A 55,093-nucleotide genomic window follows, 5' to 3' on the forward strand; every position below is an offset into this window, starting at 1 on the left:
GAATCCGCGGGGATCTATCAGCTCATCAGCCTGTTCTCCGGCGGGGCGCTGCTGGAGCTCTCGGTGTTCGCGATCGGCGTGATGCCGTACATCACCGCGAGCATCATCACTCAGGTTCTGTCCGTGGTGATTCCGCGGTTCGAGGAGCTGCGCAAGGAGGGTGCCGCCGGGCAGGCGAAGATCACGCAGTACACCCGCTATCTGTCCGTTGCGTTGGCGGTGTTGCAGGCTTCGGCCTTGGTGGCCCTGGCCGCGAGTGGTCAGCTGTTGCGCGGGTGTGAGCGGGATGTGCTTGCCGATGCCTCGCTGTTCGGCATGGTCGTCGTCGTGCTGGTGATGACCGCGGGGGCGGCGCTGGTCATGTGGTTCGGCGAGCTGATCAGCGAGCGCGGGGTGGGCAACGGGATGTCGCTGCTGATCCTCGCGGGGATCGCGGCCCAAATTCCCAGGCAGGGCACGGCGATTCTGGAGGCCAAGGGCGGGTTGGCCTTCGCCGTCGTGTGCGTCGCGCTGTTGCTGATGATCGTGGGGGTGATCTTCGTCGAACAGGGGCAGCGGCGGATTCCGGTGCAGTACGCCAAGCGGGTGGTGGGCCGCAAGATGTACGGAGGTGCGGCGACGTATTTACCGCTCAAGGTCAATCAGGCGGGCGTGGTTCCGGTCATCTTCGCCTCCTCCATGCTGTACGTGCCGACCCTGATCGCCAAGCTGACCGAAGGGGCGAGCGGGTGGCAGGAGTTGCTGCAGAAGTATTTGACCGATCCGTCCGATCCGGCCTACCTCGTGATCTACTTCTGCTCGATCCTGTTCTTCACCTACTTCTACGTCGCGCTCACCTTCGATCCGGTCGAGCGCGCGGAGGAGATGAAGAAGTTCGGGGGCTTCATTCCGGGCTATCGTCCCGGCAGGCCGACCGCGGGTCACCTGAGTTACGTCCTGAGCCGGATCACCTTGCCGGGGGCGATCTATCTGGGCGGGGTGGCGGTACTGCCGAATCTGCTGTCCTTCGGCGCGATGAGCTCGGCGCAGGGCCTCGCCTTCGGCGGGACGTCCGTGCTGATCGTGGTGAGCGTCGGGCTGGACACGATCAAACAGCTCGAGAGTCAACTGCTGAATCGGAACTACACAGGTTTCCTGCGCTGAACCAGAATCGGAGAGATGACCACGACTACCTCGGCACGGCCCCTACTGCGGGTGGTGTCGTCGCTGGTGCTCGCGATCGCCGCCCTGGCGCTGTCGATGGGCAGCGCCGTCGCCGAGACGCCCGCGCGGCAGGAAGCGGGCCTCGGCACGGCGGTGCGGCCCGCGCCGATCTCCGTGCTGCTCGCCAACGATCACATCGTGTTTCGCTCGGGCTTGCGCTCGGTGCTCGCTACGCAGCCCGATATCCGTTGTGTCGGGGAGGTCGGCGACGGGCCCGCCGCCATTCGGGAGATGGGGCGGCTGCGCCCCGATGTCGCCATCCTCGATCTCGATATGCCCGGCCTGGACGATCCGGCGCTGGTGCGAACCGTTGCGGCGCTGGGTGAGAGCACCCGCATCCTCGCTCTCACCGCGCACGACACGGAGGAGAACCTCTATCGCGCAATGCGTCTGGGCGCGAGCGGGTTTCTGGTGAAATCGCTGCCGTCGCAGGATCTGATCGCGGCGGTGCGCACCGCGGCGCGCGGGGATGCCCTGATCGATCCGCGGCGCACCCGCCTACTGATCGAGCGGCTGACCCGGGGGAGCGAACCATTCCCCAGCGCGCCGGAGGTCGATACGCTCACCGCCCGCGAATACGAGGTGCTGCTGCTGATCGCCAAGGCCCATACGAATCCCGAGATCGCACGGGTGCTGGGTGTGGGTGAGCAGACGGTGAAGACGCACGTGTCGAATGTGCTCGCCAAACTCGGTGTGCGCGACCGTGTGCATGCCGCCGTCTACGCCCACACCCGCCGCATCGTGCCGCTGGAGGCGACGGACTATCCGCTGCCGCCGCGGTAGATGGTCGGCATGGAGCCGAGGTCGGCGAAGTTGAGCTTGTTCTCGCCGTCGGTGCCGAACCAGGCGACGTAGGTGATGCCATTGATCGTCGCGACCGCGGGCGGCCAGGGGCTGGCGTCGGCGAACTTCCACCGCTGCGCCTGGCCCTCGTTCAGGTTGTCGATGTCGAACAGCATGTAGATATTGGTGTTGAGACCGGAATATCCGGCCACGTAGCGGCCGCCGATGCTGAACAGATTCGGGCCGCCGACCAGCCGATCGCTGAAGGTGGCCTTGGTGGGCGGCACGCTGACGCCGAGGTAGCGGGCATTGAGGTGGTTGTACGCGGCGTCGGTACCCGTCCACGACAGCAGCGTGCCCCGGGACGGATGAATCATGACAGCCGGTGTGTCGACGCTGTATTCGACGGGCTCGGGGCTGACGTAGTAGAAGCTGTACGGCGGGTTGTGCGATCGGACCGTCTGCAACAGCTGCGCGTTCTGCGCCGTGTAGCCCACCCAGAGGGTGACATTGTCCGAGACCATCGCGGGCCCCCCGATCGCCGGTTCCAGCCACCTGCGGCGGTCCTGATAGTCGACGCCGTTGTCCGACCAGGCCAGCGTCGTCTGATTGTCGGTACCCATATAGCCCAGATAGAGCAGCCCCGTCTGCGCATGGGAGCTCAGCGACGGCCGCTGCAGGCTGCTGTCGAACGGCAGCGCCCGCGCCCGGACGACGCCGTCGACCTCCATCCCCGAGGCGACATACATGGTCCCGCCTTGCGTGGACCACACCAGCACCAACGTGTTGCGATACACCGCCAAGGCGGGGGCCGCGACCGGCCGATTCGACGCCCATAACGTACGTCCGATGAACATGATTTCCCCCCATATGGAATCAGTGGTGACAGATTCCGAGCGTAGGGGCGGGTGCAAGTCATGTCATGGGTTCGGTCCGGCCAGCGGACCGTCGAGATCGAGCGCGGCCATCGGCGCGCCATCGGGCGCCCAAGCCTGCCGGAACCCCTCCTGGACAGCCATATCCACCAATTCGACCCGGCTCCCGATGCTGTCGATGCGGTGATAGGCGAACGGCCGACCATAAGGGCAGGCATCGAATTCGATCGCCGCGCCGCGCTCCTCCAGCCGCTGCTTATCGATCGTGATGTCGCTGGACCAGTAGCCGATGTGGTCGAAGCGCGAGCCGCCGCTCGCATCCCACGGACTACCGGGATCGCCCTGAATCACCTCGAAGAACGGCGGCCCCTGCACCGAGAAGACGATGCGGTACTCCCACTCGCCGAGCCGCCCGGTGCGCACCGGCCCCCATTGCACACCCAGCGCCCGCGTCAGATCGTCGGTCGCGCGCCGGATGTCCTGGACCGCGAAGCACAGGTGATAGAAGTTGTTCACTCCCTCGGTTCTACCCGAGCTCAACGGGATTCCAATGCGCGTAGCTCGGCGAGCGGGGGCATACCGTCCCACTCGAGGAGGTTCTTCTCCATCGTGGATGCGTTGGCGTCGAGCCAGGGTTGCATGTGTTTCAGGGCGTCGGGACCGCGGAAGCATTTTCCGTAGACCACGACGACGCCGCGGCCTTCGAACAGATCGAGGCGGCTGAAGGCCAGTTCGAAGGTGTGCGGCCCGGCCAAGGCCGCGGCGACGAAGTGAATGGCGTCGTTCTCGGGGAGTACGGCCATGAGATGGCCATGGGTCTCGTAATTGCGGATCAGTGCGTCGGCGAGGCGATCGAGGCCGTCGCTGTCTCGGACCTGGTCGTGCACATTGATGGTGAGCATGTCCGACCACGCGGCCAGATTCGCATCGTCCTGCGGCGTGAATTCGTGCGTACCCTGCTGTGACCATCGGTGCACGAAAGTGGTGCCGCCGAAGTCCAGCCAGTACGTATCCCTCTTTCGCCGATCGCGAAATATCCACGCCATCGCAGGCTCCCCTCCCGGATAGTGCTCGCCGCACGGGCCGAGCTCGAGAAGTCTTGCATGCGACGGCCTTTCGTGTCGAGTACGGAACATTCGTCCAAGACATCCCACTCGACCGCACGCGATGCTCGCGGTCGTGCCCGCACACGCGCGCTAGGAGGTATGGCATATGAACGCGGCACTGCCGCTCGTGTTACATGTGCACGGGGGCGGGTTCGTCGGTACGGCACCGCAATGCGATTGGGGCAATAGTCATCTCGCCGCGCGGCTACCCGCGGTCGTCGTCTCGGTGGAACATCGGCTGCTCGCGCCGCCGACCACGGCCGCCGCTACGCGGCATTGCTGCGCGCGAGTCCGGCACGCCCACAGAACTTTCCGAACACCCCGGTGCCCCACACGCGTTCATCACCCTGCCCGGAGTGGTGCCGCAAGCCAAGGCCGCACGCGCGGAGATCCTCGAATTCCTCCATGTTCACCTCTCCGGTGCACCCTCCGGGGTTGCCGTGACGCAGAGCAGGTCTCCGGAGGAGTAGGTGCGGACCATATAACCGGCCTCGGCCAAATATCCGGAAAGCTTGCCCGGCAAGGGCTTCGGGCTTTCGCCGACGGAGTCGGTCGGGTCGCCGTACCCATACACCAACGACAATGTGCCGCCCGGACCCAGCAGCTCTCGGATCAGGGCCAGTTCGGCGGTGGGGCGTCGGGTCCAGAAGAGGTTCACATTGACGGCAAGCACCTTGTCGAAGCGACGTCCGTCACCGCCGAGAACATCGCCCGGCCGCAACTCCTCCACCGCCACCTGCACCAACCGCACCTTGCCCGAATCCACAAGGTGCGCATGCTTTCTCCGCGACCGGGCCACCGCAGTCGCCGACCGATCGACCGCGACGACCTGCCCCCCGCCAACCGCCTCCGCCAGGTACGCGACCGACGGGCTGGAACCGGCCCCGATCTCGAGTACGCGATCACCGGCCCGCACCCCAATGGTTTCGATGATCCAACCAAAGCGCGCATCCGTCCCCATCGCCGCAACATACGCCCGGCCGGGCCGCTGCGCAGCCCGCTCGGCTGTAGCTGCCGACCCTGAGCTCACCACAGTGCGGTGTGGTTTCGCAGCGCGTCGGCAAGCAGGGCGAGGCCGAAGGCCGCCAGCAGGATTCGTAGCGACGGTGGGCCGAAGCGCGTGAGGGTGCGGACCAGGCCGCGGTAGAAGCGGCGGGCGGGACGGGTGCGCCAGGTCGAGGCGAGCAGGACGAGGGCGGGTGGGAGCAGGGCGATCAGGCAGTAGGCGAGGATGATCAACGGCCACAGGGGCGGTCGGGGGTCGCGAGTCGAGACCATGGCCAGGGCCGCGAGGTAGGGGATCGCCGTGGGGGCTTGGCCGAGGCCGATGGCGATGCCGGCCAGTCCGAGCAGTAGCGGGCGGTGCCGGGCTCGCATCGCCCAGGATGGGATCGCCGGGCCGGTGCCGCCCGAGAGTCGCACGCTGGCAAGGGCGAGCAGCACGACGCCGACGGCGAGTTCGGTCCAGTACCGGATGGCCGGAGTGATCTCGAAATCGATCAGATCGGTCAGGAATCCCAGGCCGAGGACCGTGCAGATGCCGAAGGTTGTGGTGACCGCGAAGACGCCGGTGAGGAAGCTCAGCGCACCCGGCACCGGGGAGCGGCGGCTCAGCCTGCTGTCGAGGACGACCGCGGTCGTGACGCCGACGAGCAGGACGTCGAGCGAGTCCAGGAAGGCGAAGCCCGCGAGTGCCAACAGGAAGATCAGCATGGTCTCATCGACCATACGGTCCCGCCGAAAAACATTCGGCGGGGCCGTCTTTCACTCGAAGGTCACATGGTCGCCGCGTCGATGACGAAGCGGTAGCGCACATCGCTGGCGTTCGCGCGCTCGTACGCCTCATCTATCCGATCGGCCGAGATGAGCTCGATCTCCGCGCCGATATTGTGTTGGGCGCAGAAGTTGAGCATCTCCTGGGTTTGCGGGATGCCGCCGATCATCGAGCCCGCCAGCGAGCGGCGGTAGTTGGCCAGCGTGAACGGGGCGACCGAGAGCTTGTTGTCGGGCAGGCCCAGGATCACCAGCGTGCCATCGAGATTGAGCAGCTTCATGTAGTCGTCGATGGGCAGTTCGGCCGAGACCGTGTTGAGGATCAGGTCGAAGCGGCCGCGCAGATCCTTGAAGGTCTGCCGGTCCTTGGTGGCGTAGTAGTGCCGCGCGCCGAAGCGCAGGCCGTCCTCCTGCTTGCTCAGCGAGCTGCTCAGCACCGTCACCTCGGCACCCATGGCCGCGGCGATCTTGACGCCGACGTGGCCCAGACCGCCCATGCCGATGATGGCGACCTGCTTACCCGGCCCGGCATTCCAGTGCCGCAGTGGCGAATACAGCGTGATGCCCGCGCATAGCAGCGGCGCGGCCTGCTCGAGCGGAATTCCCTCCGGAATCGACAGCACGAAGTTCTCGGTCACCACGACCTGGGTGGAGTAGCCGCCGTAAGTGACGCCGCCGGGCTGGAACTCCTCGGGCACCCGCGTGTTGTAGGTCATCGTCGCGCCGCGGTTGCAGTACTGCTGCTCACCGGCCAGACACGGCTCACATTCGCCGCACGAGTCGACCATGCAGCCGACGCCGACGCGGTCACCGACCCGGTGCTTGGTCACCGCGGAGCCTACGGCGGCGACGATGCCCGCGATCTCGTGGCCGGGCACGCACGGATAGGTGGTGCCGTGCCATTCGTCGCGGGCGGTGTGGATGTCGGAGTGGCAGATGCCGGCGTACTTGATGTCGATGAGTACGTCGTGCGCACCGAGTTCACGGCGTTCGATCGTGGTCTTGGCGAATCGACCGTCTGGTGCGGAGATGGCATACGCGGCGGCAGTGGTCATGGTTTCATGCCTACTCCCGCATAGTTGGCAATGCAAACCATCGCGAGATTGGCAACATGTCAGCCAACTCGCCGATCGGGTGCGCATGGGTTGCGGAAACGATGTCCGATGCTGGTCGGATGGCGATCTTGCTGGCCCTGGTGTCCATGTGCTCGACGTTGGTGGGCGGCTACGTGGCCGCCCGCATCGGTGAGCGCAAACGGCTGGTGCTCGGTCTGGCCGCGGGCGTCATGCTCGGCGTGGTTGCCTTCGATCTGCTGCCGGACGCGCTGGCGGAATCGCAGTACGAGGTGGCCGGGGTGCCCGGCGCGCTGATCGCGGCCGTGGTCGGCTTCTTCACCGTGCACATCATCGAGCAGGAGATGGCCGTGCATGTCGGGCACGAGCACGAATTCGGTGCGCACACCCACGATTTCGCCTCCGTGGGCCTGCTCGCGGCCGGTGGGTTGATCTTTCACAGCATGCTCGACGGGTTGAGCATCGGCGTGGGCTTCCAGGCCGGGTCCGCGCTGGGATTCTCGCTGGCCATCGCGGTGATCTGCCACGACTTCGCCGACGGGTTCAACGCGTTCACCATTCCGACGCTGTACGGGCACGCGCGGCGGCGGGCGGTGCTGCTGCTGTGGCTGGACGCGCTCGCGCCCGTGGTGGGCGCGCTGATCGGGACGCTGATCCACGTGCCCGCGAATCTGGCCGGGCTCTATCTCGGGTACTTCGCCGGGTTCCTGCTCTACCTGGCCACCGCCGACATCCTGCCCGAGGCGCATGCGGGTAGACCGTCGCGATCCGTACTGCTGTGCACGATCGGGGGTGCGGTGTTCATGTTCGGTGTGTCGATGCTCAACCACTGAATACGGGACACGGCCCGCTCGATTTGGTACACATAAAAGCACAATCGCCGCAAGCCCTGCGAGTGCGCACGAGGCGGGAGTGTCCATGTACGACCGCACGGATACCACCCATTCGAATGGCGCCGCGCCGACTCGGGTCGGTAAGGCGGGGCGGACGGCCGCGCTGGTACTGGCCGCGCTGCTGGCCGCGGCGCTGTTCGTGGGCTATCGAGAGCACTTGCCGCGCTGGGCCTTCGGAATGGGGGATTCCGCGGCCACCTTGCTCGGCCCGCCGCTGCCGCCGATGGACGCGGCCGTGGTCGCCGCCACCGTGGAGCCGCAGCTGGTCAATATCGAGGTCGCCCTCCGGCCGAGCGGGACGAGCGCCGCCGGGACCGGCATCGTGCTCACCGCCGACGGACAGGTGCTGACCAGCCATCACGTGGTCAAGGGCGCCGACGCCATCACGGTGGGCGATCTGGGCAACGGCCGCGACTATCCGGCCACCGTGCTGGGCTACGACGCGACCGCAGATATCGCCCTGCTCTCGCTGTCCGGAGCGAGCGGACTGCCGGTGGCGCGGGTGGGTAGTTCGGCGGCGCTGCGGCTGGGCGATGAGATTCTGGCGATCGGCAATGCGGGCGGCACCGGATCGCCGACCGTCACGCCCGGCTGGGTAACCTCGCTGAACAGTTCGATCCAGGCCCGCGACGCGGCCGACCTGTCCCGCAAATCGCTGACCGGAATGATCGAGGTGGCCGCGCCGGTGGCCTCCGGCCAGTCCGGCGGCGCGCTCGTGGACCGCTACGGCGCGGTCGTGGGCGTGGTCACGGCGTCCTCCGGCGAGGCCGCCAAGGCGGCAGGCCGGGCCAGCGGTTACGCGGTCCCGATCGATCGGGCCCTCACCGTCATCCGCCAAATCCGTTCCGGCACACCGACCGACACCGTCCACGTCGGCCCCACCGCGACCCTCGGCGTCCTCACCTCCGACGCCCGCCAACCCCCCGGCGCCCGCATCGACATCGCCCTCTACGGCCAGCCCGCCTACCGGGCGGGTCTGCTCACCGGCGAGGTGATCACCGCGGTCGACGGCCGCCCGATCACCTCGGTCCAGGGCCTCAAGGCAGCCCTCAACGTCCGCAAGCCCGAGGAGGCGGTGCGCCTGGATCTGGTCGGGCCCGACGGGTCACACCGCACGCTGAGCGTGGTGCTCGCCGTCGGGCCGCCGAACTAGCACCTAGACCAGCGACGTCCAGTAATCCTGGAAGCGCAGGAACACCAGCAGCACCACCACCGCGTAGAACACCGCCACGACCGTCCAGCGCCATTCGGCCACTATCCGCAGTGGCCCGCGGGAGCCGCCCCACAGTTGATCGGTGACCACGGCCAGGAGGACCGGCGTGGCCGCCCAGACCACCATGCAGTACGGGCACAGGGCGTTGATGCGGTAGAGGCTCTGGAAGATCAGCCAGCAGATGAAGCCGATGCCCAGAGCCAGGCCGAGCCACAAGCCGCCCCAAAACCATTGGGGCAGGCCCACTCCCGTGATGGCGAGGACCGCGATGGTGACCACCACCGAGAAACCGACCACGCCGATCAACGGATTCGGGAAGCCGAACACCGCCGCCTGATCGGTCGTCATCACCGAACCGCAGGCCAGGATCGGATTGATGCTGCAGGACGGGCGATAGTCCGGATTCGTGAACAGCTTGAACCGCTCGACGGTCAGGGTGACCGAGGCGATCCAGCCCGCTAGGCCGAAGATCAGTAGCAGCCACGCCGAGCGGGCCGGTGCCGCAATCATTTCGCCGCGGCCTCTATCTTCTGGCGGAAGTTGTCGGGGGCGAGGTCGTTACCGCTGACCTGGTTGCCGTTGATGAAGATCGTCGGCGTCTGGACGATGCCCGAGTCCAGCACCTTGTCGGTGATCCGCATGCTGTACTTCTGGTACTTGCGGTCGGTGATGCACTGGGCGACAGCGGGATCGGTGTACCCGGCGTCCTTGGCGATCTGGACCAGCTTGTCGTCGGGCAGCCCGCCCGCGCCCTCGCGCGGCTGCTGCTGGAACATACTGGTCAGCCAGCCCTGGAACTTGCTCGGATCGCTGCCCGCGACGCAGTACGCGGCGCTGGCGGCGCGGGAGGAGTATCGCGTGTTGCCGCCGGACTGCTGGTCGAGCATCGCGATGATGTTGTACTCGACGGCCGCCTTGCCGGAAGCGACCGCCTCCTCGATCACCTTGCCGTCGGTGACCTCGAATGCCTGGCAGGCCGGGCACTGCAGGTCGGCGACCACCCGCACGGTCGCCTTCGCGCCGGGCTTGCCGAGCCGGATCGAACCGTTGTCGGTGAGGGACGCGGTGAGGCCGTCGGGGGCGGGTGGGGCGGCGATGGTCGGCGTCGGGCCCGGATCGTTCTTCTCCGCGTTCCGGACCGCGATGCTGATTCCGATGGCCGCGATGAGACCGATCAGCACGACCGCCACACCCACCTGAATCAGGATGGTGCGGGTGCGGTCGGTCCGCTGGACCGAGGCCAGCGCGTTCTTACCCCGCGGTTTCTTGCTCACCTTCGAGTTCACCACGCCTTCCTGTTGTTCGTGAGGACACCCGTTGTGTGCCGCCCCGATCGTACGGGCGCGGCCGGACGGACGCCGCTCCCGGACACATGATTGCCGGCGAACCTGAGATTCCGGTCAGAAGTACCGACGTCCCCCTACGCCTGCGCCAGGCGGCGCTTCTGCTCCTCGATATCGAATTTGGCCTTCGGCCAGCTCAATTCGAGGCCCTGCAGCGCGCCGATGAGCAATTCGGTGACCGCCAGGCGCGAATACCATTTGCGATCGGCGGGCAGGACGTGCCAGGGGGCGTATTCGGTGGAGGTCCGGTCGAGCATCGCCTGGTAGGCCTCCTGATAGGCGGGCCAGTAGGCGCGCTCGTCGATATCGCCGGGATTGAACTTCCAATACTTGTCGGGCCGCTCGAGCCGCTGGGCCAGGCGCTTGCGCTGTTCGTCGAGGGAGACGAACATGGCGACCTTCACCAGCGTCATCCCGGAGTCGACGAGTTTGCGTTCCCACTTGTTGATCTCGCCGTAGCGCTTGCCCCACACGTCCGGAGGGACCAGGTCGTGCACCCGCACCACCAGCACATCCTCGTAGTGGGAGCGGTCGAAGACGCCGATCTGACCGCCGCGAGGCAGCCTGCGCTTGATGCGCCACAAATAGTGGTGTCGCCGTTCCTCGGCGGTCGGCACGCCGAAGGCGGCGTGGTCGACGCCCTGCGGGTCCACCGAACCGATCACATGCCGGACGATGCCGCCTTTGCCCGCGGTGTCCATACCCTGCAGGATCAGCAGCACGCTGCGCGGATCGCCCGAGCGGCCGTTGGCGTAGAGCATCTCCTGCAGATCCGACAGCACCGTGGCGCGTTCGGCGAGCAGCTTCTCTCCGGCCGCGCGGTTGCCCTTGAATCCGGGCGTGGCCGAGGTGTCGAGATCGGCGACCTGCACGCCGTCGGCGCGCAGCGCCTTGCCGATCGAGGAGGAGCGGGGCGATTTGGGCATGTAAGCGAGTAAATCACTGAATGCAGGCCAAGCGGGTGAGGTGATTGGCCAGGTCGGCGTCGTCGCACGGGGTGAGGCTCAGATCGGCCGCGGTGGTGAGCAGATAGCGGCCGTCGCCGGTGAAGTCGAGCCAGGTGCGGTGCCGGGTCGGGGGTGAGATCGGATTGTCGGGGGCAACGGTGACCGTGATGAAGCCGCGGGAGTTCACCGGATCTCGAAGTTTTCGGCGGAACCGGGCGGCGTTGCGGTGCCCGTGCGTGCGATAGGGCGGTTTGTCCTCCGAATCCAACACCGCCTCCTGAGGTTCGCGCATGGCGCCGTGCCGACCGGGCGGGGCGGAGCCGATCACCTCGACCAGTTCGTCGCCCAGCGCGCGGGCGTGGCATACGCGCACGACCACCGCGTCGGGGCGACCGATCAGGATTCCGGCGTGGTGGTGCACGACGGCGGCGAAGGCCAGGATGCGCTCGGGTTCGGCGCCGTCGCTGCGCTCCCCGGAAATGGTGATCGTGGTCGCGTCGGTCCGGGCGCACAGCAGCAGCGCGGCGGTCAGATCCGGATCGGTGTTGCGCGCGTAGCGGTGGCGCAGACCCAGCGCGGCGTATTCGGATTCGGTGCGGGCGGTGGCCGCGGGAATCATGTTTACGGGGTAAGGCCGACGGTCCAGTCCGGTCTCGGTGGCCCAGACGTGCGTGAACTCGTCCGGGGTGAGAACCCACTTCACTGCGCGAGACCCCCGCTCTGCGCCGGGGCGAATCGGGGGACACGATCCCCGGACGCGGGCAGGGTCGGGTTGTAGACGTAGGTCAGCACATCGCGCGCGTCGGCGAGTGCGGAGGCGGCGGCCAGGTCGTAGGCCATCCGCCGCTGCCCGCCGTGCACGGCCTCGGCCGCCTGATCGTCGAGTGGGCGGTAGGGCGGTGGCGGGGGCGGCAGCGCGTTGCGAATCGCCTGGGCGGCTTCGGCATTGGCCTCCATCAGGCGCTGCAACGTATCGCACACCTCGGGCAGGGCCAGGCCGCGGCCGACGAAATCGCGGGTGGACTTCCAGGCCACCTCGTAGGCGTGGCCGCTCCAGCGCGCGAACTCGTCGTTGACCGAATCGGAGAAGACGCGGAACGCCTCGCCGAGGAGTTCGGCGTGGCGACGCCAGGAATCGGCGACCCGGCCCAGTGCGCTCGGATCGAGCGCCTCGTGCACCCGGTCCCAGATCTCCTGATGGGTGAAGGCTCCGAAAACCTCCCGATCGGGGACGTAGGGCGGATCGAGTTCGGGCGGGGGACTCACCTGGTCTCCTCCAGCCGCGCGGCCACCAGTTCCACCGCCGCGCGGTTGGCGGCCTCGGCCTCGTCGAAGCGCTTACCTGCGGCCAGATAGGCGGCTTTGAACAGCAGCGCGGTCTGCTGGAAGGCGGTGATGGTGTCGAACAGTTCGCGGCCCTTGTCGGCGAAACCACGGCTCAGGGCGTGGCCGGACGGCAGATTCGCGAATCCGGTGACCTCGGTGACGGGGTGGCCGCCGTCGCGGGCGCGCTGCAGATCCTCGACCAGGCGATCGCAGGCCGCGGCGAGATTGCGGGCCACATCCTCGGCGATCTCGAAGACCGCGCCGTCGGAATCGGTTGCCGCGGCATACAATTCGCGTGCGGCCTGCTGTCCGGTCTCCGGGACCCCCACTGCTGCTCCCCTTCCGATCGGCCCCGTCCCCGGATGGCGACCCTACCGGACCATGATCGAGCGCGCCGGCTGACGTCGCTGTGACCCGGCACACGGCCGAGTGCTATTGCGGGCGAGTGGCACTCACGTATTGGAGCAGGCCGTGGATCTCCTGATGGATATCCACCAATCCGGCCTGCGCGAACAGCTTCGGGAAGGTGTCGATATCGAACACGCGCAATCCGCCCGCCCCGCCCACCGCGCTGCTGACCCGACCGAACCAGGTGTCTCGGCGCTGACTGGTGCTGATCGCGATGCGCCCGCCCGGGGCCAACATCCGGATCATCTCCCGCGCGGCGTCGAGCGGGTCCGGGATCAAATACAGCGCGCCGAAACAGCAGACCGCGTCGAAACGGCCGTCGGCGAACGGTAATCGACGCGCGTCGCCGCGGACGTAGCCCACGCGCGGGCCCGAATTGTCGGCGCGGGCCCGGCGCAGCATGGGCGCGGAGAAGTCGAGCCCGATCGCGAAGCCGTCGTCGTCGAGCCGCTCGCTGAGATAGTGGGTGAAATTGCCCGGCCCGCAGGCGACGTCGAGCACCGTGGCCCCGGGGCGCAGCCGCAGGGTGCGCGCGGCGTCGCGGCGATCGGCCTGCATGGTGCGGCCGGTGGCCACATAGAACGCCGCCGGGCGCCAGGCCCGCTCGTAGACGAGGGCGAAGGCCGGATGATTCATGGTGCGCCGGGCGAGGTTCACCGCATTGTCCTCAGGCGCGCTCGACCTCGATGGTCATCCCGGCCGCGCGTAGCCGGTCGGTGAGGGCATCGCCCATGGCCGAGGCGGGGGTGAGAATTCCGGCCAGCGGCGGCAGTTCGTCGAAGGCCAGGCACAGCCCGGCCTGGCCGAGCATCACCGAGGTCGCCTGATAGCCGGGATCGCCCTTACCCGCGAAGGTGCACACGTACTTCGCGCCGGAGGTGGTGTGCGCGAAGGTCTTCATGGTGAACCAGCCGCCGCGCCGGGCCTTCTCGTTCGGCCCGGTGCCGGGTTTGGGCAGGAGCCGATCCAGCAGCCGCCGCCCGGCCGCGGCCCGCGACAGCACCGCACCGGCGGCCATCGTCGCCACGATGCCGCCCGCGACGCCCGCCGCGACCAGGGGCGCGGCCGGGGACGAGCCGGTGCCCATCACCTCGCGATAGCGGAAGTTCTTGCCGTACACCCAACCCAGCAGGCCGTTGCTGCGGCGCACGATCTTGGTGTTGTGCTGGGCCATGATGAAGGTCGTGACCCAGCCGTCCAGGCTCGGATCGATACTCGACGCCCGGGCCAGCGCCTGATCGGACTGGCGTCCCACATCGGGTTCCATCGACCGGTCCGGGCTCAGCGAATACGGGTGCGACAGCACCGAACCCTTGGCCGGATCGGCGGCGATGGCCTCCATCATGGCGCGACCGGAGTCGATGGTGCCGCCGCTGGCCCCGCCCTTGAGCCAGGCCACCAGGGTGGTGTCGGTGAGTTCGCCGGTATTGTCGGCAACCGAGCGGCGGTAGAGCTGGTACACGCTCAGATCCGACGGAATCGAGTCGTAGCCACAGGAATTCACGATCTTCGCGCCGGTCTGCTCGGCCTGCTCGCCGTAGCGGTCGATGCATTCGCGGATGAACAGCGGCTCGCCGGTGAGGTCGGCGTAATGGGTCCCGGCCGCCGCGCACGCCTGCACCAGCGGCAGCCCATAACGCAGATATGGACCGACCGTGGTGACGACCACCCGGGTGCGGGCCGCGAGCGTGTCGAGGGCCGCCTGATCCGACGAATCGGCAACCAGCAGCGGCCAATCCGCGGCCACCGGGCCCAGTTCGTCGCGCACCGCGGTGAGTTTGTCGGGGGAGCGGCCCGCCAATGCGATGCGCGCGCCCTGCGGGGCCGCGGTCGCCAGATACCGCGCGGTGAGCTTGCCGACGAAACCGGTCGCGCCGAACAGCACGAGGTCGAATTCCCTGTCTGCCATGGGTTTTCACATCTCCTGACGGATGGTCACGCCTTGCGCCGCTTGCTGGTGCCGGACTTCTTGCGCGCGGTGGTGGTGCGGTTGGCATTCTTCCTGGGCTGTGGGCGCTGTGCCAGCCAGGCGTGGTGGAGTTTGCCCAACTCGGTGACCGGCGGGTCGCCGTAGAGCCATTCGCGGGCGATGCGATGCCAATTCGCCGTCGCCTCCAACTGGCCCAGCACACCGAAGGTGAGAAAGTCGGCCCGGCGGGAGAACAGATGTTCCGGCGGGAGATTCTGCTGTTTCATCCCCGCGTATTCGGCCGCGCGCGGATCGACGGCGAGTACGAAGGCGCCGCTGGCCAATTCGGGGGTGATGGTCAGCTCCTCGTCCACCACCACCCATTCGCAGGCGGCCAGCACGTATTCCAGCGCCTCCTCGGGGGTGACCTCGTCGGGCTCCTCGATCACGCCGCGCTGGATCAGCAACTGCCACAGCTCCTCGGCGCGGTCCTCGGCCGCGAACCGGATCCCGGCCATCTCGGCCTGTACATGTTTGGGATCCATCCGGTTGTAGAGGCCGAAGTCCAGGAACGCGACCCGGCCGTCCTCGCCGAGCAGCAGATTGCCCGGATGCGGATCGCCGCAGAACTCGTTGAAGGTGAACAGCGAGCCGACATAGAAGCGGTAGATGATCTCGCCGACCCGGTTGCGCTCCGCGGCGGGCAGGGCGCGGATCTCCTCGAAGCCGCGGCCCGGAAAGTACTCGCTCACCAGCACCCGGGTGCTCGACAGTTCGGGCATGCACTTGGGCACCACGATGAACGGGTGGTCGGCGTAGAGTTCGGCGATCTCGCACTGGGTGTTGGCCTCGGCGACGTAGTCGAGTTCGCTCTCCAGATTCAGCCGCAGCTCGTCGAGTACGGCCGGGGTGACCCAGGGCATGGCCGACTGCAGCACGCGGCGGAACATGGCCAGATTCTTCAGATCCGCGCGTACGGCCACATCGATGCCCGGGTACTGCACCTTGACCGCGACCTGGCGGCCGTCGTGCAGCCGGGCGCGATAGACCTGGCCGATGGAGGCGGCGGCGATCGGCTCGGGCTCGAATTCGGCGAACAGCTCGCCGACCGGGCGGCCGAAGTCCTCCTCGATCACCGCGCACATGGTCTCGAAGGAGACCTTGGGGGCGCTGTCGCGCAGCACGGCCAGGCGGCGCTGGAAGCGTTCGCGGTGTTCGGCCGGGACCAGGTCCAGATCCAGGACCGAGAGCATCTGCCCGAGCTTCATGGCGACGCCCTTCATGGTGCCCAGCACCATGACCATCTGCTCGGTCGCCCGGATCATCGACTCCTCGGCCATCCGGGCCCGCACCGCTTCGGAGCGACCGCGCATGGAGCGTCGAGTGCGCTGCGCGCGGATGACATTGCCGGCGACCGCCACGCCCAGCTTGGTCCCGCGAGCGAGTCGGGACGTCGGCAACTCTTTCGCCATGGAGAGCACTCCGCCTCTCTGCGTGTTCCTCGACCAGCGTTTGCCGCCTGCTAACAGGCTGCCGATCATAGGAGCTCGGGTCAAGAGCGCTGCGGTGAAAGCCCCGTCGGCTCAGTCTTCGGTATCGGGCAGCCGGTGCGGCTGGGCGTTGAACTTCTCCGGGGAGCCGCCCGCGCGGACCATGCCCTCGATCGCGCTCCAGGCCATCATCGTCATGTGGTCGAGCATCTTGTCGGCCGACATGGCGCGATTGGTGATCCACCAGTCGGTCGCCAGTTGCACACCGCCCACGAGCACGTAGGCGTAGAGCATGACGCCCTCGGTCTCCACACCGCGATCGAAGGCCTTGTCGCGCAGCACCGCGGCCACCACGTCGGCGAACAGCTTCTCGAAGTCGGCGAGGGTGGATTTGTCGGTGGTGGAGCCGTTGCCCATGATGAAGCGGTACACGTCGGTATCGGCGTCGACGGTGTGCACATAGGCCGCCAGCGTGTTGCGCACCAGCTCGTACTCGTCGAGATCGTCGCTGATGGCCTCGTAGATCCGCGGCATCAGGGTGGTCTCGACGAAGCGTTCCATGGTGGCCCGGGTCAGATCGCTCTTATCCGAGAAGTAGCGGTACAGAACGGTTTTCGAGACACCGATCTCGGCCGCGATCTCGTCCATACCGACATCGCCGCCGCGCTTGCGGATGGCGGCCAGGGTGCCGTCGACGAGTTCCTCGCGCCGATCGATCTTGTGCTGATGCCAGCGCCGTTTGCGACCGTCCACCCGGCCCGTGCGCGCCGGCGCGCTCGCGCCGGAACGCGTGGCTCGGTCACCGGCTTCGACGAGTTCTTCGGTGGACAGGATCGGACTCCTCGTTCGGGGATATGCGGGCCCATCCAGCTTAGTTCTTTCGTCACGGGATTCGCCGGAGTTCGGTTGTGACCGTGCCCGGGGGCGCGGCGGCTCCGGTGTGCACTCGCTCGAGCCAGCAGAATGGGCTTATGGAGCAATCTCCCGGCAGCGTTCCCGCTCTGACCGAGTCGCGTGCGGTCGCCGAATCGCGCCGCGAAGTGGGAAAGACCACAGGCCAACCCCCTACGTCGTTCGCCGATCTGATGGACGAAACCGGCAAGCGGCGCGATCTTCGCAAGATGAAGGCTGTGGCCACGGGTTTTCTGCTCGCGGCGACGGTGATCTATCTGATCTGTGCCTGGATGGGTTCGCGCGGTCTGGGCGGTGGCTGGGTCGGATATGTGCGGGCGGCGTCGGAGGCCGGAATGGTCGGCGCGCTGGCGGACTGGTTCGCGGTGACCGCGTTGTTCCGCCATCCGCTGGGCCTGCCCATTCCGCATACCGCGATCATTCGCAAGAAGAAGGATCAACTCGGCACCAGTCTCGGCGACTTCGTGCGGACGAATTTCCTGTCGCCGGATACCGTTGTGGCCAAGGTGAATTCGGCACAGATCTCGCTGCGGCTGGGCCGGTGGATGGCCGATCCCGGACATGCCGCGCGGGTTTCGGAGGAGACCTCGACGCTGCTGCGTGCGGTGATCGGGGCGCTGCGCGACGAGGATGTGGAGCAGGTCATCGACCACACCATTGTCAAGCGGATCGCCGAACCGCTGTGGGGTCCGCCGATCGGGCGGGTGCTGTCGGAGCTGCTGGCCGAGAATCGGCAGGCGCCGCTGCTGGATCTGCTGGCCGAGCGCGCCCATCAGTGGGCGCTGGGCAGTCAGGAGACCATCGATCGGATCGTCATGCGCGACGCGCCGTCGTGGGCGCCGAAATTCGTGAACGTGCTGCTGTCGGAGCGGATTTATCGGGAATTGGTGGAATTCACCTGGAAGGTCCGCTCCCAGCCCGATCACGAGGTGCGGTTGGCGGCCACCCGGTTCCTGGAGGATTTCGCACACGATCTGCAGTACGACGACGCCATGATCAAGAAGGCGGAGCGGATCAAGACCGAGATCATGGGCCGTGAGGAGATCACCGGAATGGCGCGGGCCACCTGGCGGGCCGCGAAGCGGATGATTCTGGAATCGGCCGACGATCCGAACAGCACGCTGCGGCGCAAGGTCACCGAGAATGTGCAGCAACTCGGGCAGCGCTTGGTCGACGAGCCCGAACTGCGCGCGCGGATCGACGGCTGGACCGAACGGGGCGTTCGGTATCTGGTGTCGAACTATGGTTCCGAGATCGCGACGCTCATCAGCGATACGGTTGCCCGGTGGGATGCCGACGAGGCGAGTTCCAAGATCGAATTGCAGGCCGGGCGCGATCTGCAATTCATCCGCATCAATGGAACGGTCGTGGGATCGCTGGCGGGACTTGCGATCTACGCCGTTTCTCATTTGCTGTTCCCTGGCTGGTCCGGGTAGCGCCGAATGTTTGCCGAACCGGTGCTAGCAGAGTGCTTGCAATAGTTAGCACCTCGTTTTAGAATCGACAGTACAACCGCCGGAAGGTGAGTGATGGCACAGGATCCCGAGGTTTCCGATCAGAACACCGGGGAATCCGCAGAAACAACTGCGGCCGACCGGGTGGCCCGCGTAGCCAACGCGGCGCACGACATCGGAAGCTTCATCCGTGCGCAGCGAGAAGCCGCGCAAGTCTCGCTGCGACAGCTCGCACAGCTGGCGGGGGTGAGCAATCCGTATCTCAGTCAGATCGAGCGCGGCTTGCGTAACCCGTCCGCCGAGGTGCTCGCGCAGATCGCGAAGGGTCTGCGGGTCTCCTCGGAGGTCTTGTACATGCGGGCCGGTTATCTCGAGCAGAGGCCGCACAGCCCGGTCCGGGATGCCCTGCTGGCCGATACGGGAATCACCGAGCGGCAGAAGCAGGTGCTGCTGGACATCTACGAATCGTTCCGCCGGGAAAACGCGGGGAACGACATCGGAGGGGACGCAACGGAATCCACAGGGGGCGTTCCCGGGGGGAACAGGGACAACGAGGTTCCGCACCAGGCCGCCGATGGCACCACCGAAGTTCCACGCCAGGAGAACGAAACATCATGACCGAAGCCAATGCCACCGTGACCAAGCCGCTGTACGCGACCGTGGGTGCGGGTGACGCCCTCTACACCGCGTTCGCCCAGATCGTCGACGGCCTGCGCGAGCGCGCCGCGACCGCCGACGTGTCCGGCCGGGTCGAGGAGGCCCGCGAGCGCATCGCCAACCTGCCCGCCGACGCCCAGGAGCGCATCGAGACGCTGCGCCAGCGCCTGTCGACGCTGCCGTCGGAACTGCCCGACGACGTGGCCGAGCTGCGCGAGAAGCTGACCTCCGAGGAGCTGCGCCGCCTGGTCGACCAGTACTACCACCAGCTGCTGGACCTGTACTCGGATCTGGCCGTGCGCGGTGAGGGCCGGGTGGGCAAGCTGCGCGAGACCAACCCCGCCTTCGACGAGCAGTTCGTCAAGGTCGAGGGCACCCTCACCGACGTCGTCGCCCGCGCCGAGGATGTGCTGGGCAAGGTGACCGAGCAGGCCCGCGGCCTGCTGGGCAAGGCCGCCGAGGAGGTCGAGGAGACCGAGGACGCGGTCGAGGCCGAAATCGTCTCGGTAACCAACGAAACCGCCCCCACCGCCCCGGTCGCCGAGTCCCCCGCCAAGAAGGCCGCCCCGGCCAAGAAGGCCCCCGCCAAGAAGGCTCCCGCCAAGAAGGCCACCAGCACCGGCACCACCAAGAAGTAAGCCGGGCAACGGGTTCCGAAGGCCGCACGCCTCCGGAACCCGCCACCCCGGGTATCGCAGACAAAGCTGCCCCGCACGCCGCTGGAAGATTGATGCCCCCGCACACGCTCTTCGTGCGGGGGCATCGCCCTATCATGGACGGTGTGTACCAGCTGACAAGTACGATCATCTGGCTGCTCTGGCTGGCGGCCATGGGTGCGACCATCTTTGCGCTGGTCCATGCCATTCGGCAGCGCGCCGATGCGTTCACCGCCGTCTACAAGCTGACCAAGCCGATTTGGGTGACCATCCTCGCGGTGGCGTTGGGGCTGCTGTTCCTGGCCCGGACGCCGGTCGGATTGATCGGTATCGCCGCGGTCGTCGCCACCGGTGTCTACCTGGCCGACGTGCGGCCCAAGGTAGACGAGATCCAACGCGGTCCGCGCTGGTGAGCCCGGCCGTGCGAGTGCGGTAGTTTCGCTTCCCGTCACCCGTCGTTCGCCTCCGCGGACGGCGGGTGTCCTTTTTCTGTCCGGCTAGCACTAGCAAGCACCCCTTCGGTGGGTTACTGTGGCAAGCAGTAACACACAAAGGAGTGTTCGATGTCGGCAACGCTGCCCAACCCGTTCGCGGGTCTCGCGCGTCAGGTGCACGAGCTGCTGCTCGCTCACCGCGCCCAGTTGCGCACCCGGGTGTACGCCACCGAGGCGCTGAATCCGCCCGCCGCGCCGCACGAGGTCATTCCCGTCACCGCGAGCGACGGCGCGCGGCTGCGGGTGCACGCCTACGGGCCCGCCGACGGCGATGTGCTCGTCCTGGTGCACGGCTGGACCTGCTGCCTCGAATACTGGAATCCGCAGATCAACGAGTTCGCTGGGCGCTACCGCGTGATCGCCTACGATCAGCGCGGCCACGGCGAGAGCGAATTCGGCTCCGGGCGGGTCACCCCCGATGTGCTGGCCGACGACCTGTCCGCGGTGCTGGCCGCGGCGCTGCGGCCGGGCCAGCGGGCCGTCCTGGTGGGACACAGCCTGGGCGGCATGACGATTCAGGCCTGGGCCGGGCGTCATCCCGACCAGGTCCCGCAGCGCGCGGCCGCGGTGGTGCTCACGAATTCGGCCCCGCACGGCCTGATCGCGGCGACGACCGTGGTGCCGCTGTTCAATCGCGGTCTGGTGGCGCTGCCGGATCTGCTCGGGCGGTTCGGGCTCGGCGCACCGATCGTCTTCCCGCCGATCCGGCCGGTGAAGTGGGTGTTCCGCCGACAGATCATGAGCCTGGCCTCGACCGGCGACATCGCCGACTTCGCGCTGGCCATCGTGCGCTCGTGCCCGGCGCGGGTGCGGGCCACATTCGGCATCCTGCTCGCCGAGCTCGACCTCGGCCGCTCCGCGGTGCACCTGACCGTGCCGACCACGGTGATCGCCGGTTCCAAGGATGATATGACGCCCGTGGTGCATTCCGAACGGATCGCCGAAATGCTCAGGGAAGCCGGCAGTTTCGTGAAGATGGTGGTCCTGCCGACCGGACATCTGGGCAATGTGGAGGCCTACGAGCGGTTCAACGACGAACTCGCCCGAGTGCTCTCGGCGACCTTCGCCCCGATCCGCGAGGTCAGCGCGTAGGTCCTTGGGATCGTTGGCGTTTCGTTATCCGCACGGACCGTAGCGGGGAAGGCCCGCGGGCCGATATGTGTTCCAGATAACAGGAAATCCCGGCGACCCGCCGGATCGCCCAGGAATTGCGTTGCGCGGGAATGGGTATTCGGTGAAAGCGGGATGCACGCAGCAGAAGTTCCGCTCGGAACCAGTGCAGAGACGGAAAAACGGGCAACTTCACTGCTTGCACTAGCAAGCGCTACTGCTAGCGCGGTAGTGTGCTGGAGGACACAAAGGAGTGCTCATGCTGGTGAAGCTGCCCGAGACGGTGACCGGCCTCCGTCGTGGCGCCGACGCCCTGAACGCGGCCTACAGTGCGCGTTTGCGGTCGCGGACCTACGCCACGGCCGCGTTGAACGTCGCACCGTCCCCGGAAATCGTTTCCGTCACGACCGCCGACGGCGCCCGCCTTCGGGTGCACGCCTACGGCCCCGCCGATCGCGACGTGCTCGTGCTGATCCACGGCTGGTCGTGCTGCCTCGAGTACTGGAATCCGCAGATCAACGCATTTGCCGGTGAGTATCGCGTGGTCTCCTACGACCAGCGCGGCCACGGCGAATCCACCCTGGGCTCCGAGCGTTTCAGCGCCGATCAGCTGGCCGGAGATCTGTCGGCCGTGCTGGACGCGGTATTGCGCCCCGGCCAGCGCGCGGTGCTGGTCGGACACAGCATGGGCGGCATGACGATTCAGGCGTGGGCGCGCCGGTTTCCGGAACAGGTCGCGCAGCGGGCGTCGGCCATCATGCTCGCCACCACCGCCGCGAGCCGGATTCCCGGTCGCGCCAAGATCATTCCGCTGCTCAACGAGTTGATGCCCGCACCGACCTGGGTTGCCCAGGCGCTGTTCGGCGCTCCGGTCCCGCTGCCGGGAACGGCCGCGGCGCGCGGCATTTTCCGCAATCGGATCATGACCGCCGCCGCGACGGACGAGGCCGTGGCCTTCGGCCTGGCCATCGTCCGCTCCTGCAATCCGGCCGTGCGCGGCGCGGTCGCGCGCGATCTGGCCAAACTCGATCTGGCCGAGGCCGCCGCCCACATCACCGTGCCGACCGTCGTCGTCGCCGGGGAATTCGACAAGCTGCTGCCGCAGATCCACTCCCGCGAGATCGCGGATCTGCTGGCCGCCAACGGTTCCCTGGACCGCTACGTTCTGTTGCCGACCGGTCACCTACCGAATATCGAGGCCCCGCACGAATTCAACACCGAACTGCACCGCCTGATCCGCCTGGCCCGCACGGGCGTGCCGGGCCTGCGCGTCGGCGGCGCCGCGGCATCGTGACGGTGTGTTCGCCGAAAGCGTTATCCACCAACTCCGGTTGACGCGTCCAGGAAGCGGAAACTGGAGGCAGCGAGACCTCCCCGAATAACCGCGGGGGATGGGCGGCAGCACGGTTGTCCGGGCTGTCGGCCAAGGCCGGTCAAGGGCGCCCGGTCTTGGCTCTCCCGCGGTGAGTTATCCATGTGCTTGCGAAATTTGTTGTTGCGAAACGTAAACCGTGGGTTTTCGGCGTTTAGTTGAAAACCACCGTTCGGCGGCCGTGGACCAGGACGCGGCCCTCGAGGTGCCAGCGCAGGCCGCGGGCGAGGACTACGCGTTCGATGTCGCGGCCCTGGCGGACCATATCGCGGACGGTGTCGGCGTGGTCGATGCGGATGACGTCCTGTTCGATGATCGGGCCCGCGTCCAGTTCCGGGGTGACGTAGTGGCAGGTGGCGCCGATGAGTTTGACGCCGCGGGCGAAGGCCTGGTGATACGGGCGGGCGCCGACGAAGGAGGGCAGGAAGCTGTGGTGGATGTTGATGGCGCGGCCCGCCCAGTGCTCGCACAGCTGCGCGGGCAGCACCTGCATGAAGCGGGCCAGCACGACCGCGTGCGGATCGTGGGCGTCGACGAGTTCGCGGACCTGGTCGAAGGCGGGGCCGCGCTCGGCCGGATCGGCGGGGAACGGGACGTGGTGGAACTTGATCCCGTGCGCCTGCGTCATCTCCGCCAGATCCGGATGGTTGCCGATGACGGCCTCGATGGTCGCGGGCAGCTCACCGCTGGCGGCGCGGCCGAGCAGATCGTGCAGGCAGTGGCCGTCCCGGCTCACCAGCAGCACCGCGCGGCGGCGCTCGCCGGAATCGAGTAGCTGCCATTCGGTCCGCGGGCCGAGCTCGTCGGCGACGGCCGCGAACCGGGTGCGCAGCTCGTCGAGTGAGAACGGCACGGTCGAGGCCCTGATCGCCTGCCGGGTGAAGAACCAGCCGGATTCGGTGTCGGAGTGGTATCCGGCCTCGACGATCGACCCCCCGAACTCGGCGATGAAGGACGTGATGCGCGCGATGATGCCCGGTCGATCCAGGCAGCCGAGGGCGAGCACGTAACGACGGTCATCCGGGTTCGCGGGGGTGGAGCTCATGGGCTCCATCCTTTCAAACGGGAGCGGCCCGCCCGTACCAGCCCGGGCTAGAACGCGTAGAACGGCTCGGCGTAACGGAATTCGCCGACAATGCCCGATTCATAGGTGGCCAGGCGGCGAACCTGGAAATGCGAGGTCCATTCGGGCATGTCCGGGACGATGCCCAGCCGGGAGCCGGGGACGAAGCCGAAGCGGGGGTAGTAGTCGAGGTGGCCGAGCAGGCCGATCAGCGGCTCGTCCAGCGCGTCGGCGGCGCCGAGCGCGGCGTGCATGAGCGCCGAACCCACGCCCGCGCCCTGCTGTTCGGGCAGCACCCCGATCGGCCCGAGCGCGAGCACCGGAAACGGGCCCACGCTGGCCCGGGTGAGGCAGACGTGGCCGACGACCCGGTCGTGTACCTGGGCGACCATCGACAGCGTCGGAATCCAGCCCGCATCGCTGCGCAGTTTGTGGACCAGGTCGACCTCCGCGGGATCGGCGCCCGCCCGCGGGGTGCCCTCGGGATTGCCGTTCGGATATTCACGAGCGAAGGCGGCGCGATGGACCGCATCGATCGCGGGGATGTCGGCGGCCCGTTCCCGACGGATCAGCACCCTGACATTCTCCTCCCCGATGAGTGGCCCAGCCGGGCCGTCCCTTACGAGTGTGCGGGACGGCCGAGGCTGCCCGCAACGCATATGTGCCAGACTCTGTCCCCATGGCCGATAGCACCAGCGAATCCGGAAACCGTGCGCTGACCCGCGGGGAGGTGGCGGCGATGATCGACCACACCCTGCTCGCGCCCGAGGCCACCGCCGAGAAAGTGGCCGCGACGATCGACGAGGCCCGCAAGCTCGGGGTGTACGCGGTGTGCCTGTCGCCGTCGATGCTGCCGGTGCGCGCGCCGGGTCTGGTCGTCGCGACCGTCGCGGGTTTCCCGTCGGGGAAACATCATTCGCTGGTGAAGGGCACCGAGGCGCGGCTGGCGGTGGATCAGGGCGCGGCCGAGGTGGATATGGTCATCGATATCGGGGCGGCGCTGGCCGGGGACTACAACGCGGTGCTGGCCGATATCGTGACCGTGCGCGAGGCGATCGGCGACAAGGCGCTGCTCAAGGTGATCATCGAGGCGGCCGCGCTGCCCGACGAGGCGATCGTCGAGACCTGCCGGGCCTCGGAACGGGCCGGGGCCGATTTCGTGAAGACCTCCACGGGATTTCACCCCGCCGGGGGTGCCAGCGTGCATGCCGTGCGCTTGATGGCCGAGACCGTCGGTGGGCGGCTGGGCGTCAAGGCCAGCGGCGGCATCCGCACGGCCGAGGCCGCGGCGGAGCTGGTCGCGGCCGGGGCCACCCGGCTGGGTCTGTCGCGGTCGGCCGAGGTGCTCGACGGCTTCCCGGAGTGATCAGCAGCGGGCGTCGCCGCTGCCCTGCAGCCGGGTCGCGCCGCCGGTCAGCTTCACCTCGATGCCGCTGTCGGTGACCTTGATGGCGGTCGGCTTGAGGTCCAGCGGGTAGCTCTGCAGGCTCTGCGTCATGAGCTGCACGATGCCGTCGACCAGATCGGTGGGCAGGCCGAGCCCGAGCAGCTGCGCCGACTGGGTGCTGACCTGGATCTGGTCGCCCACGATCTGCGGCCGCAGCCGCAGGTCGGCCAGGCCACCGAGGACCTTCACGTCCAGGGTGCCGGTGCCCGGGTCGGACTGCACGCCCGAGACCAGGCCCTTCAGCGTCTGCGCGATGCCCTCGTTGCTCCAGGTGGCGTCGGCGCTGGAGTTGTCGACGGTGGCGCCGCCGCGGCCGCCGTCGACCAGGTTGATGTCGTTGAGCCGGGCGTGCACCTTCATGCCCACGGCCGGGCCGAACTTGGCGTCGTCGCTGTTCAGATCGACGTATTGGACCTGATGGTCGATCGCCGTGAGCAGCAACGGTTTCGGGCCGAAGCGCACCGCGACCTTACTGCCCAGATCCTTCTCCACCTGCGCGGCCAGGCATTCGGAGCTCTGGCGGCGGTAGTAGGTCTCCGCGGCCGCGGCCGTGCCGACCAGGGCCAGCGCGATCACGAGTCCGAGGATCAGCACGATCCGCCGCACGTTGCGGGTGCGCGGGCCGCCCGCCGGGGTGCCGGGGGCGGGGCCTACCGCGGTGTAAGGAGGAGTCGAACTCATGGCACCGATTCTTCCCGAGCTTTCTGAGCCCGTTCTGTGGGGCGGGTGAAGGGATTCCACGAGAGAGCGTCAAATTGTGACATACCGCACATATCCGGGCGTAGCCTGGATCACATGTCCGGGGAAGTCGCCGCCAGCAGTATCCGCGATCCGGAACGGGGCTGGTCGATATTGCGGCAGCTCGCGGGGCGGCACGCCGGATACTTCACCACCCGGCTGGTGCTGCGCACCGGCTGCGAGTCCCGCATCCGCGCCGCGCTCGAGGACGGGCAGGTGATCCGGGCCGGGGTGGGCCTGCTGCGGATGGCCGACTGGCCGGTCGGCCCGCTCGACGAATACGCCATGTGGGCGGCGTGGTTCGAGGGCGACGCGGCGATCTCCCACCACAGCGCGGCCGAACTGCACGGCCTGGGCCGGCTGCGCCCGCGATTCGTCCATCTGTCGGCCGGATCGGGTCGGGTGCCGAGCGCGCCGCGGCTGGTCGTGCTGCGCCGGGCGTTGCGCGAGGACGAGGTGGAATCGGCGGGGACGTTCCTGGTGACCACGCCGGTGCGGACGGTGCTGGATCTCGCGGAGACGGGTATCGGGCAGGCCGCGCTGGACGAGGTGGTGGGGGATGCGGTGGCCATTCGCCGCTGTGCGAGTTCCGAGATCCGCGCCGCCGCAGCGGGATTGCCGCCGCGCACCGCGGCGCGGGTGCGGCAGGCGCTCGCTCGGGCGTGATTCGCCGCCGCGCCGTTCCGGCGTGGTTCGGGCGAGATCCCGGCATGGGGCATGCCGGGACGTCGGACCGACGGGATGACGAGGACGCGTTCATTTCGTCGGCGCGACGGTCTCCCACGGCACCGACAGCACGCAGTCGCGTAGCCGACGACGGTAGTCGTGCACGGGAAAACCCTGCTCGCGCAGCATCTTTGCCGTCTCGCGCCAGCGCACGCGTGGGCCGTAGGGGGCCAGCGGGGCGGCGTGCGACCAGGCGCGGTCGGCGGCGGTGAGCAGGGTGTGGATGCGCTCGCCGGGGACGTTGCGGTGGATGAGGGCCTTCGGTAGGCGTTCGGCGATGTCGGAGGGTCGCTCGACGGTGAACGGATCCCAGGCCAGGGTCAGCGACCGCGGGCCGGAGCGATCGAGCAGGACCCACGCGCAGCGGCGGCCCAGCTCGTCGCAGGTGCCGTCGACCAGCAGGCCGTCCGGGGCCAGGCCCGCCAGAATGGTCGACCATGCCTCGGGCACGGCCGATTCCGGATACTGGCGCAGTACGTTAAAGGCGCGCACCAGAATCGGGCGCAGGCCCGCCAATTCGAAACCGCCCCGGGCGAATACGACGCCGTCTCGGGCCGGGACGACGCGATCCGGATCGATCTCGAGGCCGACCACCCGGACATCGGGGCGCACCCGGCGCAACCGAGTCGCCAGCTCCAGTGTGGTAACCGGGCTCGCGCCGTAGCCCAGATCGACGACGAGCGGATCGGCGGCCGCGCGCAGCCGCGCGGTCACCAGGGTGTCGTGCACGACCCAGCGATCGCTGCGCCGCAGGCGATTGATGCCGGTGGTACCGCGCGTGATCGCGCCGATCGGTTTACTACGCACGCACGAACTCCGGACCGTACGGCTCAGGCCGTCGGGTTCTGCTCCTCGAGCCACCGCGTGGTGAACTCGGCCTCGGCGCGCAGCAGGTCGACCAGATTGATCAGCATGAGCTGTTCCAGCTTCGGGCCGAGCAGCGGGATGAACACCTTGGCCGTGGACGAGGTGCGCAGCGTGCAGCCGGTGTCGGTGGGGAACAGATGCATGACGCCGCCGAGGGTGCCCGGACCCGCGGGAATGGATGCGGTGTATTCGCCGGTGACCTCCGGACCGTACGGGCCGAAGGTCTCCTTGCGGGTGATCACCATATCCTTGCGCATCACCGCCTGGGCGATGTCGGGCAGCATGTCGCGCGGCAGCACATGCTGCAGCACCACCTCGATGCCGTTGTCGCCCGCCTCCAGGCTGACCACGTCATTGGGGGAGTACTTGCGCATTTCCTCCATCCGCGCATCCCAGTAGGCGCGGTTGGACAGGGCCGCGTACACCTCTTTGGTGGTGTGCAGCGGATAGCGAGCGGAGTAGTCCAGTCGACGGGCCATGGCGGGTCAGATTACCGTGCACGACCGGGCGGACTCGCTCCGCCGCTCCGACGAGGCCCGGTTGCTACCGGTTCGCCCGAATCAGTGCGTCGCGATCCAGTTACCGGTGAACTCGGCCTCGGCGGCGAGCAGTTCGGTCAGCTTCTCGGCGACCACGGCCTCGATCTTCTTGCCGAACAGCGGGACCTTCACCTCGACCGTGCCCTCGACGCTGATCGTGGCCGAGCTGTCGTCGCCGGTCAGGGTGACCGTGCCGCGGACCTCGGCGGGCGCGCCGTCGACGTGGGCCTCGAACAGGCCCGAGCTGCCGGTGTAGGTCTCGGTGCGGGGAATGATCAGATCGCCCGGGCGCACGGAGGTCAGGGCGGTGGGCAGCTCCGCCTCCGCGATCGACTGCACCATCTGCACCCGCAGCTGATCGCCGGAGACCTCGAAGCCGTCGATCCGCGCCCCCGGGCCGCCGACCTCGGCGATGCGATCCTTCCAATACTGCTCGTCGGCGATCGCCGCACGCACGGCAGCGGCCGGATGCGAGTAGTGAGCGGTGTACGCCAGGGGTGTCGCCATGAGCGAACACGCTACCGTCTGTGGTCGTGCGTACATCTCAGGTGGTGCCGTTCGAGGAAGTGAGCGAGCTGCTCACCGCAACCGGTGCGCGGGTGCGCAATTCGGTGCGCCTGGCGGAGCTGACCACGCTGCGGGTCGGCGGTCCGGCCACGGTGGCCGACTGCGCGACGACCGAGGCGCTCGTCGCGACCGTGCGCGCCCTCGATACGGCCGGGATTCCGGTGCTGCTACTGGCGGGCGGATCGAATCTGCTGATCGCCGATGCCGGGTTCGGCGGGGTGGTGGTGCGGATCGTGACCGAGGGGGTGGAGCTCGGCGCGGATGGGGTGGTCGCCGAGGCCGGGGCGAATTGGGATGCGGTCGTCGCGGCGACGGTCGATGCCGGGTTCGGCGGGCTGGAGTGCCTGTCCGGGATTCCGGGGTCGGCGGGTGCGACGCCGGTGCAGAACGTGGGGGCCTACGGCGTGGAAACCGAGCAGTTGCTGCGGCGGGTGCGGTTGCTGGATCGGGCGAGCGGCGAGGTGCGCTGGGCGGAACCGGGTGAGCTCGGATTCGGTTACCGCACATCGGTTCTCAAGCACAGCGATCGGGCGGTCGTGCTGGGGGTGGAGTTCGCGCTGCGGCCCGATGGGTCGAGCGCGCCGCTGCGGTATCGGGAGCTGTACCAGGCGCTGGGAGCCGAGGAGGGGCAGCGCCGCCCGGCCGCCGAGGTGCGCGCGGCGGTGCTGCGGCTGCGGGCCGGGAAGGGCATGGTGCTCGATCCCGACGATCACGACACCTGGAGCGCGGGGTCGTTCTTCACCAATCCGGTGGTGCCGCCGGAGCGGGAGGCCCAGGTGCGCGCGGCCATCGCGGCGCATGTGGGTGATGTCACAGTGCCCACCTATCCGGCGCCCGACGGGGTGAAGTTCTCCGCGGGTTGGCTCATCGAGCGGGCCGGATTCGCCAAGGGATTCCCGGGGCCGCAGGCGGCCGCGCGGCTGTCCACCAAACACACCTTGGCCCTGACCAATCGGGGCTCGGCGACCGCGGCGGACCTGGTCGGGCTGGCGCGCACGGTGCGCGACGGGGTGGCCGAGCGGTTCGGGATCCGGCTCGAACCCGAGCCCGTGACGGTGGGGGTCACGCTCTAGCCGAGGGTTTGCCGCCCGGACTGGGGGCTGGGCCCGCCGCGACTTCGCGGTAAATTCGAGGAAGTGAGCATTCGAGAAATAACTGGCCGACGTGCCCTGCTGGTCGGGATGGCTCAGCTGGCGACGGCCGCGCTGGTGGCCGGATGTTCGAGCGGCAACGGCGGGGGTGACAAGGCCGCGCCGAAGGAGAAGCCGCCGGTCGCCAAGGTGACGTTCGAGCCCGGCAGCGGCAGCGGTGACGTCAATCCGACCGCGCCCGTATCGGTTTCGGTGGCCAGTGGTCGCATCGATCAGGTGGCCCTGACCAATCCGAGCGGTAAGCAGGTCAAGGGCGAACTGTCGCCGGACCGGAGCAGCTTCAAGGTCAGCGAGCCGCTCGGTTACGGCGTGACCTACACCTGGTCGGGCACCGCGGTCGGCACCGACAACAAGCCCGTGCCGATCGAGGGCAAGTTCACCACGGTGCAGCCGAAGCAGACCGTACCCGCCACCATCAATATCGGCGACGGTCAGCAGGTCGGCATCGCGGCCCCGATCATCCTGCAGTTCAAGCGGCACGTCGCCAACAAGGCCGCCGCCGAGCGCGCGCTGACGGTGACCACGACGCCGCCGACCGAGGGCGGCTGGGCCTGGCTGCCGGACGAGAACGGCGGTTCGCGGGCGCACTGGCGGCCGCGCAACTACTGGGCGCCCGGCACGGAGGTGAGTTTCGGCGCCAAGCTCTACGGCCTGGACCTCGGCGGCGGCGCGTACGGCGCTTCGGATCTCACCTCGGAGTTCAAGATCGGCCGGGCGCAGATCGTGAAGGGCCACGCGCCCAGCCACCGCGTGCGGGTGATCCGCGATGGCGAGACGATCTTCGACTTCCCGTGCAGCTACGGCGAGGGCAACGAGCCGCGTAACGTGACGCGCTCGGGCATTCACGTGGTGACCGAGAAGTACGAGGACTTCCTCATGTCGAATCCCCCCTTCTACACCAACGTCCGCGAACGCTGGGCCGTACGCATCTCCAACAACGGCGAATTCATCCACGCCAACCCCGAATCCGCCTCCGCCCAAGGCAATTCGAACGTCACCAACGGCTGCATCAACCTCAGCACCGCCGACGCCCAGAAATACTTCCCCACCGCCATGTACGGCGACCCGGTGGAAGTAACCGGCACCTCCATCCCCCTCTCCGCCGCCGACGGCGACATCTACGACTGGACCATCGACTGGGAAACCTGGAAATCCCTCTCCGCCCTCCAGGGCGAACCTTCCACAGCCGTCTCGGCCACCCCCGTCCCCCCCGGCCCAGTCCGCGGCGGCAACTAACCCCGCTCGCTTCGCTCGCGGGGAATTGAGAGCGGCCTCCGCGGGGAAACGGGAGGCCCTCGCCGGGTAAGTCTGGAGGCCTCCCGGGGTGGAGGGGCATCGCCCGGGGGGAGGGATGTTGCCGGGCGGAGGGATGTTGCCGGACGGGGGCGCTGCCGGGCCGGGGGATGCTGTCGGGCGGGGAGACACCGCCAGGTGGAGAGACGCCGTACTCCACCTGGCGGTGTCTTTGTTCCCCGTGAGTGACGCCGTTCCCACGCGGGGCAACCTCTTTCTTCCTCGCGGGAAGGTTCCTCATTCCCCGCGAGCGGAGCGAGCGGGGTTACGGGCGGCGGGCGAAGCGGCCGGGGTCGGCCTGGTCTCGGGGTTTGACGATGATGGTGTCCAGATTTACGTGTGGGGGGCGGGTGGCTACGAAGCCGATGATTTCGGCGATGTCCTGGGCCAGCAATGGATCGATGCCCTCGTAGACCTTGGCGGCGCGGTCGGCGTCGCCGTTGAAGCGGACCAGGGAGAATTCGGTTTCCACTGCGCCGGGGGCGATTTCGGTGAGGCGGACGGGTTTGCCGAGGAGTTCGCCGCGCAGGGTGCGGTGCAGGATGGCCTGGGCGTGTTTGGCGGAGGTGTAGCCGGAGCCGTTGTCGTAGGCATGGAAGGCGGCTACCGAGGTGATCGTGACGATCAGGGCGTCGCCAGAGGCGATCAGCTTGGGGAGCAGGGCCTTGGTGATGCGCAGGGTGCCGAGCACATTGGTCTCCCACATCCAGCGCCAGTCGTCCAGGTCGGCCTCGGCGACGGGAGCCAGGCCCTTCGCGCCGCCCGCGTTGTTGACCAGCACGTCCACCCGTTCGACGGCATCGGTGAACGCTCGCACCGAATCCTCGTCGGTCACATCCAGCGGCAGCGCGGTCCCGCCGACCTCCGCGGCCAGCCGCTCGAGCCGATCCACGCGTCGTGCTCCGACATAGACGTGGTAGCCCTGTTTGGCGAGCTCACGGGCGGTGGCTTCCCCGATGCCCGAGCTGGCCCCGGTGACGACGGCGGTACGAGTGCTCATGGCCCGAGCTTAGGGTCAGCCCACGTCGCGGGGCATCCGGTGGTGACCGGTTCCACCCGCTCGAGGGGAACTAGCCTGACCTCATGGCGATTCGGGAAGTTGTGAGCGCGGACGGAACCAGCATTGTCTACCGGGTGACCGGACCGGCCGACGGGCGGCCGCTGGTTCTGCTGCACGGCTGGGCGGGCAACCTGCTCAACTGGGGCGTCGCGGCCGAGGAACTGGCTCGGCGGTTCCGGGTGATCGCGGTCGACCTGCGCGGCCACGGCTACTCGGGCGCGCCCGAGACCGGCTACGACGATCCGAAGAATTGGGCCGCCGACATCGCGGCCGTCCTGGCGGGGGAGGGCATCGAGACCGGCGCGGTGCTGCTGGGCTGGTCCTACGGCGGCATCGTGCTCACCGACTATCTGACCGCCTACGGCACCGGCGCGGTGGCGGGCGTCGTGTACTGCGGTTCGCAGGCGGGCATCGGCCGCGGCGTTCCGGGCGCGCAACCGGGCCCGGCCATGCAGAAGGCCATTCCCGACGTCTTCGAGGAGAGCGCGGGCAAGGCGGTGCGCGGCTTCTCGGCCTTCGGCAGCGCCAACACCGGCGGCGCGCGCGACAAGGGCGCCGACGCGCAGCGGCTGTTCGGCGGCAGCCTCTCGACCCCGCCGCGGGTCCGCAAGGCGCTGTTCTATCGGACCGTCGACAACACCGAAACCCTTCGCGCACTGGATGTTCCGGTTCTGGTGCTGCACGGCACCGCCGATCCGGTCGTGCCCATCGACAACGGCCGCTATATCGCCGAGGCGGCGCCGGATGCGCGCACGTCCTACTGGGAAGGCGCGCAGCACGGCCTGTTCGTCGAGGATCCGGACCGCTTCGTCGCCGAGGTGAGCGCGTTCGCCGACGGCCTGAACTAGGGCTCGCATATGCGCCGAGAACTGAAAATCGCTGTCGCCCAACCCAAATGCGTCGCCCACGACGTGGTCGCGAATGCCGTCGAACATGCCCAGGCGATACGCGAGGCACGCGCCCGGGTGGTGGTCTTCCCGGAACTGTCGCTGACCGGCTACGAACTGGATGCCGAGATCGTGACCCCGGACGACGACCGGTTGGCGCCGATCATCGATGCCTGCGCCGAGACGGGTGCGCTGGCCCTCGCGGGCGCGCCGGTATCCGGCCCGCACATCGGAGTGCTCGGCGTGGACGCGCACGGAGCCACGATCGTCTATCGCAAGGTTCATCTGCACGGCAGCGAGTCACACCGCTTCGTCCCCGGCGAGCACGCGGCGCTCGAGGTGGACGGCTGGCGGCTCGGTCTGGCGGTCTGCCTGGACACCAAGTTTCCCGAGCACGCCGCCCGCACGGCCGAACTCGGCATGGACGGCTACGTCGCCGGGGTCGTGAACGCCGACCACGAGGCCGAACTGGCCGGTGAACGGGCCCGGCGGGTGGCGGCCGATCACGGCGTCTGGGTCGCGATCGCGGCCTTCGCGTGCCCGACCGGCGGCGGTTTCGACCGGACCTGCGGGCGTTCGGGCATCTGGTCGGCTACCGGTGAGCTGCTGGCGGAGGCGGGCCCGGAGCCGGGGGATCTCGTCTGGCATACCTTTTCGGCCTGATCGCGGGTAAGGCTTGTCACCGCGCTGAACCGCGCCGAGTGACGCCCTCGGTCGAGTGCCGGGGGAACGCACGTCCCCCGGCCGGGACGCCCCTCGAACGCCATTGTGTCGAGCGGCATTTCGCGGTGCCGACGAACCTGCGCGGTTGTGTCGCTTGATGTTTGCCAGGCTCTCGTCCGCATGGCTCGTTCCGAGCCCTCACGATGCGGCTTGCACGCGGCGATCAATGCGGTTGTGATGGCAGTCACTTGGTGGTGTAGGTCGCATCGGGGCATTCCTCCGGACGTGCACACTGGAGTGGTGAGTCAACGCGCGGACCTACGGCCCCATCGGATCGCCGTGTTGTCGGTGCACACCTCACCACTCGCGCAGCCAGGCACCGGCGATGCGGGCGGCATGAACGTCTACGTGCTGCAAACCGCCATCCAACTGGCCCGGCGCGGCGTCGAGGTGGAGATCTTCACCCGCGCCACCTCCTCCAACGACGAACCGGTCGTCGAGGCCGCACCCGGGGTGCTGGTGCGCAACGTCGTGGCCGGACCGTTCGAGGGGCTCGACAAACACGATCTGCCCACCCAGCTGTGCCCGTTCGCGGCCGAGGTGCTGCGGCAGGAGGCCCGGCACCAGCCCGGCCACTACGACCTCATCCATTCGCACTACTGGCTGTCCGGTCAGGTCGGCTGGCTGGCCCGGGACCGCTGGCGAGTGCCGCTGGTGCACACCGCGCACACCCTGGCCGCGGTGAAGAACGCCTATCTGGCCGAGGGCGACACCCCCGAACCCGCGGCCCGCGAGATCGGCGAGAAGCAGATCACCGCCGAGGCCGATCGCCTGGTCGCCAATACCGCCGAGGAGGCCCGGCAGCTGGTCGAGCTGTACGGGGCGGAACCGGAACACATCGACGTGGTGCTGCCGGGCGCGGATCTGGCGCGCTATCGGCCCGGCGAGAAACTGGTCGCCCGCGCCGAACTGGGCCTGTCCCCGCGCGAGCAGATCGTCGCCTTCGTCGGCCGGATCCAACCGCTCAAGGCGCCCGACGTGCTGGTGCGCGCCGCGGCACAGGTACTCGCCGCCGAGCCCGGGCGGGCGCTGCGGGTGCTGATCGTGGGCGGTCCGTCCGGCACGGGGCTGGAGCGCCCCGATTCGCTGATCGAATTGGCCGCGCAACTGGGCATCGCGGACCGGGTGACGTTCCTGCCGCCCCAGCCGCCGCATCGGCTGGTGCAGGTCTACCGCGCCGCCGATCTGGTGGCCGTGCCCAGCTACAACGAATCGTTCGGCCTGGTCGCCATCGAGGCGCAGGCCAGCGGGACGCCCGTGCTGGCCGCGCAGGTCGGCGGGCTGGGAACCGCTGTGCGCGACGGGGTTTCGGGGCTGCTGGTACCCGATCACAGCACCGCGCAATGGGCGGCGGGCCTGCGCCGGTTGCTCGACGATCCGCGGCGGCTGGAGCTGATGGGGGCGGCCGCGATCGAGCACGCCGCCAACTTCTCCTGGGAACATACGGCCGAGGGTTTGCTGGACAGCTATTCCGAGGCGCTGGCGGGGTATCGAGGTGTGCGATCGCGACTGGCGGGTACGTTGCTGGCAGAGAGCAATCAAGCCAGGTCGCGGGCGCTGTGGCGGCGCCGGATAGGAGCGGTGCGTCGGTGACGGACACGATTCGGGAAACCGCGAAGGTTATCGAGGACACCCTCGTCGAGCGCGAGGTGGAGTACACGCGCGAGGGTGCGGAAACCTTCATCGTCGTGCTTCCGGGTGAGCGCAAGCTGAAGACCACCGTCATGCTGACCGTCGGCAAACACGGCGTGCGCTTGGAAAGCTTCGTCTGCCGCAAGCCCGACGAGAACTTCGAGGGCGTCTACAAATTCCTGCTGCGCCGCAACCGCCGCCTCTACGGCGTGGCCTACACCCTCGACCGGGTCGGCGATATCTACCTGGTCGGGCGGATCGCCACCCATGCCGTCACCGCCGACGAACTGGACCGCGTCTTCGGGCAGGTGCTCGAGGCCGTCGACGCCGACTTCAACGTGCTGCTGGAGCTGGGCTTCGCGGAATCCATTCGGCGGGAATGGAAGTGGCGGGTGTCGCGGGGCGAGTCGCTGAAGAATCTGCGGGCGTTCGAGCATCTGGTCGAGGAATAGCCCTACGCTCTGCGGCTGTACCCCCCGGCACCGGCGCGAAAGGTGATCTCGGCATGACCGTATTGGCCCTGGATATCGGCGCGACGAAGTTCGCGGCCGGAGTGGTGCAGGCCGGGCGGCAGGTCCGCGACGTGCGGCAGGTGCAGGTGCCGCGGACCAAGGTGTGGGAGACGTGCCGGGCCTTGCTGCGCGAGGTGGCCGGGGACGCCCGGATCACCGCGATCGGGATCGGCTCGGCGGGGCCGGTGGATGTGCGCTCGGGAATCACCGCGCCGCTGAACATTCCGGAGTGGAAGTCCGGATTCCCGATCGTGGCATCGGTCCAGGAGTTGTTCCCCGGGGCCGTGATTCGCTTCGCCATCGACGGCGCGTGTCTGGCGCTGGCCGAACATCACATCGGGGATCTGCGCGGCGTGCGCGACGGCCTGGCGATGACCGTCTCCTCCGGAATCGGCGGCGGCATCATCATCGACGGCCGGGTCGCGGTGGGCCGCACCGGAAATGCCGGTCATATCGGCCATATCGTCGTGCCCGGCTGGGACGATCCGTGCGGCTGCGGCGGCATCGGCTGCGTGGAGGCCGTGGCCAGCGGCATGTCGTCGGTGCGCTGGGCGCGTGCGCAGGGCTGGGAGGGAACGACCGGCGTCGACCTCGCGCGGGCTGCCCAGGTGGGCGACGCCATTGCCCTCGCCGCCCTGCATCGCTCGGGAACCGCACTGGGGCAGGCGATTTCGTCCGCGGCCGCGCTGCTGGACATCGATCGGGTGGTGATCGGCGGCGGCTTCGCCGAATCCGGTGCGCCGCTGTGGGATCCGATGCGCGCGGCGCTCGCGAAACACGCGCGGTTGGGCTTCCTGCGCGAGCTGCGGGTGACGAAGTCACGCATCACCGGCGGGGCCACCCTGGTCGGCGCGGGCGTCCTGGCCGCCGGTCACGCCACCACCGACGAGGACGACTGAGCTCAGGCGGCGCGGGCGTAGGCCACCAGGGCATTGGCATGTCCGTGCCCGAGGCCGTGGTCGTTCTTCAGCCAGGCCACCAGCTCCATATGCTTGGTCAGCTCCGAGCCCTCGATCAGTTTCAGCCATTCGCCGATCGGCCTTCCGTACTTCTTCTCGATGGACGGGAAGTAGGAGGCAGGGCCCTTCGGGGCGGTGTTCTTCGCACTCATGCCCGTGACGACGAGGCCGCCCGCGGGAATTGATCGCCGCGTGAGTGTGTCGAGTGTCACGTCCAGGCCCTCGGGCGAACGCCCACTGGTACGGCCTGAAGCTCGCGGCGGCGGACGGCTAGCATGACGGCCATGACGTACACCCTCGTTTTGCTGCGCCACGGCGAGAGCGAATGGAACGCCCTGAACCTGTTCACCGGCTGGGTGGACGTGCATCTGACGCAGAAGGGTCAGGCCGAGGGCAAGCGCGCCGGGGAGTTGCTGGCCGAACAGGGCATCCTGCCCGACATCGTGTTCACCTCGCTGCTGCGCCGCGCGATCAGCACCGCCAATCTGGCCCTCGACGCGGCCGACCGGCACTGGATCCCGGTGGTGCGGGACTGGCGCCTCAACGAGCGGCACTACGGCGCCCTGCAGGGCAAGAACAAGGCGCAGATCCGCGACAAGTACGGCGACGAGCAGTTCATGCTGTGGCGGCGCAGCTACGACACCCCGCCGCCGCCGATCGACCTCGACGACGAATACAGCCAGGACGGCGATCCGCGCTATGCGGGCATCGACGTGCCGCGCACCGAATGCCTGAAGGACGTCGTGGCCCGGATGGTCCCGTACTGGGAGTCGACCATCTCCAAGGAACTGCTGGCGGGTAGGACCGTACTCGTTGCCGCGCATGGCAATTCGCTGCGCGCGCTGGTCAAGCACCTGGAGAACATCTCCGACGACGACATCGCCGGGCTGAACATCCCGACCGGCATCCCGCTGCGCTACGAACTGGACGAGAACCTGCGCCCGGTCGGCCCGGGCGAGTACCTCGACCCGGAGGCCGCGGCGGCCGGTGCGGCGGCGGTCGCGAGCCAGGGCGGCAAATAGGCGGCCCGTTCATCTCGTGGACGCGTAAGGGGGCTGGGCAACGTCGCCCAGCCCTGGTAGTGTCCACCCGTTCAGCGTCGGGCTGTCGCTGAAATGCTTTCTGCCAGGGGATATTTCGATCCATCGCACGGGAGCTCGTCGCTGCCCGGCGCTGGTTCGACGACTCAGCGCAGAAAGAGATGCACATGTTCGCAGCGGGTAGGGCCCGACTCGTTTCCTGGGCCGCCGCTGCGGTGGCGGCAGTGGCCACCACCGCATTCACCGCCGGGACGGCCACCGCGGCCGCGCCGGTCACGCTCGGCGGCGGTTCCGGCATCATCCTCGAGCAGCTCGACGATCCGGGTAAGGCCGCCGACTGCACCCTCACCGCCATCGGCTTCGATACGGCCGACCGGCTCGTCGGCCTGACGGCCGGGCACTGCGGCCAGGTCGGCTCGCGGCTGCTGGCCGAATACGATCCGAAGGCCGGGGTGATCGGCCGGATCACCGCCAAGAGCGAGGATATGGACTGGGCGATCATCGAATTCGACCCGGCCAAGGTGGTGCCCACCCGCAGCGTCGCGCAGTCGGTGATCAACTCCGTCGGGGCCGGTCCGGCGGTCGGCGACAATGTCTGCAAGAACGGCCGCACCACCGGCTTCACCTGCGGCATCGTGTGGGAAACCCATCCGATGTGGTTCGCCAGCCACGTCTGCGCCGATCACGGCGACTCCGGCTCGCCGGTGCTGCGCGGTGATCAGTTGATCGGAATGGTGGTGGCGGGCAAGGACTTCCAGGTCGGCCCGGTGACCGTCGAGCTGCCCTCCTGCCAGGGCGCGGGCGATCTGATCCATCAGCCCGACGCCGCCACCACCATGCAGGTGGTGCTGCGCGATATCGACCGCCAGGGCGGTCCGGGGGCGGGCTTCCGGTTGTTCTGACGGGTGCTGCGGTGGCGGCCCGCGGGTCCGCCACCGCCTCCGTTCGGACTGCGTCCCGCGTGAGCCTCATCACGTCTACGCTGCCGTAGCTATCACATTGCTGGTTATCGGAAATGATCCCTGGGCGAGGGTGGCGGCAGTCACATACGGGCCGGTCGGAAGTGGTACGGGTCATTTCCGGTAGGCAATCAGCCAGGTCACTACCGAGTTTCCAGTCGGATGAGAATCTGAGAGAAATTCGCTTCAGTTGGTGTAACCAGGGGTTTGCAACAGATTAAGACGTGGCTAAACTCCCGGACGTTCGACCATTTCGAGAGGTGGATCACGTCCGATGAAGTACGCGCTGCGCGCCACAGTGGCTGCGGTGGCCACCACCGTGACTCTCCCGTTCTTCGGCCCGGGCACCGCGAGCGCGGCACCGATTTCGACCGGACCCGACGGCGGTGCGGCCGGTGCGATGTGGACCGCCACCGAGGACGGCCCGCAGCAGTACCCGAGCATCAACATCCAGTGGGACGTGCCGATCACCATGAGCGACGGCACCGTGCTGAAGGCAAATGTCTACCGGCCCGCCGATGCCGCCGGTCGACCGATCGACATCCGGACGCCGGTCGTCGTCAACATCACGCCCTACACCAAGCTGGTCAGCAATCTCGCCGACCACGCGATCTCGGTGCCGGGCCTGTCCGATGCGCTGATCAACCTGTTCCGGCAGATCGATCTCAGCGGTACCGCGCTGTCGGGCGTCACCGATCTCACCAAGGCCTTCGGCGGCGGTGAACTGCGCAATTTCGCGGTCGATCGCCAGCTGATCAGGAGCGGCTACGCCCAGGTCGTCGTCGACGCCCGCGGCACCGGCTTCTCCCAGGGCGAATGGGATATGTTGCGCCAGCGCGAGCAGCAGGACTCGGTCGAGGTGATCGACTGGGCGTCGAAGCAGCCCTGGTCCGACGGCAATGTCGGCATGAGCGGCATCTCCTACTCGGCCATCAACCAGGTGCAGGCGGCCGAGAAGCGCCCGCCCGCGCTGAAGGCGATCTTCCCCGTCGTGCCGGGTAGCGATCTGGTGCAGGACGTGCTGAACCCGGGCAGCGGCTTCGGCTTCAACTTCATTCCGCTGTGGCTCACCGCGATCAACGCCACCAAATGGGTGCCGGATGTGCAGTCGCTGGTGAACGGCAAATTCGACTTCCAGTGGCTGTCCGATCGGGCCGAGAGCCCGCTGACCTACATGGACGTGCTGCTCAACGCGTATGCCAGTGTGCGGATGGAGGATCTGGATCCGCGGGTGCGAAACCTGCTGTCGGAGTTCTCCGCCGAGCGGCGGGCGTGGCTGGGCGATCCGAGCCGGGTGCAGACGCCGACCTTCGTCGTGGGCGGCTGGCACGACCTGTTCACCTACTCGGAATCCAAGATCTACAACGAGATTCCGTTGCCGCCCGGCCAGAAGCAGCTGCTGATGGGCAACACCTACCACATCAGCTCGGGCAACGAGTACGGTAAGCCCGGCCTGCCGCCGCGGATCGATGTGCTGCAGCGCGCGTGGTTCGACAAGTGGCTCAAGGGCATCGACAACGGCATCGACGGCTACGGTCCGGTGACGCTGTACCAGCAGGGCAGCGGCGGCTGGACCACCCAGGACGGCTTCGGGATCACCGCCCCGGCCCAGGAGGCCGCGGAATATCGGCGAATGTATCTGTCCGCCAACCGAAGCGGCACCGCGAACAGCGTCTACGACGGCTCCCTGACCGGTGCGCCCGACGCCGACAGCGCGCGGCTGACCATCGCGCCGGGCCTCACCACGCTGTGCTCCAACGACGCCGCGCAGGCGACCATCGGCGCGCTGGCCGTCTTCGACGCGTGCGCCAAGGATTCGCGCATCGCCGAATCCAACGCTCTGACCTTCACCAGCGCCCCCGTGGCGGAGACCACCACCATCTCGGGACCGATCGCCGTGCGGCTCAACACGATTCAGGACGCACCCGACGGCTATTGGACGGTGACCGTCAACGACGTCGCCCCCGACGGTCGGTCGACCGTGCTCTCCTCGGGACAGCTGCTGGCGTCGATGCGCGAGATCGACGACTCGCTCAGCGCTCGCTCGGCCAATGGCGACTACACCGACCCGCGCCCGTACACCTCGCTGGATCGGCGGCAGCCGACCGTGCCGGGCCGGTCGACCACGCTCGATATCGGCCTGTCCGGCACCCAGGCGGTGCTGGCGCCCGGCCATCGGCTGCGGATAGATGTGTTCGCGGGCAACTTCCCCAAGGGCGTGCCCATCACACCCCTGCTGGTCGACACCGGCCTGAAACCCGAACACCTGCAACTGGATCCGAATGCCCCGAGCTTCGTGAACATCCCCGTCCGCGGTAATCCGGGCTGGTAGTTCCGACGCCCCCAGGCTGTCCCGGGCGCGCACAACGGTGTGCGCTCCCGGGACTTTTTCAGATCCCGTCTGGATGCGCGAACGCGGCCGTCACCGGCGGGAACATCGCGCGGGCATCGTCACCGGCGAACCAGAGGCCGACGATGAAGGCCGCCGTCGCCTCCAGATAGCGGGCCCGGCGCAGGCCCCCGGCGCGAAACGGCCGCACCCCCAGATCCGCCGCGAGTCGCGCGACCAGATCCACGGCGTCGCCGTCGTCCCCGCACAGCGGGACCGACAGTGGCCGTCCGTCGAATTCGCGCGGCTGCCCGCTCGCCCACACCTCGGCGGCACAGAGGTTGAACGCCTTCACCACCTTCGCCCCGGGCCGGGCCGCCGAGATCCGTTCCGCTACGGCCGGTTCCGACAGGACGAAGCCGCCCTCGTCCGGTTGGAAGGCATTGGTGCAGTCGATCACCGTGCGACCGGCCAGCGCTCCCGTCTCGGCCAGCACCGCGTCCAGTGCGGCCACGGGGACGGCCAGCAGCACCGCCTCGCCGAATTCGGCCGCGGCGCGGATACTTCCGGCGCGTGCGCCGTGCCCGATCCGCGCCGCCAGCTCCGCCGCCCGCTCCGGGGACCGCGTGCCGACCCGGATTTCGTGTCCCGCCGCGGCCCAGCCGCCGCCGAGCGCCCATGCCATCGCGCCCGCGCCCACAATTCCGATTCGCATATCCAACTCCCTGTCGACGATGTCGGTTGAGAAGGTAGGAATTCGAATAGGCACTTCCGGGTGCGCAACGCCGCTGACAGGCTGAAACGGTGACGAGCGCGCACCCGCGGGTGACCTTCCCGCCCTATGGAGACTATGTCGCCGACTGCCCGGCCCGGATCGGGACCGATCTGTTCGGCAACTCCTGGCTTCCGGTCATCGTGTACGCCCTGCGCGACCGGCCCATGCGCCCGGGCGAGCTGCGCGCGAGCATCGGGGGTATCAGCCAGAAGATGCTCACCACGACACTGCGCCGCATGCAGGCCATGCGGTTGGTCGAGCGGCGTCGCTACGCCGAGGCGCCGCCCCGGGTGGAATACGAATTGACCGCGGCGGGAAAAGATCTGCTGGAACCCCTCTACGCCCTCGGCGCCTGGGTGGATCGGCACGGGGAAACCGTCCTCGCGGGGCTGGCCGAATCCGAGGACGAATGAAGCAGCGGCGACGAATGAGGCGCATATCACAGTTACCGGCGACCGCGGCCGATGCCGTCGGGCGTGGGCACAATGGATGACAGTTCACGTCGGCTTCGCATGTTCGTGAGATGAGCGGCGCTGCAAGGAAAAGTGGCCGCGAGATGGTAGTTCGGGTCGGGAAGGTCCCGGGCGGAAACGCCGCGGCCGGGCCCGAACTCCGCGTAAACGCTCGGCTAACAACCGCGTAAGGGCCCGTGACCTGCGCGAAACTTCGCGAACCCGGACTTGGCGCGCGCGTCCGCGACCGTACGATTCAATTGTGAGCGTTCCCCAGGCCGTGCTGCTGGCTATTCTCGCGGCCGTCGTAGGCCTGGCCGTCGGTGGCCTGCTCATCCCTTATGTGAATGCCCGGCGCGCGCAGGGGCGCGAGATCGATTCCGGCCTGACCATGTCGCAGGTGCTCGATCTCATCGTGCTCGCCTCGGAAAGCGGCATCGCGGTCGTGGACGAATACCGCGACGTGGTGCTGGTGAATCCGCGCGCCGAGGAACTCGGCCTGGTCCGCGATCGGCTGCTCGACGAGCGCGCGTGGGCCGCGGTGGAGAAGGTCATCACCTCTGGGGAAAGCGCCGATTTCGATCTGACCGCCAAACACCCCGCGCCCGGTCGCGGGCGAATCGCGGTGCGCGGTGTGGCCCGTCCGCTGTCGCGCGAGGAGTCCAGCTTCATCGTGCTGTTCGCCGACGACGATTCCGAACAGGCGCGGATGGAGGCGACCCGGCGCGATTTCGTGGCCAATGTCAGCCACGAACTCAAGACGCCGGTCGGTGCGATGAGCCTGCTGGCCGAGGCCCTGCTGGAATCGGCCGACGATCCGGATTCGGTGCGGCATTTCGGTGAGCGGCTGCTGGCCGAGACCCGGCGCATGGGCAAGATAGTGACCGAGTTGATCGCGCTGTCGCGGTTGCAGGGTGCGGAGAAACTGCCGCAATTGGAGGCCGTCGACGTCGATACGGTCGTCAATGCCGCCATCGAGCGTTCTCGCACCGCGGCCGAGGCCGCCGGAATCACCGTCAGCACCGATCGCAACAGCGGGCTGGAAATGCTCGGCGACGAGCCGCTGCTGGTGACCGCGCTGTCGAATCTGGTCGAGAACGCGATCAACTATTCCCCCAAGGGTTCGCACGTATCCGTGAGCCGCTCGCTGCGCGGCGGATATGTGAACATCGCGGTCACCGACCGCGGAATCGGTATCGCCAAGGAGGATCAGGAGCGGGTGTTCGAGCGCTTCTTCCGCGCCGACAAGGCCCGTTCTCGAGCCACCGGCGGTACCGGGCTCGGGCTGGCTATCGTCAAACACGTGGCCGCCAACCACAACGGTGAAATCACCCTGTGGAGCAAACTGGGGACCGGCTCGACGTTCACGTTGCGCATCCCCGCGGTCGAAACCGACGACCAGAATTCCGCCGATCCGGCGGAGAAGAAGAGTCCCACCGCCATCCAGGTGGGCAAGAAGGAAAGTGGCCCGCGCCCCGCAGGGCGGGCCAGACCCAACGGTGTGGAGGCAACCCGATGACGAGTGTGCTGATCGTCGAGGACGAGGAGTCGCTGGCCGATCCGCTCGCATTCCTGCTGCGCAAGGAGGGGTTCGAGGTCACGGTAGTCGGCGACGGCCCGTCCGCGCTGGCCGAATTCGACCGCTCGGGCGCCGACATCGTGCTGCTCGACCTCATGCTGCCCGGTATGAGCGGAACCGATGTGTGCAAGCAGCTGCGGACCCGCAGCAGCGTGCCGGTGATCATGGTGACCGCTCGCGACAGCGAGATCGACAAGGTGGTCGGGTTGGAGCTCGGCGCCGACGACTACGTGACCAAGCCGTATTCGTCGCGCGAGCTGATCGCGCGCATCCGCGCGGTGCTGCGCCGCGGCGCGGGTGAGGACATCGACGGCTCGAACGAGAGCGGCGTGCTGGAGGCGGGGCCGGTGCGCATGGATGTCGACCGGCACACCGTGCAGGTCAACGGCAAGCCGGTCACCCTGCCGCTCAAGGAGTTCGACCTGCTGGAGTACCTGCTGCGCAACTCCGGCCGCGTGCTGACTCGCGGGCAGCTGATCGATCGGGTCTGGGGCGCGGACTACGTCGGCGACACCAAGACCCTCGATGTCCACGTGAAGCGGTTACGGTCCAAGATCGAGGCGGATCCGGCCAAGCCGGAGCATCTGGTGACCGTGCGCGGGCTGGGCTACAAGCTCGAGGCCTGAGGACGTCACCGCGAATGCCCCTCGGAAGCCGAGGGGCATTCGCGGTGAATCGCTTGTCAGACGATGTGTACCCAGGCGGTGCCGATCTGCGGCAGCTCCTGCTTCTGCAGCCGGAACCAGCCGAAATCGTCGCGCTGCCAGCAGTCGTCCAGCGGTGCGCCCTCGGGCACGTCGTGGCAGGCGATCGGCCGTGAGGTGCCGTACGGGCTCACGATGACCTCTTTGCCGTTCTCCTTGGCCTGCAGGGCGGCCGGATCGGTGTAGACGACGAAGAGCTCGGTGCGCAGCGTGTAGTTGGCGGGATCGGTGTTGGGATCGGCCTGCGCGGCGGGAGCGACCGCCAGCGCGGCGCCCGCGGCCAGTGCGGCGATGGCCAGGAATTTCCTCATCATGACCCAGATGAGTACCACGGCGAAGTGAATCTTTCATGGCGAGACAGTGGCTATTCCGCCTCTCCGCGTTTTGGCCGTACGAGTTGGGTGCCGCGTAATTCGGCCACAGACAAATGCGTGATTTTCCAAAAGTTACCGGCGCGCTCTGTGTTCCGCCTCGGCGGTGGCCGGATGGACCGCGACGATGCCGAGACCCTCGCGGCGTTTGCAGTGCCGGGCCAGCTCGTCGTAGGCCGGTTGGCCGATCAGCTCGACGAGTTCGGGGGCATAGGACTGCCAGACCGGGCGGGTGCCGACGTGGGCGTCGGGGGAGCCGCTGCAGTACCAGTGCAGGTCCTCGCCGCCGGGACCCCAGCCGCGGCGGTCGTATTCGGTGATGACCGTGCGCAGGATCTCCACGCCGTCCGGCCGCTCCACCCAGTCCTGGGTGCGGCGGATCGGCAGCTGCCAGCAGACCTCGGGTTTCACCGTGAGCGGCTCGAGGCCCCGGCGCAGGGCCATGGAATGCAGGGCGCAGCCGATGCCACCGGCGAAGCCGGGGCGGTTGAGGAAGATGCAGGCGCCCTCGTAGCGGCGGGTGCGGATGGCGGGCTCGTCGTCGAGCTCATCCTCCTCGAGGTAGAGCTTCTTGCGGACCTTGCCGGATGCGTCGCGGGCCTCGTCCATCAGCTGCCAATCCTCGGGTGTGAGCAGCTTCACAGCCTTCTGCAGCTTCTTGCGATCGTCGTCGTCGCAGAGGAACGCGCCGTGCGAACAGCAACCGTCGTCGGGGCGGCCTTCGATGATGCCCTGACAGGCCGGAGTGCCGAAGACGCACGTCCAGCGCGACAGCAGCCACGTCAGGTCGGCGGCGATCGTGTGCTCTTCATTAGCCGGATCGACGAATTCGATCCATTCCCGCGGGAAGTCGAGATCGACCTCGGGGCTGGGATCGATCTTCGCCGCTGGTCGCAGCCCGGTCGGACCGCTCGCGGATGCTCCTACCGTCACATCGCCAGACGCTAACAGCAACGCGAGATCAAAGGCAGTCTCGGGGCGTCGTGGCATGTTCGCTTCGCGGGACGTGACCCGAAGGTTGTGCCGAACCCAGTACCGTGTCTATGTGCGGCTCGGTGTGCTCGATGTGGGAAGCAATACCGTCCACCTGCTCGTGGTGGACGCGCATCGGGGTGGCCACCCGATGCCGATGAGTTCGACCAAGGCGACCCTGCGCCTGGCGGAGAATATGGACGACGATGGCTGCATCACCCCCGAGGGCGCCCACCGACTGATCAAGACCGTCGCCGAATTCGCGAGTATCGCAAAGACTTCCGGCTGTGTGCAGCTGATGCCGTTCGCCACCTCCGCGGTGCGCGAGGCGGGCAATTCCGATGAGGTGCTGGCCCGGGTGCGCCGCGAAACCGGGGTGGAACTGCGGGTGCTGTCGGGGGCCGACGAGGCGCGGCTGACCTTTCTCGCCGTCCGGCGCTGGTTCGGCTGGAGCGCCGGGCGCATCCTGAACCTGGACATCGGCGGCGGCTCGCTGGAGATGAGCAACGGCTGCGACGAGGCCCCGGACGTGGCCCTGTCGCTGCCGCTCGGCGCGGGACGGCTCACCCGGGACTGGCTGAGCGAGGATCCGCCGGGTAAGCGTCGGGTCGGGGTGCTGCGCGACTGGCTCGACGCCGAACTGGTGATTCCCGCCAAACAGCTGCTCGAACCCGGCCGCCCCGATCTGGCCGTCGGGACATCCAAGACATTCCGAACCCTGGCCCGTCTCACCGGCGCCGCCCCCTCGGCCGCGGGCCCCCGTGCCCGGCGTATCCTCACCAGTTCCGGTCTGCGCCAGCTGATCGCGTTCATATCTCGAATGACCGCCGCGGACCGGGCAGAATTGGAGGGCGTGAGTTCCGATCGGTCGCAGCAGTTGGTGGCCGGGGCCCTGGTCGCGGAGGCGAGTATGCGGGCGTTATCGCTGGATACTCTGGAAATTTGCCCGTGGGCGCTGCGGGAGGGACTGATCCTGCGCAAACTGGATACCGACCTCGAGAGCGAACCCGGTGCCGCCAACGGCCTTCGTCCCAGGGGCGTACCGGGCCCGACTGAAACGGTGTCGCGATGAGTGACGAATCGACCCAGCTGTCGGTCGCCGAACTACTGGCCCGCAACGGGCAGGGCGTTCCGACCACCGGCGGTGGCCGGCGTCGGCGCAGCGGCCGCGGCATCGCGGTGACCGACCTGACCGGCGATCTCCCGCCCGCGCCCGAGGGTTCGTCGGCGCATGCGGCGCCCGAGCCCGAGGACCCGGCGCCGCCGGTGCCGCCCTTCCCGCTGTCGACCAATGTGGAGCCCGCGCATTCGCCGCTGTCGGGGCCCATCTCCTTCTACGATCCGCTCGGGCAGAACGGGGCGTCGGCCCCGGCTACGCCGAGCTACGATCCCCCGGCCTATGAGCCGCCCGCGTTCGAGGCGCGCTCGTATTCGCCCCCCGCGCTTCCCGATCCCGCGCCGCGCGCGGATTCCACCGAGCTCGGCTGGCCGCCCTCGCCCGCGGCGCAGGCGCCCACCGGCGGCCGCCGGGCGCGCCGGGAGCGGCTCGAGGCGCTGGCGGCGCAGGCCGGCGATCAGGTGTCGGTAGCCGATCTGGCCGGTGCGACGCCGGGTTCGGACACCGGGCGCGCGGGCCGACGTCGGCGGCGCGATTCGGACGAGGAGACGACCGAGGTGCGGCCGTATCGCGGGCCGCTGCCGCAGAACGACAATGCCGGGCCGCCGACCGCCGCCTGGGCGCCCGCGCGGGCGCCCGAGGTGAGCCCGCGCGCCCCGCTGCCGCCGGAACCGGCTCCCCGCGCGCCGTTTTCACCCGAGCCGCCCGCGCGCAGGGAGCGCGGATTCGACCGGGGCGAGCGCGGCTTCGAGCGTCCCGATCGGGGCGCGGACCGGGCCGACCGGGGCGTGGACCGGGCCGAGCGGGGCGACGCGCCGCCGCAGAACGGTCGTCGCAATGGGGCGGACGGACCGCCGCCGCCCGGGCTGCCCGCCTGGTCGGCGCGAAGACAGAAGCCGCCCGAACCGGCGAATTCGGATCGGCCCGCGCGCAACGGCCGTCCCGCGCCGGAAGATTCGGCGGGCGCGGCGACCGCGGTCTGGTCGCTGGCCAATCGCGATCAGCAGCTGCTCGCGGGGCCCACGGTTGCCGGCGATCTGCTGCGCGATGCCAACGAGCGCGGTGATCGGCGCGGCGGACCGGGACCGCGGCCGGGTGAGCGCGGTTCGCGGCGCGGTGGCGCCGATCTGCTCGAGGAAACCGAACATCGCACCGAGCTGCTGCGTCCCCTCGCTCCCGAGCGGGAGAAGGCCGAGGGCGACGAGGCGGAGCAGCCCGCGCCGCGGCGGTCCGGTCGCAGTGTTCCGTCCCGCCGGTCGCGCGCGGCCCGCAAGGCCGAGGAGGACGCCAACCGCAAGCAGTGGATGATCCTCGGCGGTCAGGCGGCCGGTGCCGCCGTCGCGGGGATGTTGCTGTTCAAGGGGTTCGAGAAGATGTGGGATCTGCTGCCGTTCGTCGCGCTGATGTTGGCGATGGTGGTGATCCTCGGCCTGGTGGCCCTGGTGCGGGTGCTGCGCCGCACCGATGACATCTTCAGCACTGTGATTGCCGTCGTCGTGGGCATCTTCGTGACGCTCGGACCGCTAGCCTTCTTACTCAGCACCAACTGAGTCAGGGAGCAGCCGTGGGGAACAGGCAGGCGGGGAGCGCCATCCGGGTGGGTTTGTCGACGGCCTCGGTCTATCCCGAGAACGCCGAAGCGGCGTTTCGCTATGCGGCCGAACTCGGCTACGACGGCGTGGAATTGATGGTCTGGGCCGAGCCCGCCAGTCAGAACCTCGCCACCGTGCAGAACTACGCGCGCCGATATTCGGTGCCGGTGCTCGCGGTGCACGCGCCGTGTCTGCTGATCTCCCAACGGGTCTGGGGCGCCGATCCGATTCGCAAACTCGAGCGCAGCGTGCATACCGCCGAGGCGCTGGGCGCGACGACCGTGGTGGTGCATCCGCCGTTCCGCTGGCAACGCCGCTATGCCGAGGGCTTCGCGGCGCAGGTGGCCCAACTGGAGGACAACAGCCCGGTCGCGGTGGCGGTTGAGAACATGTTCCCGATGCGCGCCGACAGCTTCTTCGGCCGCCGCATCGGCTCGGCCCGGCGCCTGGAACGCCGTGGTGGCCCGGGCCCTTCGCTCACCGCCTTCAGCCCGTCCTACGACCCCACCGACACCGGCTTCCGGCACTACACCCTCGACCTGTCGCACACCGCGACCGCGGGCATGGACGCGCTGGCCCTGGCCGCCCGCATGGGCCCCGCCCTGACCCACCTGCACCTGGCCGACGGTCGCGGCGCCGCCCACGACGAACACCTCATCCCCGGCGAGGGCACCCAACCCTGCGCCGAACTCTGCGAATCCCTGGCCCGCAACGGTTTCCAGGGCCACGCGGTAATAGAAATCAACACCCAGAACGCCCGCACCACCCTCGACCGAGCCGCCATGCTCCACCGCGCCCTGACCTTCGCCCGCACCCACCTCAACAACCTCCGCCCCACCCGCTCCCCAGAACCCACCGGCGCCCACCGAATGTGACCACCCGGCGAAAGCACGCCAGGCCGCCCTTTCCCGCCGCCCCAGGCCGAGCCCCTTACCTCCCGCCGCCACGGCCAAGCCTGTCGTGTCCATGCCGTCCGGCGGAGCGTCCGTGTTCTCCGCGCCCCGACCGAGCCCGCTCGTTCCGATGCCTCGAGCTGAGCCCGCCTCTTGTTCCCGCTGTCGTGGGCTGAGCCCATCTCGGTTTCCCCAGCGCCCCGGGGTGAGCCCACCTCCTGTTCCCCGCCGCCCCGGCCCCAGGCCGGGGCGGCGGGGACTTCGTCACACGACCAGGAGGTTCGCGTGGCCTCGGGGGACACTTATACGGTGTAGAGCAAGTCGGGGACGTGGAAGGAGCGGTGCGTGACGGAACTGGCGATCGACGAGGGGCGGGCCGAGGGGGAGGTCGGGGATGCGCCATTCAGGCGGGTGTGTGCGCTGAGCGAGTTGCTGTCCGATGGGCCCGAGGTCGGTCGTTATCGCGGAGTCATCGATCCGATCTGGACGATCGGGAAGAAGGTCCACGGCGGGACGATGGTGGGCAGTAGCGCGGCGGCGGCGACGCGATGGTTGCGCACCACCCATCCCGAGGCGGCGGAGATGTTCGTGATCTCGGCCGGTTCCGATTTCCTGGGGGCGCCGGATCCGGGCGAGGTCGAATACGAGGTCCGGATCCGCAAGACCGGCCGGCAGATCTGCCTGGTCGACGTGGGGCTGGTTCAGGGCGGTCGCACGCTGGTGCACACCGCGTTCACCTTCGGCCACCTCGACGACGCCGCCCCGGCCTACGCCCCGGACAGCTACACCGATATGCCCGCCGAGCCGGGCGAGGACGCCCTGGCCTACACGCCGGATTCGCCGATGGGCCGCCTCGTGCACGTGGCACAGGGCGCGTCGGTCGCCATCGATCCGACCTGGGCCCCGTTCCTGACGGGCGAACAGGGCGAACCCCGATTGCGGCTGTGGATCCGGCCGCGCCCGGGCGACGAGCAGGATCCGGATGTGGCCGCCTGGTTCGCCATGATGGCCGGGGATATGAGCCCGCCGGTGCCGATGAACCTCGGCCGTTTCGGCTGGGCGCCGACCGTGCAGCTGACGACCTACCTGCGCCGCCGTCCCGCCCCGGGCTGGCTGCGCGTCATCGCGACCACGCATGCGATCGGCGAGCGGATGTTCGACGAGGATCAGCTCGTCCTCGATTCCACCGGCGCGGTGGTCGCCCAGTCCCGCCAGCTCGCGCTGATTCCGCTGCCGCGCTGACCGGCCGCGCCGAGAGCCCTTTACGGTTCCGGTCGGCACGCGGATAGCCTTAACCGCCATGACGAGAATTGCGGTGATCGGTGGCGGACGGATCGGCGAGGCGTTGATCGCCGGACTGCTCGAATCCGGACGGGCCGCCAAGGATCTGGTCGTCGTCGAGACCATGCCCGCGCGCGCCGAATTCCTGGCCGACCGGTTCGGCATCCGGGTCACCGATTCGGTCGCCGAGGCCGCGAACGGGACCGACCTGCTGGTGGTCGCGGTGAAGCCGCAGGACGTCGACGGCGTCATGTCCGAACTCGGCAAGATCGAGGTCGACAACGATCGCGACCAGGTGCTGATGACGCTGGCCGCCGGGGTGCCCACCGGCCGGTTCGAGGCCAAACTGCCCGCCGGGTTCCCGGTCGTGCGCGTCATGCCGAATACGCCGATGCTGGTCGGCCAGGGTATGAGCGCGATCGCCCCGGGCCGCTACGCCAAGAAGGATCAGCTGGAGCTGGTCACCGAGGTGCTGGAGTCGGTCGGCAAGGTCGTCACGGTCAGCGAATCGCAGATGGACGCGGTCACGGCGGTGTCGGGTTCGGGCCCGGCCTATTTCTTCCTGATCGTCGAGGCCATGGTCGAGGCCTCGGTCGGACTGGGCCTGAGCCGGGATGTGGCGACCCAACTGGTCGTGCAGACCATGCTCGGCTCGGCGGCGCTGCTCGAGGAGTCCGCGCAGGAGCCGTCGGAGCTGCGCGCGGCGGTCACCTCCCCAGCCGGGACCACGGCCGCGGCGGTGCGCGAACTCGAGCGGGCGGGCGTCCGCTCGGCCTTCATCGAGGCGCTGCACGCCGCCCGGCGACGCTCCGCCGAACAGGGCGCGCCGGAATGAACGCAGTCTGACCGGGAGGTTCCGGCACGGCGAATCCTATTTCTCCCACCCGTCGCAGTAATCCCACTGGTCCCGCTAAGCTGCAAGGAGCACGTGCGTGTCTGTTCCGCCGGTGGGGAAGCCGGCGGCGCGGACGTGCCGGAGGTCAGTGGCGCAATGATGTCTGGAAACAGCTCTGCGAGTTCGGGGCCCGTATTCGGCGGAGGAACCCAGTTCCTCACCGTCGCCGAGGTGGCGAATCTGATGCGGGTTTCCAAGATGACGGTATATAGGTTGGTACATTCGGGCGAATTGCCCGCCGTCCGAGTGGGCCGTTCGTTCCGCGTGCACGCCAAGGCCGTGCACGACTACCTGCAAACGTCGTACTTCGACGCCGGGTAGCCCCAGGACCGGCCGGGCCCGAGCGCCCGGCCGGTCCCCCCACCGTTTCCCCGCCGGTATCTCAGCGCCCGCGGGGACTTCGTCGTCGCCTCGCTCGCTTCGCTCGTGGGGAATGAGGCGACGGGTCGCTCGTGGGGAATGAGGCGACGGGTCGCTCGTGGGGAATGAAGCGACGGGTCGCTCGTGGGGAATGAGGTGGCGGGGGGGAATCCCCGTTTCATTCGCCGAGGGTTGGCCCGGTACGATGAACCACCGTTGTGTTGCCTGCCGGTGGCGTGGGCCGCACCGGCGGCGGACACTGGCGACGACTTGCTGGGGTCTGGTGGACGGTCTTCGGGGCGTCCGCGGTGACGCAGACCGCCGAACACGACGGGCGTACGTAACCGGCGTGCGCGCCGAGGTAGAGAGAGAACGCGAGGAACAACCCTATGGGTTCTGTGATCAAGAAGCGCCGTAAGCGCATGTCGAAGAAGAAGCACCGCAAGCTGCTTCGCCGCACCCGCGTGCAGCGTCGCAAACTCGGCAAGTAAGCGCGAGGTTTGCCGAAGGCCCGCCACCGAATCGGTGGCGGGCCTTCGGCTTTGAAACCCGACTGCTTTAAATGCTTTTCGTAACCGGTGACGGAAGTCATCGTTAGAAGCTGGTTAAAGGCATCGAACCCCCTGATGTCAGGGGCTAACCTGGAAACCGGGAATAGGCAACTCGGGGGCTTGGTAGGTGGGATCCGGCGTGGGCGCAGGCATGCGGGACGGGCATACGCCCAAGGTCGTGCTGGTGACCGGCGCGAGCCGCTTCTTCGGCGGCGACGCGGCGGCCCGGCTGGCGGCCGATCCGGAGATCGAGCGCGTCCTCGCCGTCGACGCCCGAATGCCGAGCCGGGAGCTGCTGCGCCGCATGGGCCGCGCCGAATTCGTTCGCGCCGACATTCGAAATCCGTTGATCCGCAGGGTGATCGACGAAAACGAGGTCGACACCGTGCTGCATCCGGCGGTGCTGTCGCGGCCCCCGTCCAGCGGCGGGCGCGCGGCCATGAAGGACTTCAACGTGCTCGGCGCCATGCAGTTGTTCGCGGCCTGTCAGAAGGCGCCGAGTGTGCGGCGGGTGGTGGTGCGTTCCTCCTCGGCGGTGTACGGCTGCAGCGCAAAGGATCCCGCCAAGTTCACCGAGGAGATGAGCGCCCGCACGCCGCCGCGCGGGGGATTTGCTCGCGACATGATCGAGATGGAGGGCTTCGTCCGCGGCCTGGCCCGGCGCCGCCCGGATATCGCCGCCGCCATTCTGCGCTATCCGCCGATCGTCGGCCCCCGACTGGCCAGCCGCGGCGTGCAGTACTTCCGCTCACCGGTCACCCCGACCATCCTCGGCCGCGAGCCGCGCCTGCAACTGCTGCACGAGGAGGACGCGATCGCGGCCCTGGTGCATGCGACGATCGGCGCCCCCGGCGGCACCTTCAACGTCGCCGGCGACGGCGCGCTGACCCTGTCGCAGGCGATCCGCCGCGCCGGGCGCATCGCACTTCCGGTGCCGTACGCGGCATTTCGTACCGTGGGCCGGTCCCTGATGGGCCCGGTGATGCGGGAGTTCACGATCGAACAGATCGACTATTTCCATTTCGGCTGCGGTCTGGACACCACCCGGATGCGCACCGAGCTGGGGTTCGGCCCGCGCTGGACCACAGTGCAGGCATTCGACGATTTCGTCGGGGGCGCAGCGTTGCGGCCCGTCATCGATCCACGGTGGATCGACGCTGCAGAGACGAGACTTCTCGGCCTGGTCCGGGCCGGAGCGGGAGCAACCAATGAGTGACGTGGCCAAGGTTATTCAACTGCACGACGTCGACTTCGAGGCGCGGCATCGACCGCCCGCGCGGCGCTGGCCCGCCGAGTCCGCGCCCAGCCCGGTGACGTCGCTGACCGACCGGCTGGCCGAGGCCGCCGCCGAGCAGCCGCGGTCGCTGGGAGGTCTGTTGCGCGGCAAGGTCGCCGACGGGATTCGTGGCACCGCCGACTTCGCCCGCCGCCGCCTCACCGGCGACTATCAGGTCGACGAGTTCGGCCTCGACGAGCATCTGCTGGAGACGGTCATCCTGCCCGCACTGCGCCCGCTGTCGGAGCTGTGGTTCCGGGTGCAGGTCAACGGAATCGACAACATTCCCGAATCCGGAGGCGCGCTGATCGTCGCCAATCACGCCGGTGTGGTGCCGCTGGACGGGCTGATGCTGCAACTGGCCGTGCACGATCGGCACGCCAAGCACCGCGCGCTGCGGCTGCTGGCGGCCGATCTGGTCTTCGAAATGCCGGTGCTGGGCGGCTTGGCGCGCAAGGCGGGACATACGCTCGCCTGCCCCGCCGATGCCGAGCGGCTGCTGCGCACCGGCGAGCTGGCCGGAGTATTTCCGGAGGGCTTCAAGGGAATCGGCAAACCCTACGGCGAGCGGTACAAGCTACAGCGGTTCGGACGCGGCGGATTCGTCTCGGCCGCGGTGAAGACCGGGGTGCCGATCATTCCGGTCTCGATCGTCGGTTCCGAGGAGATCTATCCCAAACTCGGTGATCTGAAGCCGCTGGCGCGACTGCTCGGCCTGCCGTATTTCCCCGTGACTCCGCTGTTTCCGCATCTGGGTGTGCTCGGCGCGCTGCCGCTGCCCTCGAA

At 68.4% G+C, this 55,093-nt stretch carries 61 protein-coding genes (2 of these 61 cut by a window edge); 34 read left to right on the forward strand and 27 right to left on the reverse strand.

The annotated features are described in order from the left end of the window. Both secY and NDR87_RS25570 read left to right on the forward strand, forming a co-directional pair. Positions 1-1,143, forward strand: partial view of a preprotein translocase subunit SecY gene (gene secY / locus NDR87_RS25565; RefSeq protein ID WP_251912733.1) — the 3' portion only. The gene continues 162 nt to the left of window position 1, outside the view; the window shows 1,143 of its 1,305 coding nt (coding positions 163-1,305); the start codon falls outside the window, past its left edge; its stop codon occupies positions 1,141-1,143. 15 nt (positions 1,144-1,158) lie between these two features. Continuing rightward, positions 1,159-1,986, forward strand: coding sequence for a response regulator transcription factor (locus NDR87_RS25570; RefSeq protein WP_251912734.1), 828 nt, complete (start codon positions 1,159-1,161; stop codon positions 1,984-1,986). Here NDR87_RS25570 and NDR87_RS25575 read toward each other — a convergent pair. The 6 genes from NDR87_RS25575 to NDR87_RS25600 form a co-directional block, all read right to left on the reverse strand. Next, positions 1,965-2,843 carry a hypothetical protein gene (locus NDR87_RS25575; protein WP_251912735.1) on the reverse strand — a complete coding sequence of 293 codons (879 nt, stop codon included), beginning with the start codon at positions 2,841-2,843 and terminating at the stop codon, positions 1,965-1,967. The two genes, NDR87_RS25570 and NDR87_RS25575, sit on opposite strands and share 22 nt — an antisense overlap. A gap of 63 nt (positions 2,844-2,906) precedes the next feature. Then, positions 2,907-3,401, reverse strand: a complete 495-nt coding sequence (locus tag NDR87_RS25580) for a VOC family protein (RefSeq protein WP_251912736.1) — start codon at positions 3,399-3,401, stop codon at positions 2,907-2,909. Next, complete coding sequence (locus tag NDR87_RS25585) at positions 3,398-3,907, reverse strand: hypothetical protein (RefSeq protein WP_251912737.1); 510 nt, start codon at positions 3,905-3,907, stop codon at positions 3,398-3,400. The genes NDR87_RS25580 and NDR87_RS25585 overlap by 4 nt, the downstream gene beginning before the upstream one ends. A 469-nt stretch (positions 3,908-4,376) precedes the next feature. Continuing rightward, positions 4,377-4,928 carry a trans-aconitate 2-methyltransferase gene (locus tag NDR87_RS25590; protein ID WP_251912738.1) on the reverse strand — a complete coding sequence of 184 codons (552 nt, stop codon included), beginning with the start codon at positions 4,926-4,928 and terminating at the stop codon, positions 4,377-4,379. A 65-nt stretch (positions 4,929-4,993) separates the two neighbouring features. Next, positions 4,994-5,680, reverse strand: coding sequence for a GAP family protein (locus NDR87_RS25595; RefSeq protein WP_251913219.1), 687 nt, complete (start codon positions 5,678-5,680; stop codon positions 4,994-4,996). 62 nt (positions 5,681-5,742) lie between these two features. Further along, on the reverse strand, positions 5,743-6,795 hold the full coding sequence (locus NDR87_RS25600) for an NAD(P)-dependent alcohol dehydrogenase (protein WP_251912739.1): 1,053 nt from the start codon (positions 6,793-6,795) through the stop codon (positions 5,743-5,745). Between the two features lie 119 nt (positions 6,796-6,914). Here NDR87_RS25600 and NDR87_RS25605 point away from each other — a divergent pair, with 119 nt between their 5' ends. Beyond that, positions 6,915-7,646, forward strand: coding sequence for a ZIP family metal transporter (locus NDR87_RS25605; protein WP_251912740.1), 732 nt, complete (start codon positions 6,915-6,917; stop codon positions 7,644-7,646). Between the two features lie 85 nt (positions 7,647-7,731). Continuing rightward, positions 7,732-8,859, forward strand: coding sequence for a S1C family serine protease (locus NDR87_RS25610; RefSeq protein WP_251912741.1), 1,128 nt, complete (start codon positions 7,732-7,734; stop codon positions 8,857-8,859). 3 nt (positions 8,860-8,862) lie between these two features. On the opposite strand, the gene NDR87_RS25615 is transcribed toward NDR87_RS25610, so the two are convergent. From NDR87_RS25615 to NDR87_RS25660, 10 genes are all read right to left on the reverse strand, one after another. Further along, positions 8,863-9,429 (reverse strand): vitamin K epoxide reductase family protein, encoded by a 567-nt coding sequence (locus tag NDR87_RS25615; RefSeq protein ID WP_251912742.1) that lies wholly within the window; start codon positions 9,427-9,429, stop codon positions 8,863-8,865. Beyond that, positions 9,426-10,193, reverse strand: a complete 768-nt coding sequence (locus NDR87_RS25620) for a thioredoxin domain-containing protein (protein WP_251912743.1) — start codon at positions 10,191-10,193, stop codon at positions 9,426-9,428. The genes NDR87_RS25615 and NDR87_RS25620 overlap by 4 nt, the downstream gene beginning before the upstream one ends. Positions 10,194-10,339: 146 nt before the next feature. Further along, positions 10,340-11,188 (reverse strand): polyphosphate kinase 2 family protein, encoded by an 849-nt coding sequence (locus tag NDR87_RS25625; protein WP_251912744.1) that lies wholly within the window; start codon positions 11,186-11,188, stop codon positions 10,340-10,342. A gap of 13 nt (positions 11,189-11,201) precedes the next feature. Beyond that, complete coding sequence (locus tag NDR87_RS25630) at positions 11,202-11,912, reverse strand: ESX secretion-associated protein EspG (protein ID WP_251912745.1); 711 nt, start codon at positions 11,910-11,912, stop codon at positions 11,202-11,204. Then, positions 11,909-12,475 (reverse strand): hypothetical protein, encoded by a 567-nt coding sequence (locus NDR87_RS25635; RefSeq protein WP_251912746.1) that lies wholly within the window; start codon positions 12,473-12,475, stop codon positions 11,909-11,911. Before NDR87_RS25635 ends, NDR87_RS25630 begins: the two co-directional genes overlap by 4 nt. Then, positions 12,472-12,864 carry a hypothetical protein gene (locus tag NDR87_RS25640; protein WP_251912747.1) on the reverse strand — a complete coding sequence of 131 codons (393 nt, stop codon included), beginning with the start codon at positions 12,862-12,864 and terminating at the stop codon, positions 12,472-12,474. The genes NDR87_RS25635 and NDR87_RS25640 overlap by 4 nt, the downstream gene beginning before the upstream one ends. Positions 12,865-12,967: 103 nt before the next feature. Next, positions 12,968-13,600, reverse strand: a complete 633-nt coding sequence (locus NDR87_RS25645; RefSeq protein ID WP_251912748.1) for a methyltransferase domain-containing protein — start codon at positions 13,598-13,600, stop codon at positions 12,968-12,970. A gap of 10 nt (positions 13,601-13,610) precedes the next feature. Beyond that, positions 13,611-14,852, reverse strand: coding sequence for a trans-acting enoyl reductase family protein (locus NDR87_RS25650; RefSeq protein ID WP_251912749.1), 1,242 nt, complete (start codon positions 14,850-14,852; stop codon positions 13,611-13,613). 26 nt (positions 14,853-14,878) lie between these two features. Next, positions 14,879-16,324 carry an AarF/ABC1/UbiB kinase family protein gene (locus NDR87_RS25655; protein WP_251912750.1) on the reverse strand — a complete coding sequence of 482 codons (1,446 nt, stop codon included), beginning with the start codon at positions 16,322-16,324 and terminating at the stop codon, positions 14,879-14,881. A gap of 111 nt (positions 16,325-16,435) precedes the next feature. Next, on the reverse strand, positions 16,436-17,095 hold the full coding sequence (locus NDR87_RS25660) for a TetR/AcrR family transcriptional regulator (protein ID WP_251912751.1): 660 nt from the start codon (positions 17,093-17,095) through the stop codon (positions 16,436-16,438). Positions 17,096-17,427: 332 nt separating this feature from the next. On the opposite strand from NDR87_RS25660, the gene NDR87_RS25665 reads away from it, so the two are divergent. The 6 genes from NDR87_RS25665 (at position 17,428) to NDR87_RS25690 (ending at position 22,919) form a co-directional block, all read left to right on the forward strand. Then, positions 17,428-18,690 carry a DUF445 domain-containing protein gene (locus NDR87_RS25665; protein ID WP_251913221.1) on the forward strand — a complete coding sequence of 421 codons (1,263 nt, stop codon included), beginning with the start codon at positions 17,428-17,430 and terminating at the stop codon, positions 18,688-18,690. Positions 18,691-18,783: 93 nt separating this feature from the next. Then, on the forward strand, positions 18,784-19,326 hold the full coding sequence (locus NDR87_RS25670; RefSeq protein ID WP_251912752.1) for a helix-turn-helix domain-containing protein: 543 nt from the start codon (positions 18,784-18,786) through the stop codon (positions 19,324-19,326). Beyond that, positions 19,323-20,003 (forward strand): heparin-binding hemagglutinin, encoded by a 681-nt coding sequence (locus NDR87_RS25675; RefSeq protein WP_251912753.1) that lies wholly within the window; start codon positions 19,323-19,325, stop codon positions 20,001-20,003. Before NDR87_RS25670 ends, NDR87_RS25675 begins: the two co-directional genes overlap by 4 nt. Positions 20,004-20,137: 134 nt before the next feature. Beyond that, positions 20,138-20,434, forward strand: a complete 297-nt coding sequence (locus tag NDR87_RS25680) for a DUF2516 family protein (protein WP_251912754.1) — start codon at positions 20,138-20,140, stop codon at positions 20,432-20,434. A 150-nt stretch (positions 20,435-20,584) separates the two neighbouring features. Next, on the forward strand, positions 20,585-21,607 hold the full coding sequence (locus NDR87_RS25685) for an alpha/beta fold hydrolase (RefSeq protein WP_251912755.1): 1,023 nt from the start codon (positions 20,585-20,587) through the stop codon (positions 21,605-21,607). Positions 21,608-21,884: 277 nt separating this feature from the next. Continuing rightward, complete coding sequence (locus tag NDR87_RS25690) at positions 21,885-22,919, forward strand: alpha/beta fold hydrolase (protein ID WP_251912756.1); 1,035 nt, start codon at positions 21,885-21,887, stop codon at positions 22,917-22,919. Between the two features lie 232 nt (positions 22,920-23,151). On the opposite strand, the gene purU is transcribed toward NDR87_RS25690, so the two are convergent. Both purU and NDR87_RS25700 read right to left on the reverse strand, forming a co-directional pair. After that, positions 23,152-24,042: a formyltetrahydrofolate deformylase gene (gene purU, locus NDR87_RS25695; protein ID WP_251912757.1), complete on the reverse strand. Its 891-nt coding sequence runs from the start codon at positions 24,040-24,042 to the stop codon at positions 23,152-23,154. Positions 24,043-24,089: 47 nt separating this feature from the next. Next, complete coding sequence (locus tag NDR87_RS25700; protein ID WP_251912758.1) at positions 24,090-24,635, reverse strand: GNAT family N-acetyltransferase; 546 nt, start codon at positions 24,633-24,635, stop codon at positions 24,090-24,092. A 104-nt stretch (positions 24,636-24,739) separates the two neighbouring features. On the opposite strand from NDR87_RS25700, the gene deoC reads away from it, so the two are divergent. Continuing rightward, positions 24,740-25,426 (forward strand): deoxyribose-phosphate aldolase, encoded by a 687-nt coding sequence (gene deoC, locus NDR87_RS25705; RefSeq protein ID WP_251912759.1) that lies wholly within the window; start codon positions 24,740-24,742, stop codon positions 25,424-25,426. On the opposite strand, the gene NDR87_RS25710 is transcribed toward deoC, so the two are convergent. Beyond that, positions 25,427-26,188 (reverse strand): DUF2993 domain-containing protein, encoded by a 762-nt coding sequence (locus NDR87_RS25710; protein ID WP_251912760.1) that lies wholly within the window; start codon positions 26,186-26,188, stop codon positions 25,427-25,429. Between the two features lie 114 nt (positions 26,189-26,302). Here NDR87_RS25710 and NDR87_RS25715 point away from each other — a divergent pair, with 114 nt between their 5' ends. Further along, positions 26,303-26,911 (forward strand): hypothetical protein, encoded by a 609-nt coding sequence (locus tag NDR87_RS25715; protein ID WP_251912761.1) that lies wholly within the window; start codon positions 26,303-26,305, stop codon positions 26,909-26,911. A 90-nt stretch (positions 26,912-27,001) separates the two neighbouring features. Here the strand turns inward: NDR87_RS25715 and NDR87_RS25720 are convergent, their stop codons facing one another. The 3 genes from NDR87_RS25720 to NDR87_RS25730 form a co-directional block, all read right to left on the reverse strand. Further along, positions 27,002-27,778 carry a class I SAM-dependent methyltransferase gene (locus NDR87_RS25720; protein WP_251912762.1) on the reverse strand — a complete coding sequence of 259 codons (777 nt, stop codon included), beginning with the start codon at positions 27,776-27,778 and terminating at the stop codon, positions 27,002-27,004. Positions 27,779-27,801: 23 nt separating this feature from the next. Next, a complete protein-coding gene (locus NDR87_RS25725) occupies positions 27,802-28,317 on the reverse strand; it encodes a DUF2505 domain-containing protein (protein ID WP_251912763.1) in 516 nt (171 codons plus the stop codon). Positions 28,318-28,398: 81 nt separating this feature from the next. Beyond that, positions 28,399-28,884, reverse strand: coding sequence for a DUF2505 domain-containing protein (locus tag NDR87_RS25730; RefSeq protein ID WP_251912764.1), 486 nt, complete (start codon positions 28,882-28,884; stop codon positions 28,399-28,401). A gap of 44 nt (positions 28,885-28,928) precedes the next feature. Here NDR87_RS25730 and NDR87_RS25735 point away from each other — a divergent pair, with 44 nt between their 5' ends. After that, a complete protein-coding gene (locus NDR87_RS25735) occupies positions 28,929-30,017 on the forward strand; it encodes a UDP-N-acetylmuramate dehydrogenase (protein WP_372494180.1) in 1,089 nt (362 codons plus the stop codon). 108 nt (positions 30,018-30,125) lie between these two features. Continuing rightward, the gene (locus NDR87_RS25740; RefSeq protein WP_251913226.1) at positions 30,126-31,331 is read left to right on the forward strand and encodes an Ig-like domain-containing protein; all 1,206 of its coding nucleotides are present in this window, start codon (positions 30,126-30,128) and stop codon (positions 31,329-31,331) included. Positions 31,332-31,653: 322 nt separating this feature from the next. Here the strand turns inward: NDR87_RS25740 and NDR87_RS25745 are convergent, their stop codons facing one another. Continuing rightward, positions 31,654-32,388 carry an SDR family NAD(P)-dependent oxidoreductase gene (locus tag NDR87_RS25745; protein WP_251912765.1) on the reverse strand — a complete coding sequence of 245 codons (735 nt, stop codon included), beginning with the start codon at positions 32,386-32,388 and terminating at the stop codon, positions 31,654-31,656. An 83-nt stretch (positions 32,389-32,471) separates the two neighbouring features. Between NDR87_RS25745 and NDR87_RS25750 the strand changes: the two genes are divergently transcribed. From NDR87_RS25750 to NDR87_RS25770, 5 genes are all read left to right on the forward strand, one after another. Beyond that, the gene (locus NDR87_RS25750) at positions 32,472-33,296 is read left to right on the forward strand and encodes an alpha/beta fold hydrolase (RefSeq protein ID WP_251912766.1); all 825 of its coding nucleotides are present in this window, start codon (positions 32,472-32,474) and stop codon (positions 33,294-33,296) included. 9 nt (positions 33,297-33,305) lie between these two features. Then, complete coding sequence (locus tag NDR87_RS25755; RefSeq protein ID WP_251912767.1) at positions 33,306-33,998, forward strand: carbon-nitrogen hydrolase family protein; 693 nt, start codon at positions 33,306-33,308, stop codon at positions 33,996-33,998. A 237-nt stretch (positions 33,999-34,235) separates the two neighbouring features. Next, entirely contained in the window at positions 34,236-35,651 is a 1,416-nt protein-coding gene (mshA, locus tag NDR87_RS25760) for a D-inositol-3-phosphate glycosyltransferase (protein ID WP_286014042.1), read from the forward strand. Continuing rightward, positions 35,648-36,142 carry a YbjN domain-containing protein gene (locus NDR87_RS25765; protein ID WP_372494167.1) on the forward strand — a complete coding sequence of 165 codons (495 nt, stop codon included), beginning with the start codon at positions 35,648-35,650 and terminating at the stop codon, positions 36,140-36,142. The genes mshA and NDR87_RS25765 overlap by 4 nt, the downstream gene beginning before the upstream one ends. Before the next feature lie 53 nt (positions 36,143-36,195). After that, a complete protein-coding gene (locus NDR87_RS25770) occupies positions 36,196-37,101 on the forward strand; it encodes an ROK family protein (protein WP_251912769.1) in 906 nt (301 codons plus the stop codon). A gap of 2 nt (positions 37,102-37,103) precedes the next feature. On the opposite strand, the gene NDR87_RS25775 is transcribed toward NDR87_RS25770, so the two are convergent. Further along, positions 37,104-37,313, reverse strand: coding sequence for a DUF4287 domain-containing protein (locus tag NDR87_RS25775; protein ID WP_251912770.1), 210 nt, complete (start codon positions 37,311-37,313; stop codon positions 37,104-37,106). A 132-nt stretch (positions 37,314-37,445) separates the two neighbouring features. Here NDR87_RS25775 and NDR87_RS25780 point away from each other — a divergent pair, with 132 nt between their 5' ends. From NDR87_RS25780 to NDR87_RS25790, 3 genes are all read left to right on the forward strand, one after another. Further along, positions 37,446-38,183, forward strand: coding sequence for a phosphoglyceromutase (locus NDR87_RS25780; protein WP_251912771.1), 738 nt, complete (start codon positions 37,446-37,448; stop codon positions 38,181-38,183). Between the two features lie 242 nt (positions 38,184-38,425). Next, positions 38,426-39,103 carry a S1 family peptidase gene (locus NDR87_RS25785; protein ID WP_251912772.1) on the forward strand — a complete coding sequence of 226 codons (678 nt, stop codon included), beginning with the start codon at positions 38,426-38,428 and terminating at the stop codon, positions 39,101-39,103. A 331-nt stretch (positions 39,104-39,434) separates the two neighbouring features. Beyond that, entirely contained in the window at positions 39,435-41,492 is a 2,058-nt protein-coding gene (locus NDR87_RS25790) for a CocE/NonD family hydrolase (protein ID WP_251912773.1), read from the forward strand. A gap of 58 nt (positions 41,493-41,550) precedes the next feature. On the opposite strand, the gene NDR87_RS25795 is transcribed toward NDR87_RS25790, so the two are convergent. Continuing rightward, positions 41,551-42,204, reverse strand: a complete 654-nt coding sequence (locus tag NDR87_RS25795) for an NADPH-dependent F420 reductase (RefSeq protein WP_251912774.1) — start codon at positions 42,202-42,204, stop codon at positions 41,551-41,553. Between the two features lie 89 nt (positions 42,205-42,293). Here NDR87_RS25795 and NDR87_RS25800 point away from each other — a divergent pair, with 89 nt between their 5' ends. From NDR87_RS25800 to NDR87_RS25810, 3 genes are all read left to right on the forward strand, one after another. Continuing rightward, positions 42,294-42,677 (forward strand): helix-turn-helix domain-containing protein, encoded by a 384-nt coding sequence (locus tag NDR87_RS25800; protein ID WP_251912775.1) that lies wholly within the window; start codon positions 42,294-42,296, stop codon positions 42,675-42,677. Positions 42,678-42,978: 301 nt separating this feature from the next. Further along, entirely contained in the window at positions 42,979-44,235 is a 1,257-nt protein-coding gene (locus tag NDR87_RS25805; RefSeq protein ID WP_251912776.1) for an ATP-binding protein, read from the forward strand. Continuing rightward, on the forward strand, positions 44,232-44,921 hold the full coding sequence (locus NDR87_RS25810; protein ID WP_251912777.1) for a response regulator transcription factor: 690 nt from the start codon (positions 44,232-44,234) through the stop codon (positions 44,919-44,921). The genes NDR87_RS25805 and NDR87_RS25810 overlap by 4 nt, the downstream gene beginning before the upstream one ends. Positions 44,922-44,977: 56 nt before the next feature. On the opposite strand, the gene NDR87_RS25815 is transcribed toward NDR87_RS25810, so the two are convergent. Beyond that, positions 44,978-45,313 carry a hypothetical protein gene (locus NDR87_RS25815; protein WP_251912778.1) on the reverse strand — a complete coding sequence of 112 codons (336 nt, stop codon included), beginning with the start codon at positions 45,311-45,313 and terminating at the stop codon, positions 44,978-44,980. A gap of 132 nt (positions 45,314-45,445) precedes the next feature. Beyond that, complete coding sequence (locus NDR87_RS25820; RefSeq protein ID WP_251912779.1) at positions 45,446-46,303, reverse strand: hypothetical protein; 858 nt, start codon at positions 46,301-46,303, stop codon at positions 45,446-45,448. A gap of 112 nt (positions 46,304-46,415) precedes the next feature. On the opposite strand from NDR87_RS25820, the gene NDR87_RS25825 reads away from it, so the two are divergent. The 9 genes from NDR87_RS25825 to NDR87_RS25865 all read left to right on the forward strand — a co-directional run. Further along, complete coding sequence (locus NDR87_RS25825) at positions 46,416-47,414, forward strand: Ppx/GppA phosphatase family protein (RefSeq protein ID WP_251912780.1); 999 nt, start codon at positions 46,416-46,418, stop codon at positions 47,412-47,414. After that, positions 47,411-49,009: a hypothetical protein gene (locus NDR87_RS25830; RefSeq protein WP_251912781.1), complete on the forward strand. Its 1,599-nt coding sequence runs from the start codon at positions 47,411-47,413 to the stop codon at positions 49,007-49,009. Before NDR87_RS25825 ends, NDR87_RS25830 begins: the two co-directional genes overlap by 4 nt. 47 nt (positions 49,010-49,056) lie before the next feature. Next, the gene (locus NDR87_RS25835) at positions 49,057-49,926 is read left to right on the forward strand and encodes a sugar phosphate isomerase/epimerase (RefSeq protein ID WP_308212147.1); all 870 of its coding nucleotides are present in this window, start codon (positions 49,057-49,059) and stop codon (positions 49,924-49,926) included. A gap of 429 nt (positions 49,927-50,355) precedes the next feature. After that, positions 50,356-51,186 carry a thioesterase family protein gene (locus NDR87_RS25840; RefSeq protein WP_251913230.1) on the forward strand — a complete coding sequence of 277 codons (831 nt, stop codon included), beginning with the start codon at positions 50,356-50,358 and terminating at the stop codon, positions 51,184-51,186. Between the two features lie 58 nt (positions 51,187-51,244). Then, positions 51,245-52,060: a pyrroline-5-carboxylate reductase gene (proC, locus tag NDR87_RS25845; protein ID WP_251912783.1), complete on the forward strand. Its 816-nt coding sequence runs from the start codon at positions 51,245-51,247 to the stop codon at positions 52,058-52,060. Between the two features lie 156 nt (positions 52,061-52,216). Continuing rightward, positions 52,217-52,441 (forward strand): helix-turn-helix domain-containing protein, encoded by a 225-nt coding sequence (locus tag NDR87_RS25850; RefSeq protein WP_251913232.1) that lies wholly within the window; start codon positions 52,217-52,219, stop codon positions 52,439-52,441. Positions 52,442-52,869: 428 nt separating this feature from the next. After that, positions 52,870-52,971: a 30S ribosomal protein bS22 gene (locus NDR87_RS25855; RefSeq protein WP_003402602.1), complete on the forward strand. Its 102-nt coding sequence runs from the start codon at positions 52,870-52,872 to the stop codon at positions 52,969-52,971. Between the two features lie 211 nt (positions 52,972-53,182). Next, on the forward strand, positions 53,183-54,247 hold the full coding sequence (locus tag NDR87_RS25860) for an NAD-dependent epimerase/dehydratase family protein (RefSeq protein WP_251913234.1): 1,065 nt from the start codon (positions 53,183-53,185) through the stop codon (positions 54,245-54,247). Beyond that, positions 54,240-55,093, forward strand: the 5' portion of a protein-coding gene (locus tag NDR87_RS25865; protein WP_251912784.1) for a lysophospholipid acyltransferase family protein. It continues 163 nt past the right edge of the window; the window shows 854 of its 1,017 coding nt (coding positions 1-854); its start codon is at positions 54,240-54,242; its stop codon lies off the right edge, out of view. Before NDR87_RS25860 ends, NDR87_RS25865 begins: the two co-directional genes overlap by 8 nt.

Origin of the sequence: Nocardia sp. CDC159 (genome assembly GCF_023740735.1) — a bacterium.
Taxonomy (GTDB): domain Bacteria; phylum Actinomycetota; class Actinomycetes; order Mycobacteriales; family Mycobacteriaceae; genus Nocardia; species Nocardia pulmonis.

What these genes read in the sequence shown, in the direction of transcription:
- NDR87_RS25570 (WP_251912734.1), top strand. Translation starts at nt 1,159, where the DNA reads ATGACCACGACTACCTCGGCACGGCCCCTACTGCGGGTGGTGTCGTCG.
- NDR87_RS25575 (WP_251912735.1), bottom strand. Translation starts at nt 2,843, where the DNA reads ATGTTCATCGGACGTACGTTATGGGCGTCGAATCGGCCGGTCGCGGCC.
- NDR87_RS25585 (WP_251912737.1), bottom strand. Translation starts at nt 3,907, where the DNA reads ATGGCGTGGATATTTCGCGATCGGCGAAAGAGGGATACGTACTGGCTG.
- NDR87_RS25590 (WP_251912738.1), bottom strand. Translation starts at nt 4,928, where the DNA reads ATGGGGACGGATGCGCGCTTTGGTTGGATCATCGAAACCATTGGGGTG.
- NDR87_RS25595 (WP_251913219.1), bottom strand. Translation starts at nt 5,680, where the DNA reads ATGCTGATCTTCCTGTTGGCACTCGCGGGCTTCGCCTTCCTGGACTCG.
- NDR87_RS25600 (WP_251912739.1), bottom strand. Translation starts at nt 6,795, where the DNA reads ATGACCACTGCCGCCGCGTATGCCATCTCCGCACCAGACGGTCGATTC.
- NDR87_RS25605 (WP_251912740.1), top strand. Translation starts at nt 6,915, where the DNA reads ATGGCGATCTTGCTGGCCCTGGTGTCCATGTGCTCGACGTTGGTGGGC.
- NDR87_RS25610 (WP_251912741.1), top strand. Translation starts at nt 7,732, where the DNA reads ATGTACGACCGCACGGATACCACCCATTCGAATGGCGCCGCGCCGACT.
- NDR87_RS25615 (WP_251912742.1), bottom strand. Translation starts at nt 9,429, where the DNA reads ATGATTGCGGCACCGGCCCGCTCGGCGTGGCTGCTACTGATCTTCGGC.
- NDR87_RS25625 (WP_251912744.1), bottom strand. Translation starts at nt 11,188, where the DNA reads ATGCCCAAATCGCCCCGCTCCTCCTCGATCGGCAAGGCGCTGCGCGCC.
- NDR87_RS25650 (WP_251912749.1), bottom strand. Translation starts at nt 14,852, where the DNA reads ATGGCAGACAGGGAATTCGACCTCGTGCTGTTCGGCGCGACCGGTTTC.
- NDR87_RS25655 (WP_251912750.1), bottom strand. Translation starts at nt 16,324, where the DNA reads ATGGCGAAAGAGTTGCCGACGTCCCGACTCGCTCGCGGGACCAAGCTG.
- NDR87_RS25665 (WP_251913221.1), top strand. Translation starts at nt 17,428, where the DNA reads ATGGACGAAACCGGCAAGCGGCGCGATCTTCGCAAGATGAAGGCTGTG.
- NDR87_RS25670 (WP_251912752.1), top strand. Translation starts at nt 18,784, where the DNA reads ATGGCACAGGATCCCGAGGTTTCCGATCAGAACACCGGGGAATCCGCA.
- NDR87_RS25675 (WP_251912753.1), top strand. Translation starts at nt 19,323, where the DNA reads ATGACCGAAGCCAATGCCACCGTGACCAAGCCGCTGTACGCGACCGTG.
- NDR87_RS25680 (WP_251912754.1), top strand. Translation starts at nt 20,138, where the DNA reads ATGGACGGTGTGTACCAGCTGACAAGTACGATCATCTGGCTGCTCTGG.
- NDR87_RS25685 (WP_251912755.1), top strand. Translation starts at nt 20,585, where the DNA reads ATGTCGGCAACGCTGCCCAACCCGTTCGCGGGTCTCGCGCGTCAGGTG.
- NDR87_RS25690 (WP_251912756.1), top strand. Translation starts at nt 21,885, where the DNA reads ATGCTGGTGAAGCTGCCCGAGACGGTGACCGGCCTCCGTCGTGGCGCC.
- purU (WP_251912757.1), bottom strand. Translation starts at nt 24,042, where the DNA reads ATGAGCTCCACCCCCGCGAACCCGGATGACCGTCGTTACGTGCTCGCC.
- deoC (WP_251912759.1), top strand. Translation starts at nt 24,740, where the DNA reads ATGGCCGATAGCACCAGCGAATCCGGAAACCGTGCGCTGACCCGCGGG.
- NDR87_RS25710 (WP_251912760.1), bottom strand. Translation starts at nt 26,188, where the DNA reads ATGAGTTCGACTCCTCCTTACACCGCGGTAGGCCCCGCCCCCGGCACC.
- NDR87_RS25715 (WP_251912761.1), top strand. Translation starts at nt 26,303, where the DNA reads ATGTCCGGGGAAGTCGCCGCCAGCAGTATCCGCGATCCGGAACGGGGC.
- NDR87_RS25725 (WP_251912763.1), bottom strand. Translation starts at nt 28,317, where the DNA reads ATGGCCCGTCGACTGGACTACTCCGCTCGCTATCCGCTGCACACCACC.
- NDR87_RS25730 (WP_251912764.1), bottom strand. Translation starts at nt 28,884, where the DNA reads ATGGCGACACCCCTGGCGTACACCGCTCACTACTCGCATCCGGCCGCT.
- NDR87_RS25740 (WP_251913226.1), top strand. Translation starts at nt 30,126, where the DNA reads ATGGCTCAGCTGGCGACGGCCGCGCTGGTGGCCGGATGTTCGAGCGGC.
- NDR87_RS25745 (WP_251912765.1), bottom strand. Translation starts at nt 32,388, where the DNA reads ATGAGCACTCGTACCGCCGTCGTCACCGGGGCCAGCTCGGGCATCGGG.
- NDR87_RS25750 (WP_251912766.1), top strand. Translation starts at nt 32,472, where the DNA reads ATGGCGATTCGGGAAGTTGTGAGCGCGGACGGAACCAGCATTGTCTAC.
- NDR87_RS25755 (WP_251912767.1), top strand. Translation starts at nt 33,306, where the DNA reads ATGCGCCGAGAACTGAAAATCGCTGTCGCCCAACCCAAATGCGTCGCC.
- mshA (WP_286014042.1), top strand. Translation starts at nt 34,236, where the DNA reads ATGGCAGTCACTTGGTGGTGTAGGTCGCATCGGGGCATTCCTCCGGAC.
- NDR87_RS25770 (WP_251912769.1), top strand. Translation starts at nt 36,196, where the DNA reads ATGACCGTATTGGCCCTGGATATCGGCGCGACGAAGTTCGCGGCCGGA.
- NDR87_RS25775 (WP_251912770.1), bottom strand. Translation starts at nt 37,313, where the DNA reads ATGAGTGCGAAGAACACCGCCCCGAAGGGCCCTGCCTCCTACTTCCCG.
- NDR87_RS25780 (WP_251912771.1), top strand. Translation starts at nt 37,446, where the DNA reads ATGACGTACACCCTCGTTTTGCTGCGCCACGGCGAGAGCGAATGGAAC.
- NDR87_RS25790 (WP_251912773.1), top strand. Translation starts at nt 39,435, where the DNA reads ATGAAGTACGCGCTGCGCGCCACAGTGGCTGCGGTGGCCACCACCGTG.
- NDR87_RS25795 (WP_251912774.1), bottom strand. Translation starts at nt 42,204, where the DNA reads ATGCGAATCGGAATTGTGGGCGCGGGCGCGATGGCATGGGCGCTCGGC.
- NDR87_RS25810 (WP_251912777.1), top strand. Translation starts at nt 44,232, where the DNA reads ATGACGAGTGTGCTGATCGTCGAGGACGAGGAGTCGCTGGCCGATCCG.
- NDR87_RS25815 (WP_251912778.1), bottom strand. Translation starts at nt 45,313, where the DNA reads ATGATGAGGAAATTCCTGGCCATCGCCGCACTGGCCGCGGGCGCCGCG.
- NDR87_RS25830 (WP_251912781.1), top strand. Translation starts at nt 47,411, where the DNA reads ATGAGTGACGAATCGACCCAGCTGTCGGTCGCCGAACTACTGGCCCGC.
- proC (WP_251912783.1), top strand. Translation starts at nt 51,245, where the DNA reads ATGACGAGAATTGCGGTGATCGGTGGCGGACGGATCGGCGAGGCGTTG.
- NDR87_RS25850 (WP_251913232.1), top strand. Translation starts at nt 52,217, where the DNA reads ATGATGTCTGGAAACAGCTCTGCGAGTTCGGGGCCCGTATTCGGCGGA.
- NDR87_RS25855 (WP_003402602.1), top strand. Translation starts at nt 52,870, where the DNA reads ATGGGTTCTGTGATCAAGAAGCGCCGTAAGCGCATGTCGAAGAAGAAG.
- NDR87_RS25860 (WP_251913234.1), top strand. Translation starts at nt 53,183, where the DNA reads ATGCGGGACGGGCATACGCCCAAGGTCGTGCTGGTGACCGGCGCGAGC.